Raw genomic sequence first — 57,671 nt, 5'->3', positions numbered from 1 at the left:
GTTCACGTTGTTGAAGAACAAAAAGATCCTGATGGAACTTTCCCAACAATTGAATATCCAAACCCAGAAGATACTGCAGCATTCGAATACGGTGAAAGATTAGCCAAAGAAGTTAATGCTGATGTAATTATCGCAACTGACCCTGACTGTGACCGTCTTGCTGTAGAAGTAATTCACAATGGTGAAGTAGTTTCTCTTAACGGTAACCAAGCTGGTGCAGTATTAGTTCAATATGTTATTGAAAATCTTGCTAAACAAAATAAACTACCAGAAAACCCAGTATTAGTTAAATCTATCGTAACATCTAAGATGGTTGAGCCACTTTGTAAAGAATACGGAGTAGAAGTAATTGACGTTCTTACTGGATTCAAAAACATCTGTGCTTTACCAAATGAATGGGATATTACAGGTGAGAAAAACTATGTAATGGGATATGAAGAAAGTATCGGATATAACGTTGGTACTTTCCTACGTGATAAAGATGGTGTAACAATCGCTATGTTATTAGTAGAAGCTGCAGCATTCTACAAAACTCAAGGTAAAACATTAGTAGATGTACTTGATGGTTTCTATGAAAAATATGGTTACTACTTAGATAAAACTATCTCTATCGTACTAGAAGGAGCAGCAGGTGCTCAAAGAATTAAACGTATGATGGAGAAATATCGTGAAATCTTTGCTCGTGAAATCGCAGGAAGTGAAGTAGTAGCGATTACTGACTACTTAGTTCAAAAAGAGAAAACAGTAGCTACAGGTGAAGAAAAAGCTATTGAAATCGAAAAAACTGATGCTGTAAAATTCAGCTATTCAGATGAATCTTGGTACACTTTACGTCCAAGTGGAACAGAACCAAAAGTAAAACTTTATATCTATGTTAAAGATGCGGATAGAAAAGTTGCAGAAGAAAAATTAGTTAAGTTTGAAGAAAAAGTATTAGAATTACTTTATTCAATAGATTAATAAATTCGAAAAAAGGAAGTGAGATTTCTCACTTCCTTTTTGTTATTTATTATAATATTTTAGATATTCTTTACAAAATTCACGAGCTGAAAGTTTTCCACTTTGTCTATCTGCGTATGAAGAGCTCACAAATTTTGAAATTTCATCTGTGTATTCAACTTTTGGTAAAGGTTTTTCAAGAACTGTATCTCTGTTTATTGCGAATGTTGAGAAACAAATACCAACTAAACGAGTGTGTCTAGTTTCATGGTTAAATGCACTTAACTCAGCAAAAATTTCAACACTTCTAGTACCAACTCTTGAGATATAGCTATCGATTATTAGTGCTTCGTGTCTATGAACTACATCTAAAAACTGATAAGTATCAATACTTGCTGTAAAAAATGGTAAATGAGTATATCTGCGAATTACTAAACCTTGTACATCATCAAGCCAATATAGGGTTTGTCCACCGAATAATGTGTCATGTCTGTTCATATGGTTTGGATAAATAGTGTGGAAATTCTCAATTCTAGTATCTTTATAATTCATAACTTCTTGCATGAAAAAGTTCTCCTTAAAATTTATTTTACTAATATCTAATATGAAATTAGAATACATATGTAATTGTATCACAAATAGATAAATATATTAAGCATCATTTATCATTTTAAACAAAGTTATTTGAGAATGTTGTTTTTTAAAATATAATTTTTACAACCTTTACATTTTGATGAAAATTGTATTATAATAAAAGAAAATATAAATGAGGTGAAGAAGAATGAAATATGAAACTATGTTAGAACGTTTTTTAGGATATGTAAAATTTAAGTCTAGATCAGATGCCGCTAGTACGACAATTCCGTCTACTCCAGAGCAAAAAGATTTTTTACGTATGTTAAAAGGACAATTAGAAGAATTGAATCTTAGTGACATAGAATTAAATGAGGAAAACTGGTTTTTAACTGCAACATTACCGGCTAATACAGATAAACCATACGACAAAATAGGGTTTATTTCTCATGTAGATACTGCAGATTTCAATGTTGAGGGTATTAATCCACAAGTCATCGAAAACTATGATGGTGAAGACATCGTTTTAAATAAAGAATTAAATGTTGTGATGAGTAAAGCTGAGTTTCCTAATTTAAGTAATTATAAAGGTCTAACTTTAATTACTACGGATGGGACGACTTTATTAGGAGCTGATGATAAAGCTGGAATTACTGAAATAGTAGAAGCTGTTAAGTATTTAAGTGAACACCCTGAAATTGAACATGGTGATATTCGTGTTGCATTTGGCCCTGACGAAGAAATAGGGCGAGGAGCAGATCACTTCGATGCTAAAGGATTTGCAACAGATTATGCGTTCACTATGGATGGTGGAGTTCTTGGTGAACTTGAATATGAAAGCTTTAATGCTGCACAAATCACATACAAAATTACTGGAATAAGTGTTCATCCTGGTACTGCAAAAGGTAAAATGAAAAATGCTAATACGATTGCTGCAGAGTTAGCTTCTTTATTCCCAGAAAAAGAAGTTCCTGAACATACAGAAGGATATGAAGGATTCTATTTATTGCACAATATGCAAGCTAGAATTGAAGAAGCTGAGATGGTTTATATAATTCGAGACCATGATAGAGAAAAATTTGAAGCACGTAAGAAATTTGCTGAAGAAGTGGCAGCGAAAATTAATGAAAAATATGGTAATGTGGTGGAATATGATCTGTTTGATCAATACTACAATATGGGAGATGTAATTAAAAAAGATAAACGCTGTGTTGATGTAGCGGAGCAAGCTATTAAAAATGTAGGTGTAACTCCTATTATTATTCCTATTCGTGGTGGAACAGACGGTTCTAAAATTTCATATATGGGTATTCCAACACCTAACATTTTCGTTGGTGGAGAAAACTTCCATGGACAATATGAGTTCAGTTGTTTAGAACATATGGAAAAAGCTGCTGACACTATTGTGGAAATTGCAAAATTAGCAAAAAAATAGTGGGAGTGACTCAAAAATCGTGATTTCGTAGAAATCGATTTTTTTAGAGTCACCCCCGCACAGTTTATTAGATATCTAAAAAGCTTTTATAAAGCGATTTTAGATATCAATAAACCACTTGCATTGTACGTTAGAATTTTTAGTGCCAAAGGCACGTTAAAATTCTTACGTATAACGTATGCAAGGACACACCAAGAAGTGAGTCATAAGACGAAACTGATTGGATTGTGTCTACTGCTGAGGCTATGAGTTCTCATATACACTTTGTTTAAGTTTAGGACTTTTGTGTCAGCCCCTATTAGAAAATAACAAAAAAAGTATAATTTTCTATAAAGATATAATTTAATATTTTAAGAGATAAGATTAAAGATAAGATACAACTCTTTTATAATTCAAAGATAGATTTTGAATTATAAAAGAGTTGTATCTTTTTTTATAGAAGAACTTTTAAATTTTAAAAAAATGATAAAAAATTATGCAATAGCCCTAAATATATGGTACAATAGTAATGTATATTAACTAAAAAATTGAAATGAAAGAGAGGATGGTTGTAAGATGACTAAAAAAACATTTTATGTTACAACTCCTATTTATTACCCAAGTGGTAACTTACACATAGGGCATGCGTATACAACAGTAGCGTGTGACGCTTTAACAAGATATAAAAAATTAAGTGGATATGATACATACTTTTTAACAGGTACAGATGAACATGGTCAAAAAATTCAACAAAAAGCTCATGAAAAAGGTATTTCTGAACAAGCTTATGTTGATGAAATGATTAAGGATATTAAAAAATTATGGAAAACTATGGATATTAACTATAGTAAATTCATCAGAACAACAGATGATTATCATGAAAAAGCTGTTGCTGAAATTTTTGATAGATTAGTTGAAAAAGGTGATATTTACCTTGGAGAATACAAAGGTTGGTATTCTATTAGTGATGAAGAATATTTCACAGAAACTCAACTTCAAGAAGTTTTCAGAGATGAAAATGGAAATATGATTGGGGGAATTGCTCCAAGTGGGAATGAAGTTAAATTAGTTAGTGAAGAATGTTACTTCTTCAAAATGAGTAAATATGCTGACAGATTAGTTAAGTACTATGATGAGCATCCAGAATTCATTTTACCTGAAAGCAGAAAAAATGAAATGCTTAATAACTTCATTAAGCCAGGATTAGAGGATTTAGCTGTTACTCGTACAACTTTTGACTGGGGAGTAAAAGTAAAATCTAATCCAAAACACGTTGTATATGTTTGGATTGATGCATTAGTTAACTACATTACAGCGCTAGGGTATGCAACTGGAGAAAGTGAAGAACTATTTAACAAATACTGGCCAGCTGATGTGCAAGTGGTAGGTAAAGAAATTGTACGTTTCCACGTTATTTATTGGCCAATCCTTCTTATGGCATTAGATTTACCACTACCTAAGAAAATCTTCGCTCACGGTTGGTTATTAATGAAAGATGGTAAAATGAGTAAATCTAAAGGTAACGTAGTAGATCCTTATATGTTAATAGAGCGTTACGGATTAGATTCTGCACGTTATTACTTACTACGTGAAGTTCCATTCGGACAAGATGGTATTTTCACACCAGAAAGTTTTATCGATAGAATTAACTCAGATTTATCAAATGACTTAGGAAACCTATTAAATAGAACTATTTCTATGATTAATAAATACTGTGGTGGAGTAATTCCAAAATTTGTTAAACCAACTACTGAATTTGATAAAGAATTAATAGCTTTATCAAAAGAAGTTATTGCTGAATATGAAGAATACATGGAAAATATGCAGTTTTCTAAAGCGTTAGAATCAGTGTGGAAATTTATTTCTAGAACTAACAAATATATCGACCAAACTACACCATGGATTTTAGCAAAAGATGAAGCAAATCAACCTGAACTAGATAAAGTAATGAACTACTTAGCTGAAAGTCTTCGTATAGCTACGATTTTAATAGCACCAGCTTTAACAAAAGCACCAGAAGAAATTGCTAAACAATTAGGAATTAGAGAAGACTTATTAGTGTTTGAATCTGCTAAAACATTTGGTGTATTCGATGGAACTGTAAAAGTTGTAGAAAAACCAACTCCAATTTTCCCAAGATTTGATAAAGAAGTTGAAGTGGAGTACATTAAAGAACAAATGTCACCAAAGGCGCTTGAAAATTTAGAGACAGAATCTAAAGAAGAAAATGAAGATACTTATGTTGAACTTGCAGAAGAAATTACAATTGATAAATTCTTTGAAACTTCTTTAAGAGTAGCAGAAGTATTAGAATGTGAAAAAGTTAAGAAAAGTTCAAAATTATTAAAATTCAAACTTGATTTAGGAAATCACCAAAGACAAATAGTTTCTGGTATCGCTAAATACTATGATCCAGCAGAATTAGTTGGTAAAAAAGTAGCTGTAGTAGCTAACTTAAAACCAGTTAAATTATGTGGTGAATTAAGTGAAGGGATGATTCTATCAGCGGAAAAAGATGGTATTTTACGTGTAGTAGAAATCAATGCTGAAATTCCTAATGGAGCAGAAATTAGATAATATGTAAAGAGAATGTAGTGAAAACTACATTCTCTTTATTTAGGTATTTGAAACAATTTAAATGTACAAAATAATCCACCTGGGGATTTCCTCAGGTGGATTAAATTAATTATCTTGTCGTTCTTTGGTTGCTTTGAGAGTTAGAGGCGTTTTTATTATCATTACTATCTATGTTTTTAGTCTTAGGTGTTTCTCTATTAACCTCAATTACACGAACTGGATTAACAGGTACGAATGATCCATCAGATACATGATAAATTAATCTGTTGTTATTAATTCCAATACCGTTAATATTAAGTTGAGCACCGTTACCAAAAGTAACTCGAACTTTACTTGCTGTTTCGTCAGAATATACATTCTGTGTAGCTAAGAATTTGATTGCTACTGGTCGAGAAATAAAGTTTTCAAGTTGATCATTTTTAGAATCAACTGAAACAAATTTTTCGTTTGCAGTGATAAACTGACCTTGTAAGTTTCCTGATGAAATCTGATACATTAAATATCCAGCAGGAGATACAATTTTATTTACAGTTAGTTTAGTACCAGGTTCAATAACTTCTCCTTGATCTGACCAGCTTGCGGATTTAAACGCATGAATTTTTTTGTTTACAGTAACTTGGCGATCTACATCGAATGAATAAGATGTAAATGTACCAGCAAGTTTTGCTGTTATCTCTTCATCTTGTGCATCAGAGTCTATACGAGCTGCTGCTGCTTTCTCTTGAGCTTCTAGAATTTTAGCTTTTTCTTCAGCTTCTTTTTGTTTCTTCATTTCTTCTGTAGTGTCTACAGCAGTAGTGTTTGTTTCTCCAAAACTTATATAGTGTTCTTTAGCAGAAGAAATAAATTTTAGTGTAACAAGGAAACAAAGAGAAAGAATTATTGCTAGAATAAGTGATGTAGCTATTCTGACTTTTATATTTTTAGCTACTCTTTTTATTCCATCATAATTTTCAACTTTTCTTCTAAAGATTTTTTTCGAGATATATGCTTTAAGATAAAGTAGGGATACTAAGAAGATGTTTTTTATTTTATTATCTATGTATTTAACTTTAAAAGCAGTCTCTTCTTCGTTAACTACTTCTTTTTTTATATTGTGTATTTCTTTTTTTATACCGTCTAATTTATATTCCATCTCAAGATTTTTTTGAATCTTTTCAATAATTTTTTTCTCAGATGCAATATCTTTTTGAGTAATTTGTTTTTGAGTTACAAGACTATTTAATCTTTTTTCTTCAAGGGTAATTTTTTCTTTATCTGCATTCCTGTTTTTAAGAGTAGAGATAGTTAATTTTTTTTCTTCAATTTTATCCTCTAAAGAGATTAGTGTAGTTTGTAATGAAAGGAGAGTATTTTCGTGTTCCCTCATTTCATTTTCTTTTTGTAATAATTCAACTTTCTTTTTATCTTCTGAGATTTTGAATTCTTTTTCTTTTCTTCTAAATTCTCGTTTTCTTTTTTCCGCTTGTTCTTTTTCGATACGTTGACGTTCTAATTCTTTTTCACGAGCGATACGTTCTTTTTCAAGACGTTCTTTTTCACGTTGTTCTGCTTTTTCTTTTTCAATACGTTGACGTTCTAGTTCTTTTTCACGAGCGATACGTTCTTTTTCAAGACGTTCCTTTTCGCGTTGTTCTGCTTTTTCCTTTTCGATACGTTGACGTTCTAATTCTTTTTCACGAGCGATACGTTCTTTTTCAAGACGTTCTTTTTCACGTTTTTCAGCTTTTTCTTTTTCGATACGTTGACGTTCTAGTTCTTTTTCACGGGCAATACGTTCTTTTTCAATACGTTCTTTTTCACGTTTTTCAGCTTTTTCTCTTTCGATACGTTGACGTTCTAGTTCTTTTTCACGGGCAATACGTTCTTTTTCAAGACGTTCTCTCTCAGCGCGTGCAAGCTCATTTTTTTTGCGTTCTTCTTCAATTTTACGTTGCTGTTCTTCAAATTTCTTTTTGGCAGTCTCTAATTCTAGAGCTCGTTGTTTTAATTCTTTTTCTTTTAATTTTACTTCTTTTTCTTTTTCTCGAAGTTCTTTTTCTAAAGCAGATTCATCAAGATGATGATTATTAGTAGAAGTCGTAGATTCATTATTTTTTAAATTAAAAGTTTTTACTTGTTTTTTTAATCGACTAAAAAAAGACGTAGTATTATTCTTTTCTTTAGTTGAATCTGTAGTATTATTTTCTACCACTTTTTCTTTTTGTTCTTTTGACATAAAAAAAATCCTTTCACACACTATTAATTCCTATTATATCATAAAATTATAGTATATTTATATAAAATATGCTTAAAATACCGGTAAATTATTAAAAAAACTTTCAACTCTAATTGAAATATGTTATCATTAGGTGTAGATAGTTTTATCATTAAAAATTATAAAATAAAGAGGTAAAAATTATGAAAAAAACAATTAGCTTTAAAGGAACTCCAGTTACAATTGATGATAAGTTAAATATTGGAGATGTATTTCCAAATTTTAGAGCAGTAACAAAAACATTATCAGAATTTGAATTGGATGATTATAGAGGTAAAAAAATTATTGTTAATACTTTTCCTTCTGTAGATACAGGTGTTTGTGCTTTACAAACAATTAATTTTAATAAAGAAGTTCGTGATTTAGCAGATACTGTAGTAATAACAGTTTCAAAAGATTTACCGTTTGCTTTAGGTAGATTCTGTGCTGATAAAGAAATAAACAATGCAATTACTGTATCTGACTATAAATATCGTGATTTTGAGAACAACAATGGTCTTTTAGTTGAAGAATTAGGATTATTAACACGTTCTGTGTTTGTTCTTGATGAAAACGGAGTTATCCGCTATAAAGAAGTATTAGAAGAAATCGGAGAAGAACCGAATTATACGGCTGCTCTAGATGCTCTTAAAAAACTATAGAGGGGTAATAGATGACAGAATTAAAATATATTAATAAAGAAGAAAATAAAAATTTACAGATTAAAGATTTAATTACATTAGGTTTATATACAATATTATTAATTCTTGTAATGGCTGTAGGAATCGGAATTTCTACACTATTAACATCACTGATTTTTGGTGGAAAAGTTTATTTTGCCACATATACATCTATTACTGCAGCGCTAGTTTGTGGTAGTGTATATAGTTTAATTTTCAATAAAATCAATAAAAATATGGCGATATTTATAATGATTGCTATAATTGGTATTTTCATGACAGTTTCTGGACACTCGGTAGTGGGTGGAATAGTATTAATCTTTGCAGCAGTTTTAGCAGAAATTGCTTTCAGATATGGAAATGAATATTTATCATATTTATTCTTTAATTTAGGAAATATTGGTCTTATTCTACCAATGTTCTTTATGAAAGATTCATATGTAAAACATCTTCAAAATAGAAATTATTCAGAAGAAAAAATTAATTTAGTGATGAGTTCAACTGATATGAAGACTTTTATCTTTATTGTTGTGTTCACTGTAATATTCTCAATAGTTGGTACATACTTAGGAAGAAAACTTTATTTCAAAAACTTTAATAAAGCAGGGCTATAGAATGTATAAATTAGATATTAGAACGAAAATCTTTATTTTAGTGATTGCCAACATATTAATGTTTAAAATGATGACAATACCTGTTCACCTTTTAGTAGCACTATGTTTTTCAATATACTTAGGAATTAGTTCTAATTTTAAGAGAATGAGTAGATTTTTTGGTATATATCTTTTCTTTACTGCATATGAAGTATTTTTTGCTCATACAGTTACATTACAGGTTATTGACAGTTTCTTATTATTAACTGCATTAATGTTTAAGACGTTGTATTTCCCATTATGTGCAGGGATGGCTTTAGTAAGTAGTTCAAAAGTTTCAGAACTGATCTGCTTTTTGAGAAGCATAAAGTTACCAAAGAAAATGATTATAGTGCTAGCAGTATTATATAGATTTTTCCCGGTGTTACTTACAGATTATAAATTAATAAAGAATTCATTACGAATGAAAGGAATTGGAGTAAGTAGAGGTTACTACTTACTTCATCCAATTAAATTCTTTGAATATGTTTTTGTTCCTTATGTAATAATAAGTACCAATATAGCAAATGAGCTATCGGTGTCTTGTTTATGTAGAGGAATAGATAACGAAGAGAAACCAAGTAGTTATATTGAATTAAAGTTCAATAAAATTGATTATTTAACTATGGTTGTCGTAGCAAGTGCTTTTTGTTTTATTATGTATATGAGGTGATAAATTGATAACATTTAAAAATTTTAATTATAAATATATTGAATCGCAAAAATTAAATATTGAAGATTTATCACTTAATATAAAAAAGGGTGAATGTATTCTTTTTACGGGTGCTAGTGGTTGTGGAAAAACTTCCATTTTACGAGTTTTAAATGGATTAGCACCAGAATTTTTTGATGGTGGATATAGTGGTGAATTAAAAGTAGCTCACCTTAATATAGGAGACAAATTAAAAGATTTTTCAAAAGTAGTAGGGAGTGTATTTCAAAATCCTAAAAATCAGTTTTTCAATCTTGATTCTACGAGTGAACTTGCCTTTAGTATGGAAAATTATGGTTATTCTAAATCAGAGATACAGAGTAGAATTGATGAAGTGATATCAGAATTTTCTGCAGAATATCTGTTGGAAAGAAACGTCTTAGAACTAAGTGGCGGAGAAAAACAAAAACTAGCTTTTATGGCAAGTATGATGTTAGATGCTGATGTATATGTTCTAGATGAGATAACTAGTAATCTAGATTTGAAGTCGATACAGCTTATTTCATCAATAATCGAAACATTGAAGAATAAAGGTAAAACTATAGTTGTTGCTGAACATAGAATATATTATCTAAAAGATTTAATCGATAGAATGTATATTATTAAAGATGGTAAATTGCTCCATGAAGTTACTAAAGAACAACTATCAGATTTTGATAGTAGAGCTTGTCATACTAGACAAATTGATTTATCTAAAGTAGAGCTAGGTAATAAAGAAAATAGAAATATTAAAGAAGACTTTTTAAATATCGAAAGACTTGAATATAAAGTTCATGATAGGAAAGTTGAACTCCAAAGCGAAAGTTTCGCAGCTTCAAAAATCTATACTATTATTGGTGATAATGGTTGTGGGAAAACAACTTTCGCTAATGCTCTATGCGGCCTTCATAAATCTAAGCATAAAGTAATATTAAATGGAAAAGATTTAAATAAAAAAGGATTAATTAGAAATGCATTTCAAGTAATGCAAGATGTTAACTATCAATTGTTTACTAATCAGGTAGAAAAAGAAATTAAGTTAGGTAGCGATAATTTATCGTTATTTGATGAAGTTGTAGATAGATTAAACATTAGAAAATTTTTAGATAGACACCCGAATACTCTTTCTGGTGGAGAAAAGCAAAGAGTTGCTATTGCTTCTGCGCTTTTATCAAATAAAAAAGTACTAATCTTTGATGAACCAACTAGCGGTCTAGATTATGTAAATATGATTGAACTAAGTCGCTTGATTGAAGAAATAGCCAAAAATGATGTTGTGATATTCATAATTACACATGATTATGAATTTTTATGTCAGATTTCAGATGAGGTTCTTTATTTTGACAAAGAAGGCATAAGAGAGCGTATTGAAGTTAATGAAGAAAATAAAAATAAAATATTAGAATTAATGAGTTAATGTACATTGTATATTAACTCATTTCTTAACTCAAATGAGTTGTTAAATTGAGGGTATCATGATAAAATATATAGGTTACAAAAAATAATTAGGATAAGGAGGGAACTTATGTCATACGCTTCAGATATGAAGAAAGAATTAACTTTAATAGAAATAACAAAAGATAGAGAATTCTTATCAGAGTTATCAGCCCTAATAAAGATGAATGGTGTATTAAATATATCAAACGGTAGGTTAAGTTTAAGTTTTCAAACAGAGAATGCTTCTATAGCAAGAAGAATGTTTTCTTTAATAAAGTTTTTCTATGATGTTCATGTAAATATTTCTGTTAGAAAGAAATTGAAATTGAAGAAAAATAATGTATATATTTGTCGTTTAGATCAAAATGTCAAAGAAATTTTAACTGATTTATATATATTAAATGATAACTATACAATGAGAATAGATATAGCAAAAGAATTAATTGATACTGATGAGAAGAAAAGAGCTTATCTACGTGGAGCATTTTTAGCAGGAGGATCTATTAATAACCCTCGTACTTCTAGTTATCATATGGAAATATTCTCTTCTTATGAAGAACATAACAAGGAATTAAATGAACTTTTAAATAGTTATAAGTTAAATGCTAGAAGCCTTGAAAGAAAAAAAGGTTTCATAGTTTATATTAAGGAGTCTGAAAAGATAGCAGAGTTTATTAATCTTGTTGGAGCATTTCAAGCGTTATTCCAATTTGAAGATGAAAGAATTGTTAGGGATATTAATAATTCTGTAAACAGAATGCAAAACTGTGACATGGCCAATATGAATAAAACTGTCAATGCTTCTGCAAAACAAGTGGAGGATATTAATATTATTGAAGAGAGAATAGGTCTAGATAATATTGATGAGAAACTTAGAGTAGTTGCCGAAGCAAGACTTAAGTATCCAGAATATCCGCTAAAAGAAATAGCGGAAATGATCGAAGATGGTAAGTTATCTAAATCGGGCTTAAATCACAGATTTAGAAAGATAGCTAAAATAGCAAAAGAATTAAAAGAAGGAACTTATCAAGCAAAATAAAAGAAGTGAGGAAGAACAATGAGTAAGTGGGATGAACAAATATTAGTAGTTAATAGAAAAGAATTATTTAATAATGAAGAAAATCATTTCTATGGATTTATAGAAAAAAATGATGAAAAAACTAAGAAAATTATTGATACATTTGAATCATATGAAGTAAAACGTCGTGGGGATATGGAAGAAGATCCAGATTATAAGCAGTTAATCGGATATGTACTACTAAAAGATGTGAATACAAATGAGGTATTAGTATACAAACGTCTGGTAGGTGGTGGCGAAGCAAGACTTCACGGAAAAGCATCTGTTGGTATTGGTGGACATATGAATGAAGTTGAAGGAAAAACAATTTTTGAAATGTTAAAAATCAATGCAGCACGAGAATTAAATGAGGAAGTCGGAGTTTCTGAAGAAGAAGCTTTAAATAATTTACATTTTATTGGTCTAATAAATGATGATAAAACAGAAGTTGGTCAAGTTCATATTGGAGTGGTATATGAATGTAAAGTTGATAAGAATCTAGTAGAAGTAAAAGAGGATGACACGCTAGTGATTAAGTGGATGTCAGGAGACGAAGCAAAAGCTGAAGAAAATTATGAGACTTGGTCAGAATTTTTAAAACCAATATTTTAATAAATAAAGATGAACTTTTTTAGTTCATCTTTATTTATTAAGACTAAAACTACTTATATGACGTTATAAAATCTTACATAATATTGAAAAAAACATCAGTTAAATGTAATATTAAATTATGTAATTTGAAAATATAATAGTAATTAATAGTTAATACTAAACAGTATTATTCTGTTTAAAAATACAACATAAAGTAAGAAAGGATGATAGTATGTTTAATATTAAAATGGATATGATTCAAACGGTCGGATTGGCTGTTATTATATTAATTCTAGGAAGATTATTGAGGAAAAAGGTTAAGTTCTTTGAAACTTATTGTATTCCGTCTCCTGTTGTTGGAGGTTTCCTATTTGCTATAATTAATTTAATTTTAAGAGAAACTAATTTAGTTATCTTCGAATTCGATAATACTTTACAAAGCTTCTTTATGACACTATTCTTTACAAGTATTGGTTTCAATGCAAGTTGGAGATTATTAAAAGTTGGTGGAAGAAAAGTTGTTATGTTCCTTATTATGGCTGTAACGTTAGTAGTACTACAAAATGTTGTGGCTGTAGGGGTTGGGTATTTAACAGGTGTAGATCCATTGATTGCTCTATTAACTGGTTCAACTGCAATGACAGGAGGACATGGTACTGCGGCAGCAATGGCACCCATAGTAGAAGAATTAGGCCACACTGGAGCAAAGAGTGTTGCTATCGCGGCAGCTACTTTTGGACTTATTGCAGGATCTAGTCTAGGTGGACCATTGGCCAATAGACTTATTAAAGGTAAGAAACTAGAGGTTGTAGCAGAGAAAGTTGATAATGAAAAAGTGAGAAATGATGAATTTCTTTTTAATAATGATGTAAGAAAACTTGATGGAGAGAATTTTGCTAAAGCATTCTTTTTAATCTTATTATCAATGTTTATTGGTAGTTATGTTTCAACATTTTTAAACCAATTTTTAAATTTCCCCAACTACATAGGACCGATGATTGTTGCGGCTATTTTAAGAAATATATCTGATAATACAACTAAATTTGATTTACACTACGAAGAAGTACATATTTTAGAAGATGTTTCGTTGAATTTATTCCTTGGAATGGCAATGATTAGTTTAAGATTATGGGAATTAAGTAGTGTAGCGGGTCAACTAGCAGTATTATTACTTGCACAAGCACTTTTAGCATGGATATTTATTTACTTTGTAACATTTAGAGTTATGGGCAGTAATTATGATGCAGCAGTATTATCTGCAGGCCATGTAGGTTTTGGACTTGGAGCTACACCTAATGGTATTGCAAATATGCAAAGTGTTTGTGATAAATATAAACATTCACATATAGCATTCTTTGTAATGCCTATAGTAGGTGCATTGTTTATTGACTTCTTTAATGTAGCGATAATAAGTGGATTCTTCTCGTTCTTGTCGAGATAGAAGACGATCTGACTTGATTAAATATTTTAATCAAGTCATTTTTTTAAAAAAATTTTGCTTGCTTAGTATTTTAATATATAATATAATAGTAGAAATTGACCCAAAAGTCCTAAATTTTAACAAGGTTCATATGAGAACTAACAGACGCAGTGGTTTATTGATATCTAAAATCGCTTTAGAAAAGCTTTTTAGATATCTAATAAACTGTGCGGGGGTGACTCGACAAAATCGATTTCTTCGAAATCACGATTTTTGAGTCACTCCCATTGATTATTTAAGATAAGGAGAAAGCAGTGGAGAATAAAAAATATTCTATAAGAAAAGTGTCAGCTGGAATAATCAGTATTGTTATAGGAATTAGCACAATGAATATAGGTGTGGCTAATGCACAAGAGTCTGATAATAAGGTTGTTATAAATGAAAATGGAGTAATTCCAGAGGTTGAGCCAATTCCACCAGAGAATGTAATTGAAGATTCAAAAAGAAAGCCACCATCAAAATCAGAGGAAAAACCAGCTCCAAAACCTGTAGAAAAGACGTCGGAAAAACCAACAGAGAAGCCAATAGAAAAGCCGTCGGAAAAACCAACAGAGAAGCCAACAGAAAAACCGTCGGAAAAACCACCTGTTAAACTAACAGAGAAGCCGTCGGAAAAACCAACAGAGAAGCCATCAATAAAACCATCTTCTAGAATGGAAACTAGAAATGATGTATTAGTAGCGAATTTATCTGGTCGTAAAATTAAGGTTTCTTTTAAAAAAGATAGTATCTCTGCAGAAAAATTGTTTGTGGAACCATTAAATGATAATGATTTAAACAAGACTATCAAGAATAAACTAGGTAGCGACTATAAAATTATTGAAACATTTGAGATTCATTTTGAGAAAGATTATAAAAAAGTAGATAGTAATATAGAGAGAACTGTAACAGTTGCAGTTGTAAAAAAAGAAAATACTGATTTAGAAGTTTATCATATATCTGATGAAAATAATCTTGAAAAAATAGCTAGTAGATATAATGCGGGTGAGTTGCAATTTGATATAAATCATTTTAGTAAATTTACTATAGTAGAACGTATAAAAATAGGAACGAAGGATTTAGAGGAAAGAGCTCAAATAGTAATTCCAGAAAAGATTGAAAATAAAGAAAAAATAGAAAATAAAGAAAAAGAAGATGATGAATTACCTAAAACAAAGAGTATTAAAGATGAGAAACAATTAAAAATACTTCCTAAGACGGGTATATCTGGAAATTCATCTATTTTTACAGGATTTATTTTAATAATTGTAGCTAGTATTATAAGAAAAAAGAAAAATTATATATAGCTAAATAAACATAAAAAAACATATGGATATCATACTGTATTATGCAGTTGGTATCCATTTTTTTGTTTTTTCAGATTAAATTTATAAGCCTATTCTTATTAATAAGATTTTAGTAAATTGATAATAAATATAATTTTCAAAATAGCCATAATCATTAAAGTATATTATATCAAAGTTACATTTTCTAAATAAGAAAAAAATACAAAAACATTAATTTTAAAAGTAGTAAATCGTAAAGATAACTATTTACAAAATGTACTAAACATGTTATAATAAATCGAAATTATTACGAATTATAAAATTAAGGAGAAAATATATGAATAAAAAAAATATGATTATTACTAGTGCCTGTGGCTCATTAGTAATTGGGCTATCAGTATTTTCTGGATATGAGTATAGAAAGCTTCATGAATATGAAACTGCACCACTAGTACAAAATACAGCACAAGCAAAAAAAATTAATTACTCTGACAAAGTTAGCTCAGTAGTTGTAAGTGAAATTACTGAAGATGGTTATGTAACGCTTCATGGTGACCATAGCCACTATGAAAAAGGATTAGTACCTTATAACGCGAAAATTCTTGATTCATTAGTTTATAAAAACAAAGACTATAAACTAAAAAATGAAGATATTCAGTACGAACTTGCAGAAGGTTATGTTATAAAAGTCAACGGTAAATATTACTACTATCCGAAAGAAGGTATTACTCAAAATAATGTTGTTGACGAAAGTACTGGAAAAGAAATTTCAGCACACGCACATCACCATCATCACCATGGAGAAACTAGTGAATCTAAAGGAAATGGAGATAACTACACATTTAATCCAAAAGATATCGTAAGTGAGACTCAAGATGGTTACGTAGTTCGCCATGGAGATCACTTCCACTATATTAAGAAAAGTGAGTTATCAAGTTCACAATTATCACAAGCAAAAGAAGCTGGAGTTAATCCTTCTTTATCATCATCAGCGGCAGGAGTAACAACTCCAACGAGTGATGGTTATATCTTTAAAGGTGAGAGTGATATTATAGGAAGAAACAGTTTTGGTTTTATAGTTCAACACGGAAGTCACCAACATATTATCCCATATTCACAGTTAAGAGGGACACAATGGGAATATTTATTAAATGATCAAGGAACTACAAATAATAACACTAATACAACAGTAGTAAACACTCCAAAAACTAATATAGTAAATGACAATCATCATGAACAATCAGAATATGGAGATAATTATAAATTTGACCCAAAAGATATCGTTAGTGAAGATGAAAATGGATATACTGTTCGCCATGGAGATCATTTCCACTACATTCCAAAGAATAAAGTAGAGAAACCTGCTGAAACAGTTAAACCAACTCCGGCTATTCCAACTCCAACCCTACCAGAAGTGAATAAAGTAGAGAAACCTGCTGAAACAGTTAAACCAACTCCAGCTATCCCAACTCCAACCTTACCTGAAGTGAATAAAGTAGAGAAACCTACTGATGCTGTCAAACCAGCTCCAGTTATTCCTACTCCTTCTTTACCTGAAGTGAATAAAGTAGAAAAACCTACTGAAGCTGCCAAACCAGCTCCAGCTATTCCTACTCCTCCTTTACCTGAGGTTAAAAATGAAGAAAAACCAAAAGTAGAGGAGCCAGTTGTAAGACCTAGCATTTTATCATTTGCTGGTGTTCAATTCGAAACTAGTGATGGATTCAAACTGTCTGAAGATAGTTTGAAAACACCAACTTCAACAGGAATTCTTGTAGCTCATAGTGGACATCAACACTTTATATTTTACAGACAATTGGTTAATTCTAAGTGGGAAAAACTTATTCCATATCAATATCTTAACCAAGCTAAAGAAGAGTACAACAAGTTAGAAAAAGAAGTTAATGAGAAGATTGATTATCTTTCTAAGAAACATAATTTAGGTAAAGAAAAATTCAGTTATGTAAGTACTTCTAATGGAGATGCAATATCTTATGATGGAAAAATAGAATTGTTAAAAGATATTAATGTTAATGAAAAAATAGAAAATAATAATAATTCAGAAAGTAATACTACTTCTAATGTTGAGGGAAATAATCAAGAAAACATTAGTGAAGAAAAAGAAATTGAAGAAAAAATCGATTATGTTGCTAAACAATTAAATATAGATAAAAGTTCTATAAAAGTAATTGAAACAGCAGAAGGTAAGGCACTGGTATATCCACATGGGGATCATAGCCATACTATATTGGTTAAAGACGTAGATAAAACAAAACCTTTGGCAGATCCACATAGTAATTCGGGAGCAGAGACACTGAAAAAATTAGGATTTGATGATGACATTATCCATGATATTCAACACGCATCAGCAGACACTGATTTTCCTGTACACGAGACAAATGTAGAAAAAATGAAAGAGTGGTTGAAAACTGTTAAGTATCTAAACATAGGTCAAAATAAAGATCCACTTAAAAGAAATGGATTGGATCTTATGCCAAATATTGAAGTTCTAGGTATTGGATATACTTCTATCGATGACATTACACCTGTTTATAAATTCAAAAAATTGAAACAATTATACGTATCAAGAACAGGTATTAAAGATTATTCATTTATAAAGAATATACCAACATTAGAAGGGATAGATTTCTCTGAAAATGATATACAAGATATTTCATTCTTAAAGGATTATCCAAATTTAAAATTGGTATCTGCTGCAGGAAATAATATTGAAAATATTGATGTACTAAAAAATCTTACTAACTTAGAGTCGTTAAACTTAGATAATAATAAGATTAAAGATATTTCAGCTCTAAAAGATTTAAATCACTTAAGAGCAGTTAGCCTTGAAAATAATAATATTACAAAATTAGATGCATTGAGTAACAAAAATGAATTAGAACGTTTATTCTTATCTAACAACAGTGGATTAGAATTGTCGACTTTAAAAAATGATAATTTAGAACAGCTGACGGTGAATAATACTAATATAAGGGACTTGAGTGTTGTTTCAAATTTACCGAAGTTGAAAAAAATAGTGGCAAATGATAATAAAATAACAACATTATCTCATTTGAAAAATGCTAAAGTTTTAGAAAGTGTAGAAGTTAATAATAATAAAATTGATAGTTTAGATTTTGAAAACAGTACAATTACAAGTCTAGAAATTAAAAACAATAAACTAGAGGATATTAACAATGTTTATAAACTAACTGGGCTTGAGAATCTAGATGCCAGTGGAAATAAAATTAGTGAGTTTCCATCTAATAAACAAAATAAATTGATTAACTTAACGGTTAATAACAATGTTATTAGAACAATGGAAAATGTAAATAATCTTACAGCGCTAAAATACTTAACAATGTCAAATAACTATGTATCTACATTAGCATTAAAAGAAAAAAATAAAACTTTAGAATACCTAGATATAAGTCATAATACTATTTCAAAAGAAGAGTTAGAAATTCCAAGTGATGGAAATATTCCAAAAGGAATAATGAGTAATTTTGAAAAAGTCGAAGGTGGAGATATAAAAGAAAATTATACTTTATCTGCAGACTATATTACAGATCAGGCAGAAAAACTACAGGAAGAGATATTAAAACTTAAAGATGAGAAAAAATTAGCCCCAGAAGTTGCTGATGAATTAAAACAAAAAGCGCGTATTATTTATCTTGATATGTCTTACAGTGTAGATCAAAGTAGAAATAAACAAATTGATTTAGAAAAACAATTGAATGAAATAAGAAAACAAGTTAAAGAAAATCTAGTTGAACCAACTAATGAGATAGCTAATAAAGAAAATTCAGTTACTGAGTCACCTAATACAGAAGCTGAGCATGCTTCAGAAGTAGCAAATCATAATGAAGTAGAAGAACATGATTTTGTATTCGATGTGAATAATATTGTTAGTGAAGAAGGAGATGGCTATATTGTAAAACATGGTGATCATAATCACTTCGTTAAAAAATCTGATTTATCAGCTGAACAACTAGAAGAAGCAAAAGAATTTTTGGCTAAGAAAGGTGAAGCAACAACAACTGAAGACAAAGCAACATTAGACAGCAAGAAAAATTATATTTCACTATTCTATGGAATAAATGTGAGTGATATTTCAGTTGAGAGTAACACGTTAGTATTTAACTATAACGGAGTAGTTAAACGTATTGCGCTTAGTAATATAACTGTTCCAACGATGAGCTCAGATTTAGAAGGAGATTTTGAAAAAGAAATAACAGCATTGGCAAGCAGTATGAATACAACAGTTGAGCATATTCAGGTGCAAGATGGACAAATGATAGTAAATCATGGTGATCATAACCATTATTATCCAATTAAGAGTCCTGGATGGAGATTATATAATCAAAACAAAATACCTTATATAGAGATTCCTAAAGTAAATGGGAATATTGATGAAGCTGTAGTCAATAGTAGGTTAACAGAATTAGAAAATAAAGCCCAGACTGTACTTGTTAATAATCCAGCTAAATTAAGAAAAGTACTAAATTGGTTGAATAACTTTAGGGATGTTAGTTTAGCCTGGCATGTTACAGCAACAGATGGTTATTTACAAGCACTAGATAAGTTTGAAAAAACTCAAATAGATATATAGTCTATATTATATCGTAAAAAGTAGTGAATTGAGAGGAGGGAACCTTAATTCACTACTTTTTATACTTTGATAGAATAAAAAATGCCAAGAGAGGATTGTTAGACTCTCTTGGCATTTATCATGAAAAGAAAAACTATATTTTAAAAGGATAGAAAACTAGTCTCTTTCAATTTTAGTGATTCCGCGCATGTATGGACGAAGAACTTCTGGTACTGTGATAGAACCATCTTCATTTTGATAGTTTTCAATTATAGCAGCTAGACAGCGTCCTACCGCTAATCCAGAACCGTTTAATGTGTGAAGGAATTCAACTTTTCCAGTATCTTCACGTTTGAAACGCATGTTTGCACGACGCGCTTGGAAATCTGTACAGTTTGAACAAGAACTGATTTCTTTATAAGCGTTATAACTTGGTAACCAAACTTCGATATCATAAGTTTTAGCACTAGAGAATCCTGTATCTCCAGAACATAGAGTAATTACACGATATGGTAAGTTTAATTTTTTAAGGATATTTTCAGCATGTCCAGTCATAATTTCTAATTGTTCATATGAATTTTCAGGTTTAGCGAAACGTACCATTTCTACTTTATTGAATTGGTGAAGACGGATTAATCCACGAGTATCACGACCAGCACTTCCTGCTTCAGATCTGAAACAGATACTGAATGCTGTAACACCTTTTGGTAACATATCTTCAGTTAAGATTTCTCCATTGTAGTAGTTTGTTAATGGAACTTCTGCTGTAGGAATAAGAGTTAATCCTTCAGATTCGACTGTATATACATCTTCAACGAATTTAGGGAATTGACCTGTACCAAATAGAGCAGTTCTATTAACTAATTGAGGTACCATGAATTCTTCGTATCCATGTTCAACAACGTGAGTATCAATCATAAAGTTGATTAATGCACGTTCAAGAAGAGCTCCAGCTTTTTTGTAGTACACGAATCTACTTCCAGAGATTTTAGCTGCACGTTCAAAATCAGCAATATCTAATTCTTCAACTAAATCCCAGTGGGCTTTTGGTTCGAAGTCAAATTCTCTTACTTGTCCGATACGACGAACTTCGATGTTTTCGTCTTCATCTTCACCGATAGGAGTCTCATCAGAGATAAGGTTAGGTATTCTAATAATTTTTTCGTTAATTTCTTCAGCGATTTGTTTAACTTCAATATCACGAGTTGTAATTTCATCAGAAACGTGTTTCATATCTGCAATTACATCTGAAGCATCTTCACGTTTTCTTTTTAAGATAGCAATCTCTTCACTTTTTTTGTTACGAAGTGCTTTTAGATCTTCTACTTGAACAAGTAGTTCACGACGTTTTTTATCTAAGTCGATAAGTAGGTCAACTACATCTGTTTCTAAGTTTCTTGCTGCTAATTTTTCTTTTACCATTTCAGGATTTGCTCTGAATAATTTAATATCTAACATAATTGTATGCTCCTTCTAAATAATTTATTTTGATTGAATTTTATAAGTAAAATAAAAAATCCCTTACGTCAAAGACGCAAGGGACGATTAATTTCTATACCGTGGTTCCACCCAAATTCAATCTAAAAGATTCTTGAAATTTAATTTGATATTATTTATAGTAGAATTTTAAAATAAACAATAAGTACTTTCAGCATCTGTACTCTCTCTGGGAATGTTCTTAGATTAAAACATGTCTATAATCAAATTTTATATATTTATTTAACCTAATTTTACTCTATTTTTAGCTTTTTTGTCAAGTCTTTTTAGATTATTTTTCTTTTGTTTAGTTGTTGGCTGTTTCTTCCTTCGCTGTAGTGCTGTTAGAAGTATCTTCTTTTGTTGTTGTGTTGTTAGAAGTTTCTTCTTTTCCTGTGTTGTTTTTTGGCTCTACTGTAGTTGTATTACTATTGCTATTAGAAACTTCGTTTTCTGAGTTAAGAGTCGTACTATTTTCGTTTTCTGTTGAAGATTCTTTTGGCTTAGCACTTGCTAATAATGCAGCTAGTAATCTATCGATATCATTAATTAATATCGTTTCAGCTTTTCCACCAAGTGTGAAGTTCACCGCTTTTCCATATGGTGTTTCAATAATATTTAATGAATCTGGAGATAGTTTAAAGATTCCTGCTAGTAAGTTTACTTTTGCAGTTTCTTCTGGAGTAAGTTCTACTTTTTTATTATCTGTCGTATTATTATCTTCTTTAGGTGTACTCACTTCATTGTTTGGTTGATTTCCAGAGTTACTGTCATTATTTGTTTTATTGTCTTTTTCTTCTTCTGGTTTTACTTCAGTTGTTGGAGTAGTAGATTCAGTTTTTTCGGTTGTTTTATTTGCATATTTTTCAAAATCTGCTTTGTCATATTTGGCATTAGAGAATTCGATTGGGAATGAAGGATCGTTAGCTTCTTTAGCGAATTGATCAGCTGAAGAGCGAAGTGTTGCACCATCACTGTCAGTCTCATTTAATTTATTATATTTTTCACCGAATTCAACTTTTGAACTTTCATTGTGTTCTAGTGCGTAGTGAAGAGCATTTTTGGCATTAATAAGTCTTGTAACAAGTGTTCTCATCGGTGTTCTAGTGATGAATGCTTGAGATTCATAAGAATCTTTTATAAGTGAAGCAAGTTCTTCACGTAGTTGGTTATCGATCTTATCACTATCTATATTTTCTAAGAAATATTTGATGTAACTTACAGTTGTAATACTTTCACGATCTTCGAATTTTTGAAGTTCATCTAACATATGACTAACTTTGTTTAGTGTATTTGCATCTTTATTTGAGCTAGCTTCATTTAACTCATTAGTTAAGTCAGTTTTTGAAAGTCCATATTTTTCAATATCAGCATCTTTGATTCTATTTAGTAGAGTATTATATTTTTTAACTAATTCATCATTTTTAGTAGTATCCGCGTTAGCTTCTTCTTGGATGTATTTTTTGTCAAAATTATTTAACATTTCAAGATATCCGTTAGTAGAGTTAGTTGGTAATTCTTCTATTGTTGCACGTAATTGATCAAGTGCACGATTTACACGGTTTGCTTGTTTTTTATCGCTGCTATGTTTAGCAAGGTTATTAGCTTTAAGTTCCTCGATACGTTTGAATACAGCTTCTTTATCGAAGTCTCCCGCAACATAGTTTCCTGTGATATTAGGAATTCTATTTTTGTAATAGATGTCTGCTCCTTTAGATAAAATTTTAACAAAGTGATCATGATCTCCATGAGGAATTACAAATTTATCCCCGTCACGTTTGATTTTATCTGCAGGAATACCTGTACGTTTTGATAAAGCAAGTAATTCATTTTCAAAATCCACTTCATCATCACCTGTAACCTCCGGAATATGGAATTTCTCGCGAGGAATTAAATATGGGTGAATATGTGTTGGATCGTAAGCGTGAGCTGGTTCATTAAATACGAAGAAATCTTTTGTTACTTTAACAGCTTCTTTTGGTACTCCGTAAACTTCAGCAATATAATTTATTTGTTTTTGGATTTCTTCAGTTATTGTAACATCAGTTTCATCAATATGAATTGCATTTAATAATACAGTGTGACTATGATCACCATGAGGGTAAGTTAATGCTTGACCATTTTCAGTTTCCACTAATTTAATAAGCTTAGGATCAATTCCTAGTATTTTAGCCAAGTGATTAATTTTCTTAGTCACTTCTTCAGAATAATTTTCTTTATTTTCTTTTTCTGTATTATTTTCTACTTTGTTGTTTTCTGCTGGCTTTTCAGTAGGTGCTTCGGTTACATCGTTAACATTAATATCATCTAATAATGTTGTTTTACCATCATATGAAAGGGCATCCCCTTTTGCCGTAGAAACATATTTAATTGTATTTTTATCTATGTTATTTTTACTTGATAAGTAATTAACTTTTTCAGTTACTTTATCTTCTAATTCCTTATATTCTTTTTTAGCTTGTTCTAAATATTTTTCAGGAATTAATTTTTCAAATTTAGAATTTACTAACTGTTTATAGTATACAAAGTGTTGGTGTCCATTATGATCAACCACTAGTCCTAATGAAGTAGGGGTACCAACAGTATTTTCATTTAAAACAAAACCATCGCTAGTCTTAAATTGAACTCCAGCAAATGATAAAACGCTAGGTCTTACAACTGGCTCTTCTACTTTTGGTTTTTCTTCATTTTTAACCTCAGGTAAAGAAGGAGTAGGGATAACTGGAGCTGGTTTGACAGCATCAGTAGGTTTCTCTACTTTATTCACTTCAGGTAAAGTTGGTGTAGGAATAACTGGTGTAGGTTTGACTATTTCAACAACTTTTTCTACCCTAGGTAAAGAAGGAGTAGGAATAGCTGGTACAGGTTTGTCAGTTTCAGCAGGTGTCTCTACTTTATTTTTTGGAATGTAGTGGAAGTGATCTCCGTGACGTACTGTATATCCATTTTCATCTTCACTTACGATATCTTTTGGATTAAATTTATAATCATCTCCATGATCTGATGAATGTTCATGATGATTGTCATTTACTGTATTAGTTCTTGGAGTGTTTACTACTGTTGTATTAGTGTTATTAGTTGTAGTTCCTTGATCATTTAATAAATATTCCCATTGTGTTCCTCTCAACTGTGAATATGGGATAATATGTTGGTGACTTCCGTGTTGAACTATGAAGCCAAAACTGTTTCTTCCTATAATATCACTCTCACCTTTAAAGATATAACCATCACTCGTTGGAGTTGTTACTCCTGCTGCTGATGATGCTAAAGAAGGATTAACTCCAGATTCTTTTGCTTGTGATAATTGAGAAGCTGATAACTCACTTTTCTTAATATAGTGGAAGTGATCTCCATGGCGAACTACGTAACCATCTTGAGTCTCACTTACGATATCTTTTGGATTAAATGTGTAGTTATCTCCACTTCCTTTAGATTCGCTAGATTCTCCATGGTGATGATGGTGATGTGCGTGTGCTGAAATTTCTTTTCCAGTACTTTCGTCAACAACATTATTTTGAGTAATACCTTCTTTAGGATAGTAGTAATATTTACCGTTGATTTTTATAACATAACCTTCTGCAAGTTCATACTGAATATCTTCATTTTTTAGTTTATAGTCTTTGTTTTTATAAACTAATGAATCAAGAATTTTAGCGTTATAAGGTACTAGTCCTTTTTCATAATGACTGTGATCACCATGAAGCGTTACATAACCATCTTCAGTAATTTCACTTACAACTACTGAACTAACTTTGTCCGAGTAATTAATTTTTTTTGCTTGTGCTGTATTTTGTACTAGTGGTGCAGTTTCATATGCTTGGTGTTTTCCGTATTCGTATCCTGCAAATGCAGATAATCCAATTACTAATGAACCGCAGGCACCGGTAATAATCATTTTTTTCTTGTTCATTCTATTTTCTCCTTAATCATTCAATTCAAAACAATTCCGATTTATTATATCATGATTGTTTAGAGTTGTAAATAGTTATGTTTACGATTTGAAGAAAAAAATATTGCTGATATATTTGTATAGACTTGGTTATTTTAAAAATGTAATAATTTTATGATATTTAGAAAGCGAAATTATATTTTTTAACTAAAAGCTGTGTTATAATGAATGATAGTATAGTCAGAAAGGAGGGACAGTTATGACACAATTTGATTTTAAAAAGTTGGTTGATGCAGAGTATTTATTAAATAATAGAACAAATAACAATGTAGTTGTGATAGATGCACGTGGAGGAATGCTTGAAGAAGGTTCTTTAATGTATGACAAAGCAATCGTTGTTGATTGGACTGATATAAGTTTACTTGGAGAATTTGGTGGAGAGGAACTAGGGAAATTATTATCTAAAGAGAATTATCAACAAATTTTTTCTAAACTAGGAATTACCGATGAATCTGAAGTACTAGTATATGGTTTTACTATGCCTGAACAAGGATTTGGAGATGAAGCAAGAGTTCTGTATACATTTAGCTATGCAGGATTTGATAATGTTAAATTTATAGATGGTGGATATAAACAAGTCGAAAAATTAGGATTTAATAAAAATTATGAACCATCAACTGACAGAATTGATGTTAGCGATGTAGTTCGTAGCGAAGCGACTCAAAATGATAAAGCTATTTATACAGACGAATTATTATCAAGAATAGGTAATACAGATGTTCAAATTATTGATACTAGATTAGAAGTTGAATATAATGGTCGTGTAATATATGGAGAGAATAAAGCAGGTCATGTTCCTGGTGCAATTTCACTTCCATTTAATACGTTAGTTGATAGTAATGGATTCTTAAAATCTAGAGAAGAATTAGAAAAATATGTAGCTGACAAAGGTTTGGATAAAAATAAACTACAGATTACTTATTGTACTACTGGAGTTCGTGCTTCGTACGTTGCGGTAATATTAGAAGAGTTAGGTTTTAAAGTACGAAACTATGAACCTTCATTCGCAAGATACGCTAATGTTGGTGAAGTAGTATTAGATTAAAATAATAAGGAGAAATATTATAGAAAATGAATGATATGACAGGATATCTATTTTGGGGATTTTTAATTGTTTATGGAGTGGTAATGTTTTTATTATCACCTAAGAAAGTAACAGAAGCAGGATTCTTTAGAGGTGACGGTAACAGAGGTGAAAAGCCTACTGAAATGATGCTTATGTTAAGTATTTTTATAAGTTGGATTTTTGCTAAATCTGTAACTAATGCTGCAAACTTAGGTGCTCAATATGGATTTGTAGGTGGATTAGCTTATGCAACATATTGGCTTTGTATTCCTACTTGTGGTTTAGCAATTTATAGATTAAGAACAAAGTACCAAGCAAAAGGATTAGTAAGTTTCTTAACTTCTAATTATGGGAAAGCAGCTTCTGTTGCATTTTCAGCAGCTATACTTATTCGTTTATTTAATGAAGTATGGAGTAATACTTCTGTAGTAGGTGGGTATTATGGAAAAGCAGGTAGTAAAGAGTTTATTATTTCTGCAATTCTATTTACTGCTATTACTTTAGGGTATACTGTACTTGGTGGATTAAGAAGTTCTATCGTAACTGATGTTATCCAAGCTGTTATTTTTATCTTCTTTGTTGGTTGGGTAGTAACATTAATTTTACCACAGCACAACATTAGTGATTTTGTAACATCAGGAAATTGGGCGATGAACGCAGGTGTAGATATGTTACTTGTAACAATTCTACAATTATTCAGTTATCCATTCCACGATCCAGTATTAACAGATAGAGGGTTTATCGCTAGTGAGAAGACTATGCTTCGTGCATTTTTCGTATCTGGTATTTTAGGATTCTTCTCTATTTTAATCTTTAGTTTCATTGGAATTCATGCGAAATTAATCGGAATGGAAGTAAGTAGTAACGTTCCGGCAGCTTTAGGTAAGACTTTAGGAGTCGTAGGGTATTTTGCAATGATAGTAGTAATGGTATCGGCAGCAGGTTCTACTCTTGACTCTACATTTGCAAGTTTAGGGAAGTTAACTGCTAAGGACTTACCAGAAATGTCTAATAGAGGATTAAAAAATCCGAAGAAAGTGGCTATTTTATTTATGATTGCATTTGCTATTATAGGTAATCTTCCAATGATTATGGGAACAGATATTCTTAAAGCTACAACGATTAGTGGAACAATGGTAATTGGATTAGCACCGATTTTCTTACTACACGGTTTTGTTAAACCAACAAAATTAGGATTCCACTTAAGTTTTTGGATTGGAATTATTCTAGGAATACTATTAACTATTAATTTAATTCCTACTAGTTGGGCTATTGGTACAGGTAAGAATGCATTACTATTAGGAGTTAATTTATACGGATTAATTTTATGTACTATTGGTTATGTAGTGCCAGGAATGTTCGCAAAAAATAAATAAATATAATATAATAAAAGTAAAGACTGTAGGTCTTTACTTTTATTTTAATTTTGGAGAGAGTTATATGGAAAAAGGTAGAAATTGTTCATTAGAGTATATTCTTAGGAAGGATTGGACAAAAAAAATTAAAAAATTGGAAGAAGAAGTAGTCTATATAGTTGGAGGATTATATGGAAATAGATATGCTTTAGAGATTATCAATAAAATGGCACAGGATGAAAATGCGAAAGTAGTTTTTAATGGTGATATGCATTGGTTTGATATCGAAAAAGAAGATTTTTTAAAGGTTGAGGAGTTATCTAAAGACAGTATAAAACTTTTAGGAAATGTTGAATTTGAATTATTAAATGATACTTCATCTTTAGGATGCGGTTGTAATTATCCTGAAGACGTTAGTGATGGAGTAGTAGAACGATCAAATATTATTCATAACATGATGAAAGAAAATATTAAAGGTGATGATATTCTTAATGATATAAAAGAACGTTCAAAAACCTTAGTTTTAGATTTTTTAGGTAAAAAAATTGCTATTACCCATGGTGATGAAAAAAGCATGTCAGGCTGGGAATGTTCAAATGATAATTTAAAATTAGAATCTAGAAAGAAAGAGTTAGATAGTTGGTTTAAAGAAAATAACATAGATATACTAGCAACAACACATACGTGCTTACCAGCAGTCTATGATAATGGAAAAAATATTGTTATTAATAATGGAGCAGCTGGAATGGCGAATATCCAAGGGCAAACATATGGCTTAATTACTAGAATAGCTAAAAGTAGCCATGAAAAAGCGATATATTCAGAATTTAGAGATGGACTGTATGTTGAATTGGTTAAAGTTGATTTTGATATTGAAAAATTTAAGTTATGGTTTGAAAAAATATGGCCAGATAGCACACCAGCGAGTATTTCTTATAAAAATCGTATTATGAACGGAACGTCATTAGAGATAGAAGATATTATTGTATAGGAGGGCTCATGATTAGAAAAGCAACAAAGGATGATTTTAAAGTATTAGATGGATTATTTGAATTTATAAAATCATTAGAGATAGATATCTTAAAAGATTATTCAGAAGAGAAGGTTTTAAAGATTTTAAAATATGTATTTTTATCTGAATATGACAGATTTAGTTATAAAAATTGTACAGTATTTGAGAGTAATGGAGAGATTAAAGGATTCTCTTTTACATATCATTACGATGAAGTCAAAAAAATGAAAGAATTTTGGTATGACGAAGTTGTAAGTAATTTTAATCTGAAGAAAGATTCGATGATTTTTGATTATGATGAAGTATTGGTTGGAGAATTCTATTTAGATACATTATTTGTTTTTTCTCATGCTAGAGGAGAAGGTATTGGTAATAAGCTATTAACAGAATTTGTTAAAAGTGGCTATCCTAAGTTAAGTTTAAATGTTGCCCAGTCAAATGATAGAGCGAGAAAACTATATGAAAGTTATGGATTCAGAAAAAATTGTGAAATCTTTATAGGGCATGAAAATTATGACCATTTGATAAGGAAAAATTAAATTATTCATCAGTTATTTTCAGAAAATTTAAGGTAGTTATTTAAATATATATTACCAAATTACTAAAATATATGCTATAATAAAATTTATGTATTAGACATAAGGAGAAAAAATATGGTTGAATTACTAAGAAAAGATCAAAAAGTTGAAAATACTTGGGACTTAGAATCGATTTTTGAAACGAATGAAGATTTTTGGAACCAATTTAAAGAAGTTGAAAAACTTGTCCCAGAAATAAAACAATATAGAGGAAAAGTTAAAGAAGGAGCAAAAGGATTATTAGAAGTTTTTAAAGCAGAAGAAGATATGTCTTTAAAAATGGAACAATTAACTATTTATGCTTTTCTAAGAAAAGATCAGGATAGTACAAATGCAGAATATGGTGAAATATATGCTAAAACTATGAATTTAAATTCTAAGTTTGATTCTGAGTGGTCATTTTTAAAACCGGAACTTCTTTCTATTGAAGAGGATGTACTTTCAGGATATGTAGAGGAATTAGAAGAATTAAAAGTTTATAAGTTTAAATTAGAGAAATTAAATAAAAAACGTCCTCATACATTAGATGCAGAACAAGAAAGAATTATCGCGATGGCTGGAGAAGCTCTAAATGCAAGTGATGAAACTTTCTCAGCGTTAAATAATGCTGATGTTGAATTTGAACAAGTAGAAGATAAAGATGGAAATAAACATACTTTAACTCATGGAACTTATGGAACTTATATGGAAAGTACGGATAGAGTCCTTAGAAAAAATACATTCCATGCTTTATATAATTATTTTAAAAAACATAATAATACATTAGCTTCTACATTGGGTGGAAACTTAAAAAGAAAAAAATATTATGCAGATGTTTATAAATATTCATCAACAAGAAATAATGCATTATCTAATAACTTAATTCCTGAAGAAGTTTATGATAATTTAGTATCGGTAGTAAATCAAAAAATCCCTGCTTTACAAAGATACTACAACTTACATAAACGAGCAAAAGGTTTTGAAGACTTTAGATTATACGATAGATCAGTATCGATGGTAAAAGGAGAGCCATTAAAATTCACATTTGAAGAGGCTCGTGATATTGTACTTGAAGCGGTTAAACCTATGGGTGAAGAATACGTTAACGATATGAGAAAAGCATTCACAGAACGTTGGATTGATGTTTATCCAAATAAAGGTAAACGTTCTGGTGCATATTCATGGGGTGGTTATACTACAAAACCATTTGTACTATTAAACTTTGATGGAACATTAAATGACGTATATACTTTAATTCATGAACTTGGACACTCTATGCACTCATTCTATACTAGGAAAAACCAACCATATGTTTATGGAGATTATTCAATCTTTGTCGCTGAGGTTGCATCAACTTGTAATGAGGCATTATTAACTGAGTACCTTTATAATAAATTTGAAAAAGAAGGTAACAAAAATGGAATGCTACGTGTACTTAATCAGGCATTAAGCGGCTTTACAGCTACAGTATATAGACAAACTCAATTTGCTGAATTTGAGCACACTATAAACCAACACCTTCAAAATGGAGGGGCTCTTACAGCTGAATATTTAAATACTGAATACTTCAACTTAATTAAGAAATACTACGGTGATGTATTTACTTATGATGAAGATATCAAATATGAATGGTCTAGAGTGCCGCACTTCTATTATAATTACTATGTATACCAATATGCGACTGGTTACTCAGCAGCCCAAGCTTTATCTAAACTAATCTTAAAAGACAGTAAAAATGCAAAAGTTTATATTGATGAGTTCCTTTCAAAAGGATGCTCTAATTATCCAATTGAGGTGCTGAAAAATGCGGGTGTAGATATGTCTAAACCTGAGCCAATTGAATTAGCTCTTCAAGACTTTGAAGAAAAAATAGAAAAATTTGAAAAATTATATTTTTAATAATTAAAGAATCACTTGTATAGTTAAATAGGCTATACAGGTGATTTTTTATAATTATCTATAAATTTAAAGAATATTAAAATTATAAAAATAAACATCTTATTTTCTTTATAAAAAGTGATTTTAAAGGTTTCTGTTTACGTAAAAAAACAAATTTTTATTGATATAATTATAGAGTAGCAGTATAATATATTTGAAAAAATTATTTGTAAAGGAGATTTTTAATATGAAATCTAAAAAATTATTACTAACAGCTTTAGTAGCACTTGCTGTTCCATTTGGAACACTTTCAGGAGGATTTGTAAAAGCTGATGAACCATCAAAAGCATCAGAAGATGCAGCTAGTGATGCGTGGGAAAAAGCAGCAAATGAAAATATTAAACCAGTAACTCAGCCAGGAGTGACTCCACAAGCTCATCCAACTTGGAATACTGAGACACGAGAAGAAGCTAAAAAGAATGAGGATGAATATGCAAGAAAAGTGCAAGCTGAATATGATAAATTAACTGCAATTCATTCAAATGGAGATGCCCTGGTTAATCACAAACCAGAGTATAAACTTCCAGCTGCTGGACAAACACCTAAAAAACAAGCAAATCCTATGAATAAAAATGTTAAAAAAGCATTGCCAAAAACTTCAGCTGTAAAATAATATAATTAAATTACCGACTCTAAAAAGAAAGAATCGATTTCTAACTTTTTGAGTCGGTATATTATATATATTCTATTTTTTTAATGTTGCTAAAACCAACTCTATTCTATTATTAATCCTAATAGGGAATGAACTGTTACCAAGGCCTTGAGAAACAATTATAGTTGAATCTTCTAGAACATAGTTACCATTAGTATATTTAGGAAAGAAGCCTTGACTTGGAGAGAAAATACCACCTACAAATGGCACTCTCCATTGACCACCATGAGCATGCCCTGAAAAAATAAGCTCGTATTTTAAATCTGCGTAAATTGGAAATTTCTCAGGTCTATGTGATAAAAGTATATTAAAGTGATTTGGAGAATAAAGTTCTTCTAGAGTTTTTATGAAGTTTGCTCTATGATTTAAGTTATCTTCATTTTTAAAGAAATTGTAATCCTCAACTCCAACCAAATTAATGCTTTCATTATTTTTTGTAATAAGTAGATTACTATTGTTCATATATGTAATATTAAGTTTTTTCATTATATTTATAAGTTGCTCGTATTCTTCAGGAAGTCTTAATTCGTGGTTTCCTGAGACAAAATAGCACGGAGCTATTATTGCTAATTGACTTAAAATATTATAAGCAATATCCATATCATTATTATAGCTATCTAAAACATCTCCAGTTATAACTATTATATCTGGATTGAAATCTTTAATTTTTTTTATAAATGATAGATCGCTATGTCCGACTCTATCACAGTGAATATCGCTGACTTGAGCAATTTTATAATTGTCAAAAGCTTGAGGTAGTTTATCAAACTTAAGAGTAGTTTTTCTTACTTTTAATTTTTTATTTTGTCTTATTATTGAACTAGCCACAAAAATCGGAGCTAGTGCTAAAAGTTTTCGATTCATTACATTTCACCTTTAAAATATTTTAGTAATAAACATAATAGTATTTTAAAATATTATACCATAAAGCTTAAAGTATGTTAAAATATATAGTGATAATTAATGTAAAATTAGAGGATAATTATATGATAAAAATTGAGAAGATTGATAAAATAGCCGGTTCTAGAAAGCATTCTTATTCAGCTCCGCAATGGCAAGCAATAGCTATCACCGGTGCTGATATTCTTGTTGCGGCAGCAGCAGGAAGTGGTAAAACTGAGGTGCTTTCTGAGAGAATTGCAAGAAAGGTAGCTTCTAATAGATGGGATGTAGATCGTCTATTAGTACTGACATTCACAACTGCTGCAGCGAAAAACATGATTGTAAGAATTGAGAATAAAATCAGTGAACGATTACTATCTACTAATAAGGAAGAAGATTTAGTATACTTAAGAAAACAAAGAATGTTAATGAATGATGCTTATATAAGTACTATCGATAGTTTTTGTTTAAATGTATTAAAGAAATTTTATTATCTAGTTGAAGAGAAGATCGATAATGAAACTAAATATTTATCACCTAATTTTAGTATACTTGCGAATAGCAGGGGATTATTGAATGAAACGGTAGGAAATGTTCTTGAACAATTAGTACAGGAAGATTCTAAAATAACTGATTTATTATTTACAGTATTTGGCTCTAAGCAGAATATTAGTTCTTATATTATTGATTTATACTATAAACTTTTAAATATCCCAAACTTCCAAAATTATCTAGAGGAAGGTTTCACAAAACTAAATGATTTAGTAACTAACAATTTTGAAGTTGAGGAAAATTGTATAATAGATAAGTTTAATAAAGTTAGTGAGTTAACTCAAACTAAAGATATTGCTACTGCGATAGATTTTTGTAATTATGTACAACAGTATTTAATAAATAGTAAGAAGGATAGTTTATTAGATATACTGTCTTTAGTAAATTTAGATGAAACGAAAAAAGAAAAGCTTGCAAAGTATGTAGATGAAGATGAGGTTTCTATAAAGAGTACTCAAGAACAACTTGAAGAGCTTAAGGAACTTATAAGTAAGCTTAATACACAGTTAGAGATAGAAGATAATATTTATGATGCGGGACTATTAAGTGGAGTTCATGAAGTTCTTGTTGACTATTTAAATTATTTTAAAGTTTTAGAAAAAATGAATTTATTAGCTAAGTCGATAACAAGTGTATTGACGAAACTGCACAATAATTTCATAAAAAGAAAACGCGAGAATAACTTTTTAGACTTTTCTGATTTAAACCACCTGGCTATAAAGGCATTAACTAGAGAAGAAAATGGAGAAATTGTACCTAGTGAAGCGGCTCAGTATTATAAAAATTATTTCTTAGAAATATATGTTGATGAGTATCAAGATAATAATAACCTTCAAGAATATATCTTAAATCTAATTAGAGGAGAAGGTGTGTATTTCTTCAGGGTAGGGGATGTAAAACAAGCAATCTATGGGTTTAGAGGATCAAATCCTGATTTATTCGAACAGAAATATAATAGTTATAATAAATTAGAAATCGATGACTATTCTGTAAATCAAGAATATTCTTTCGAAGATGATTCTGAAGGTATCTGTGTAGTTCTAAAAGAAAACTTTAGAAGTGATATTAATATATTAAAATCTAGTAATTATATTTTTAATAGACTTATGGGGAACAAAAATGCCGGGGTAAGTTATGGAGAAGATAGTGCACTATATTATCCAAAGGCAAAAGAAAGTGAGAATTCTAAAATTACACCAACTAGGTTAATTAATGGTAAGACTAACTATTTTACAGGTGAAGATTTAGAAGATAAAAAATCTTTTAGAGAACAATCTATAGAGAATATTGCTTATGAAATATTATTAGGTATCAAAAATGGCAAAAAGTATAGTGATTATGCTATTTTAGTTAGAAATAGTACAAAAATGTCTAGTTTTAAAGAAGTTTTTGCTAAATACAATATACCGTTATTCTTTAAGGAAAAGGTAGGGTTCACTGAATCTAATTCATTTAACATTTTGTATAATATTCTTAGATTTTTAGATAATACGAATAGAGATGCTAGTTTACTTGCAATTTTACATACTGAGATATTTGATTATAGTAATGATGAATTATTAAAATTATCCATAACAAAAGGGAGAAACCTTTTTGAAAAATTAAAAAATAGTGAAAAGAAAAAAGATTATAACACTGTAAATATATTAAATAAATGGTTGAATTTTAGTTTGAATAACTCATTACCGAGTCTATTAGAATGTATAGCTACTGATATAGATTTTAAAAATTATTTAGTAACAATTGATGTAAATGATGAAGAATTAGATTATTATGAGAACTTTATAGATATTGTTAATGATTATCAAAATATAGATAATAAATTGAGTGGCTTGGTAAATCAATTAAAAACTATTAAAAATGATGAGGTATTTGAAACGAAAAAACGTACCCCGAATGATAGTGTAACATTATCTACTATTCACATTTCAAAAGGTTTAGAATATAAGATAGTATTCGTAGCTGATTTAGATACTTCATTTAGTAAAAGAGGTTACACAGGTGAATTATTATTCACAGAAATCTTTGGATTAAGTATAAATGCAGAAGAGTTAGGTCAAAAGTTTGGTTTGATTTCTAGTAATATAGAAAAATTAAATCAGTTGTATAAATATAATAGTGTCTTAATAAAATTACGAGAAAGAGAAGAAGAAGTACGTAATTTATATGTAGCATTAACACGTGCTGAGAATGCGCTACACCTTGTAAGCCCAAATGGAATACAATTAAATAACGAGAATGCTAAAGATAAACCGTTATATCAAGCACTTTTTGAGGATGATAATTTTGAGAAAATCTTAAATAATCTGCTAAGCGATTATGGTAAAGAGTTTATTTTTGAAAATGAAAGAGATGCATTATTTGAAATGTATAAGAGTAATTCTACCCCAGATGAGGAAGAAGCGAGTACGGAATTTGATTTGCAAGATTTCTATAAACAATTCGAGAGTAAGAATAAGAAAGAAACTATTCAAAATAATAATGATGTAAGGGAAGAGAATAAGAACAAAGTATTTCCTGCGAAAACTTCATATAGTGCTTTGAAAAAAATTAATTCTAAAGATATTGAATTAAATAGAAAAAAAGAAAAACGAGGGTACTTAGAATTAACTACATTAAAAAAATCAACATCTACTAGCAAGGCAATTTTAAGAGGGAATATCATTCATAAACTTTTTGAGAAGATAGTTAATGATACAAGAGCAGGAGTAGAAATTTCTGATGTAGCGTATTACATCAATAGTTTAAAGAAAACAGATAATTTACTACAAAACATTAAAGAACGAAGAATATTATCACAAGAAGAATTTGATAATATTAATAATAATGATGATCTAGAGAAAATTTCTAACTTTATTAATAGCGAGTTAATAAAAATAGTATCCGAGAGCGAATTTTGTCAAACAGAGATAGCGTTCACTACTGCTAAAAAAGCAAAAGAATTGTATGATGGAAGTGAAAGTGATATTGATGTAATTTTACAAGGGGTTGTTGATTTATTCATTAAAATTTCTGATGATACAGCGATTATCGTAGATTATAAAACGGATCATGTGACTAGTAAAAACGGAGAAGAAATCCTACGAGATAGACACAAAGAACAACTTAGAATTTATAAAGAAGCGGTAGAAGATTACTATAAATTAGATAATATAAAAACATATGTTTATTCGTATGTATTATCTAGTTTGATTGAGATTGAATAGAGTAGATTTGTATAGAATCATTAAAGAGTTAGCACGTTGTTAGTAATGTCTAATTGTGGTATAATAAGAACTGATTTATTATAATTCGGAGGTGAAATCGTGAAATATATAGTTTGTAATAGTGAAACAGCAGTTTTAAATAGAATGTATGATGAATTTGAAAAAAACTTAGAAGATGGTGCAGTAATCTGTTTACCGGAAAATATTATAAATACTCAATTTACGAATAGAATGATAGATGATAATCAGACAGGAAAATATCGTTATAAACATGTAATAATGTTAGGACAACGTGAATTTGCTGATATTGATATTGAAGAAAAATTTGGACTATATAGATATGCTAGACATGAGCTATTTAAGAAATTAGATGTCGAGACTAAGAATATCTATTATCCTCAAACATTGAATAGCAATGATTGTGAAGAGGACTTAAATACATATAAAGAAGTATTATCTGACAATCCTATAGATGTTGCAGTAGTTTTCTTAGGATCTGATGGAGGAATACTCGATTATCGTTTTGCAGATGAAGTAAACAAAAATCTTCACATTGTGGAATTCTCTGATGAGGAGAAATCACAACTTCAGAATGCTGGAATGGAAATTGATGGCAATAAATTAATTAGTATAGGTTATGAAAATCTAATGGCAGCTAGAAATTTATTTGTGGTTGTATTAGGAAGTGATAAGAGAAAATATATTGAGGAATTATTCGAAAATGAAGATTCTGACCAAAAAACTATCTTATCGATATTAAATGACCATAAGAATCTATTTATTTTTACTGACAAAGAGGCGAGTTATAAGTCTGAAGAAGAGGTAAATAGACTTATTAAACAAAGACAAAAAAGACTAGAAATTAAAGAACGTGAAGAAAAACTACAAAATGAGGAGAAAAAAAAGGATAGGTAATATGTATGAATGATTATCAGAAAATTATAGATTATGATTTTAGTGATACAGTTCTAGATGATAAGCTTGTTGTGAAATTCAAATTGAAAAAAACTTTTACTGAAGATCAGTTTATCAGTCTTTTTACTCCTAAAAAAGGTGAGAGATTTATTATAAGAACACCTGATACTAAAACATCTATAATTGGAATAGGTTATGAAGCAACATGGTTATTAGACTCTAATGATTTCTTAACAAGTTTTGATAATAGTAGTGTTTTATCTGGGTTCGAAGAGTTAAAAGCACAGGTGAGTGCTATAGAGATAGATGAACATGATTGTGAGTACTTCGGTATTTACGGTGGAATTTCTGACGGTAATAATAAAAACAGCCAAGAGTGGGTAGACTTTAGTGATACGTCATTCGTTGTACCAGGAATACTGGCAGTATTTAAAGGTGATGATGTTTATATTACATTGTTCTTTAATATGAAAGAAGAAAAAGAATTTTCTGAATTATGGGCAGAGAGAATTTCGTTCTTAAAAAAACTTGATGATAAAAATGAAATATCTAGTGAACCGCAGATTAATGTCGTTAGAGAAATTTATCCAGAGCTTTGGCAAGAAAATATTAGGAAAGCCCTTCTTCAAATAGAAAAAGAAGAATTAAAACGAATAGTTTTATCAAGAAAAAATTTAATATTATTAGAAAATAATACTTCATTAGGAGCAATAACTAAGTATCTTCTAAGTAAAAATAGATATTTTATTGCATTCGAATCGAAGAAAAGTTTATTTATAACAACTAATCCACTTATTTCCCTGGATTATACTGAAAATGATTTAAAAGCACATCTTTATTTGAAGAAAGAAAACTTATTTAATAATGATTATTCAATTATGTTTGATGAAAAAGAAATAATTCAAGAATACAAAGAGGATTTTGAATCACATTATGAGACTGAGTTTAATGTATATGACGATAAAACTCTAATGGGGAAAAAATTAGATGTATTTTCTGTTTTAAATTCTAAAGTAGAAGATTCTCAAAAAGCGATAAAAGCTCTTAGTCTTTTATATCCTATGCCTATAATAAAAGGATATCCAGAAAGCGTAGCGAAGAAATTTTTTAATGAAAATTATAATGTGGGTTATGGTTTTTGGTATTCACCTTTCGGGTATATTACTAATGATTTAGATGCTAAGTTTTATACATGTGGAAATATGATGGTAGCTCAAAATAATATGATTACATTATTTACAAGTATATTATTATCAAAAGATGAGAAATACGATGAGGTAATAGAAAAATCTAATAAGATAGTTAGTTCTAGCCTAAAACTATTCGATCATTAGGAGAGTAATTATGGGACAAAGTACGATGAAAAAAGGTATACTCTTTACCTTACTTGGGGCTACATGTTGGGGATTATCAGGAGTATTAGGGGAATATTTACTAAATATATCGAAAATAGATCCTGTTTGGATAATAGCTAATAGATTATTTTTTTCTGGAATCGTAATGGTAGCTATGTTATTCCTTAAAGATAAAAACAACTTAGTAAGAGTATTTTCAGATAAGAAAGATATTTTAAAACTACTAAATTTCTCATTTTTTGGTCTGTTAATCTGCCAGGGGACATTCTTCTTAACAATTAAGTATACAAATGCAGGGATGGCAACGGTTATACAGTATATTGGTCCAGTAATAATAATGTTATACTATTGTGTTATAGGTAGAAGATGGCCTCTTCCGAGAGAAGTTATTGCAATAGTAGTTTCACTATTTGGAACGGTGTTAATAGCAACCCATTTTGATTTTAGTAAACTAAATATTTCTACATTAGGATTATTCTGGGGATTACTTTCTGCATTTGGTCTTGCTAGTTATAATATTTTTTCAATCAGTCTAACTACAAAATACGGTGTAATGCCTATAATGGCTTGGGGGCTATTATTTTCTGGTATTGTAGCATACTTCTTAACAGGTAGTTATTATATTCCGGATAATTTTAAATTGATTGATTTAATATGTATGTCAGGAGTAATTATAGTTGGTACAATTTTATCATTTTCTACATATCTAGAAGGTGTTAGGTTGATTGGTGCAGTCACAGGAAGTATTATCGGATGCTTTGAACCGATTGCAGCTATAATGTTCTCATTCCTGTTATTGGGCACGACATTTGGAACGATAGATTTAATTGGGGCAGGTTTTATTCTATCAGCAGTAATTGTACTAAGTAAGAGATAAGTAAAAAAATAAGAGTTTAAGATATTTGATGAACCGAACGGGGGTAACTTTTAAAATCGATTTTGAAAATAATGGTTTTAAGTTACTCTCGTTTAAAGTTGTTAGGAATTTTTAAAAATTTTAAATAAAATATTTTTCTTGAAATATTTTTCGTTAGATTTCTGTACTATATACAGAGAAAGGAAGAAAATGAGTAACGTTAAATTTGATGAAATGTATAAAAGTATGAATACTAAAGAACTTACAGCTTTAGCAAAAGAACTTGGTGTTCCAAGATATTATACATTAAATAAAAAAGAATTAGTTTTAGCAATTTTAGAAAAACAATCAGTTAGTGAGGAACATTACTATGCCTCTGGAATTCTAGATGATATACATCCTGAGAATGGTTTTGGATTTTTAAGAACGGTTGATTATAAAAAGGGAGAGACGGATATTTATATTTCCGCTTCTCAAATTCGTCGTTTTGAACTTAAAAAGGGTGACGAAGTCTACGGAAAAGTTCGTAAACCTCGTGAAGGTGAAAGATATGCCGGGATTTTACAAGTTGACACGGTTAACGATGTAGATGCAGAAGTTGCAAAAGGTAGAGCACATTTCCAAGCGTTAACACCGATTTATCCGAATCAAAAAATTGTTCTAGAGACTACTAAGGAAAAACTTTCTACAAGATTTGTTGATTTGGTAGCACCGATTGGATTCGGTCAACGTGGATTAATTGTTGCACCACCAAAAGTTGGGAAAACAACATTACTAAAAGATATTGCAAATTCAATTAGAAAAAATTATCCTGATAAGAAGTTAATTATTCTTTTAATTGACGAAAGACCTGAAGAGGTTACTGATATGGAAAGATCGGTAAAAGGAGCAGATGTTGTAAGTTCAACATTTGATGAGACTTCTGAAAATCATATCAAAGTAGCTGAATTGGTAATTGAGCATGCTAAACGTCGAGTAGAACTTGGTCAAGATGTAATTATACTTATGGATAGTATTACAAGATTAGCACGAGCTTATAACATAGTTGAGCCAAGTAGTGGTAAAGTCCTAAGTGGAGGGGTAGATCCATCGAGCCTTCACAAGCCAAAAGCATTCTTTGGAGCTGCAAGGAATGTTGAAGGTGGAGGAAGTTTAACTATAATCGCTACTGCCTTGATTAATACTGGTTCGAGAATGGATGATCTAATATTCGAAGAGTTTAAAGGTACTGGTAATATGGAGATAGTATTATCACCAGAACTAGCTTCAAGAAGAGTTTATCCGGCTATTGATTTCTTGAAGAGTTCTACAAGAAAAGAAGATTTATTACTAACGGAAGATGAAGTAAAAATCTTATGGCAAACACGTAGAAAGCTTGAAGATGTTAGTGAACCAACAATCGGGGTTTTAAATCATCTTAGAAAACACGAAAGTAATGCGGACTACATTGCTGAAATGAAAAAATTCATAAGAGATTAATGTTTAAAACTATATGATTATTAGACAGGCTATAGTGTCTATGGTATAATCATTAGGACATATTAATTTTAGGAGGCTTACATTGGAAACAATTAAATTTTTAATTGATTTTGTATTGCATATTGACAAACATCTTGGTGAATTAATGACACAACATGGACCATGGTGGATGTATGGGATAATATTTTTAATTATCTTTATTGAAACTGGTGTTGTGTTTATGCCGTTTTTACCAGGTGATTCATTATTGTTCGCTAGTGGTGCATTGTGGGCTGCAACAGGGAATAACATCTTTTTATTATTATTCTTATGTGTAAGTGCCGCAGTAATTGGTGATAATTGTAACTATTTTATTGGAAGAAACTTCTCTGATTATTTAAAGAGTAAGGCGTGGTTTAAAAAATTTGTGTCTGATGAGAACATAAAGGACGCTGAGAACTTTGTAGCAAAACATGGAGGAAAATCTATTTTCTTAGCAAGATTCTTCCCAATCATTCGTACGATCGTTCCATTTATCGTAGGAGCTGGTAAGATGAAATATTCTAAGTTTAGAATTATTGATTTCTTTGGAGGACTTTGTTGGTGTACATTATTTGTATCAGTAGGGTACTTCTTTGGAAATATTCCATTTGTTAAGAACAACTTCTCTGTAGTTGTAATTGCTATTATTCTAATCAGCTTAATTCCAATAGTTATTGGAGCAATTAAATCTAGAAAAAAAGCATAAAATAATAGGGTGTATAATAATTAGTGTGGATGAGAAAAATCCATACTAATTATTTTTTTATTAATTAGGAAAGTAGTTACAAAAGAAATATTTGTACATTTTGTTATACAAAAAAGTAATCCTATCAATAAAAGATGAGCTTTCCTGTATGAAGACAACTAAATATAAAAAATAAAACAATCTATCAAATTTGACAGGGAGATAAATTCAAAGTTAAATTAATTATATAAGGGACTTGAATTAAAAAATGTATTTATAATGAATATAGATGAGAATTATCTTTATTTGTATAAAGCAAACTATGAAAAGTTAGATAAAAATGTATTGTTAGAAACAAATGTAGTAGAAGAAGAAAGACGATTTCTTTATGTAGCAATGACAAGAGTAGAAGAAAGATTGTATATATAGGGCATAAAGATAGTAAGTTTATAAAAGAATTAAAAGAAATAGAAAGTATTTTGACAGAGTGTAAAGAGTGATGTTTTAACAAATATTTTAAAAAATTAAATAAAAGACTTGTATTTTTTATTTTTTACTATATAATGAAACTAACAATTCATTTCTAATATCGAAAAACAGTTAAATTTTCTGAAAAATAACAGAAAGAAGGTTCTATTATTATGAAAAAGAGATTATTTTTTGTTTTATTATCAGGTAGTATGTTTTTAAATTTTAATATAGCTGACGCAAAAGGAAGGACAGAAGTTACTACTTTTCATCAGTATACTACTATTACGAATGATGGCTGGGGTAGTGCTGGTGGTGGTTTACCATTGGAACCAACTATTAATTGGTAATTATTAGGAATTTTATATGTTTGATTATTCTCCTAAAGAAGAAGAAATTTTAACTGATTTATATAATTTGATATTAGATAAAGAGGTTGGAATAAAAGAGAGAGAATTGTATAAGAAAGCTATTTTGTTAATTGAAAAAGAAAATGAATATTATAAAGCAGTTTTATTTCAATTAGCACCTGCTTTAGCTTATTTAGCACGACAAAAAAGTATTTCTAGTAATGGTGGTATTTTTATGACTAAAATTAGTAGATTTACTAATAATTCTATAGGATTTTATTTATTTGATTCTATTTTAAAAAAATAATTTGTAAAATCAAAGAAAACAGTGTAAAATATGTATATAAAGCAATTAGTTAGTATGTTGCATAGAGTAAAGACCTAAGGACTCCATTCCTTAGGTTTTTTGGTTGTATACTAAATCCGGGGCATGGAAAAATTCCATGCCCCGCACTTGACAAAGATTTTTATTATGGAAATAAGAATAGTGGCCAATTCAATAAGTGTTATTATATAAGAAAAGGGAGTGACTCAAAAAACGTGATTTCGAAGAAATCGACTTTGTTGAGTCATTCCCGTTGTGCTATAAACTCTCATACTGACTTTATATATTTTGGATTTTTAGGTCAGTCACATAGACTTATATTTTCTTGTTTAAGTATATTAATCAGCGAACCCGTTTGGATGTTTACTTTGCCATCTCCATGAATCTTCACACATACGTTTTATATCGTATTGAGCTTCCCATCCAAGTTCTTCTTTTGCTTTTGTAGCATCGGCATAACATGCTGCAATATCTCCTGCACGACGTGGAGTTATAACATAAGGTAAATCACGCCCAACAGCAGCTGATGCGCTCTTAATAATATCTAGTACAGAATATCCAATTCCTGTTCCTAAGTTATAAATAGTTAATCCACTACCTTTTTCTAATTTTTTAAGAGCAGATACGTGACCGCGAGCTAAATCTACTACGTGGATGTAGTCACGTACTCCAGTACCGTCATGCGTATCAAAATCATTACCAAAAACTTGAACTTTTTCTAGTTTTCCTACAGCTACTTGCATAATGTAAGGAATTAGATTGTTTGGTACTCCTTTTGGATCTTCACCGATATCTCCACACTCATGTGCTCCGATTGGATTGAAGTAACGAAGTAATACTATATTCCATTCGTTGTCTGCTTTATAAACATCTTTTAAAATATCTTCAGTTATTAATTTAGTGCGTCCGTATGGGTTAGTTACAGATAATGGGAAATCTTCTTTAATTGGTAATGTATGGGGGTCTCCATAAACTGTAGCCGATGAACTGAAAATTATATTTTTACAGTTGTGTTTTTCCATAACACGGAACAAAGTAATAGTTCCAGCTATATTGTTATCATAATATGCTAATGGGATTTCACAAGATTCACCAACTGCTTTTAATCCAGCGTAGTGAATAACTCCATAAATATTTCCTTCTTTTTCAAAAACTTCATTTAATTTATCTTCATCACGAACATCAACTTCATAAAATGTTACCTTTTTACCAGTAACTCGTTCAACTACTTCTAAACTCTTTTTATTTGCGTTATATAAGTTATCAACGACAACTACTTCATTTCCATTATTTAATAATTCTATACAAGTGTGAGACCCAATAAATCCAGCTCCACCTGTAACAAGTATTTTTTTAGTCATAGTGTAATCCTTTCCATTGCGAAATATATATATATATCATATAAAGTAGATATAAGTCAATAGAAAAAAATGAAAAAAACATGAAAGAAAATGAAAATAATTCCCATTATTTTCAAGTGGATATCGAATAGTTATTATGAGAGAGGTAATGAGTTTGAGGAAGAGTAAGAATTGGTGAAAAATCAAATACATGATATTATTATAATAATCCGGAACATGAATACAAAGCTAAAGGATAAGAATCTTCTTGTTATGTGAAAGTTTTAAGGAAGAGTTTTTATGCAGAAAAGTTGCTAGTGTAAGTTTATAAAGATATAATTAAAAGATACAAAGTAGTTTGGAGGAAAACATGAAATTAGGAATTATCGGTTCTGGAATGATAGTGAAAGATTTCTTATCTTTTGCACATGAACTTCCAGAAATTAAATTAGAAGCTATAACGGCTAGAAATATAGAAAATTTAAAAGAATTACAGTCTAAATATAATATTAATAATATATATACTGATATTGATCTTTGTCTAGAAAATAAAGCGATTGATACGATTTATGTTGCAGTTCCAAATAATTTACATTATACAGTTGCTAAGAAGGCTCTAGAAGCTGGTAAAAATGTTATTTGTGAAAAACCTTTTACGTTAAAGTATGATGAAGCTATAGAATTGTTTGAAATTGCTGAAGCTAGAGGATTAATTTTAATAGAAGCAATAACAAATCAATATCAAAAGAATTATCTTGATATAAAGGAAAATCTTGATAATATAGGAGAAATAAGACTTGTTGAGTGTAATTTTTCTCAACTTTCTTCAAGATATGAAGCATTTAAAAATGGAATAATAGCTCCAGTATTTGATAAGAGTAAAGGTGGAGGAGTACTTGGTGATTTAAATATTTATAATATTCATTTTGTTGTTGGACTGTTTGGTAAACCTAATAAAGTACATTATTTACCTAATATTGTTAATGATGTTGATACTTCGGGTATTCTTCTATTAGAATATGATAATTTTAAAGTAGTATGCATTGCAGCGAAAGATACTTTTAATAATAGTTATGTAAATATTCAAGGTGATCAAGGTATAATTAAAGTTATTGGACCTACAAATGAAGTTCCTAATTACAGTATTCAAACAAAAGATAACTTAATAAATGAAAACAAAAATATTCATTCACACAGAATGTTTGCTGAATTTAAAAAATTCGTTGAAGTCATTAATAATAAAGATTTTAATTTCATGAATGATCAAAAAGAACATACTTTGAATGTTATGTATATTTATGAAGAAGCAAAAAAATTTATAGAAAATTAAAAAGGAGAAAATCACATGAAAAAATTTTTTAGTAAACCATTTGGAACAGAAGAACAACCTATAGAGGAAGGAAGATATAGACTGTTTTGGACTTCGGTATGCCCATATGCACAAAGAGCGGTTATAGCAAGAGAGATACTAGGTTTAGATGATGCGATTAGTTTAGGAACATTGGATTATCGTCGTGGAGAAGAAGGGTGGCAATTTAGCTTAGATAAAGATGGGATAGATCCAGTTTTAAAACAATCAAAAATTAAAGATGTATACTTAAATAGTGATTCAGATTACGAAGGACCATATTCTGTGCCGGTACTTGTAGACGTTACTACAGGAAAAGTAGTTAGAAAAGAATCAGCTGAGTTACTTCATGAATTTGCGACAGTATTTAGAAAACTACATAAAAAAGATGGAATAGATTTATACCCTGAGCATCTTGCTGATCAAATCGATGAGTGGAATGAAAAATTAGCTGTAGCTTTAAATGATGGTGTATATGGAATGGGATTTGCTGAAAGTCAAGAAAAATATGATGAGGCATTCGATAGATTCTTCGATATGATGGATATAGTGGAAGAACGTTTATCAAACCAAAGATACTTCCATGGAAATACAATAACAGAAACAGATATTCGTTTCTATACTACTATGATTCGTTTTGATGCTGTATATTACGGATTATATTCTGCGAATAAAAAGAGAATCGAGGAATATCCTAATATTTTCAACTACTTAAAAGACTTATATCAAACACCAGGATTCGGATCTACAACAGATTTCGAAGCAATTAAAGTTGGATATTACGTATCGGCTGGAAAAACTATTGTGCCAAAAGGACCAGAGGTAGATAAGTGGAATCAAAGTCACGATAGAGCTAGATTCGAATAATAAATATGAAGATTATAGATGTAGAAAAATATAACTTTTCTAAGGAACAGCTAAAAGGTTTTGGATTTAAGGAAGAAGCGGAAAAGCTAATATATCGAAAAGAAATTTTAGACAGTAGCTTCTTAATAGAAATCTCATTTGTAGATAGTCAACTTTTAGTAGAAGTTTATGATTTAGAATTCGATGAGGTTTACTCATTGTATAGCGTAGATAGTGCTGTAGGAGAAACTGTTCAAAATATTAGAGAACATGTAGAGAATCTACTAAGGTCTATATTAGGGTTAGCTGATGAATCTGGGAAAATAGGTTCAGAAGTTATCGATTATTGTAATAAATATGGTGGAAATCATGTTAATCCTTTTAAAAAACATCCAGACATATTGGCATTTGTAAATGAAAAGAATAAATGGTATGCTTTGTTAATGGACGTAGAGTATAATAAATTAAATAAAAATACTGATATTACAACTAAAGTGAAAATTCTAAATGTAAAAAATCCTACGGATAACATCTTAGATATTATAGATAATAAAAATATTTTCCCAGCGTATCATATGAATAAAAAGCATTGGATTAGTATAGTTTTAGATAAAAATATCAAATTGGAAACTATTAAAGAACTAATCTACATAAGCTATTCTTTAGTTAAATAAAATAAAAGGAACAACTAAAAATCACTTTGTAAAAATTTTGATTTAAAGTTGTTCCTGTTTCTATTTATTTTAGAAATAAAAAGCAGATTCTCATAAAGATAAGATGCTGGGTTTAGCAACAGTGTTAACAATTCTTGAAATCCTTGAGAAAGTCTGCAAATAAACCACTAGGGAATGGAGTTTATATGTTCTCCTAATGTATATTCACATTATATCATGAGAAAAGAAAAAATACAAATTATGATTTAGTTGTTCCTGCTTTTATTTATTGTATGCAATTATCAAGAATATTATTTGGAAAATAATAGAAATAATAAAGAAAAATCCAATATAAATCCCTAATGCGCCAGCTATGACATATAATATTATATTAATAATAATCAAATAATTTTTTGTGAATTTTATTAATGAGATAACAATATTAAAAATAACTGCTATTAAGAACATAGAGTAGTGTGGTATTAGGAATGCAAGTAGCAAACCTAAACCAGCGCCTGCGCTAGGGCTGTCAGAATGATTAATTTTTGATATTATATAAGCAAAGTAAATTACTGTTAGAGCTATATATAATATTGATGAAAGAAATGATAATCTTATAGCAAGTTTTCTTGTCATCTAAAGCCATCCTTCCTCAGTAGATTTTTTTACAGCTTCGGTTCTATTTTTACAATTTAACTTTGTTAAAATATTAGAAATATAATTCCTAATAGTTCCTTCGGATAAAAATAGTTCATTAGCAATTTCTTTATTTGATAATCCTTCTTTAATTTTTAAAAGAATAATTTTTTCTTGATTTGTTAATGGGTTATGACTGTTGAAAATATTTTCCATTAGTTCAGGTGAGTATTCTTTGTGTCCTGCTAAGACGTTGCTAATAGTTTTCATAAGTTCATCGATTGAACGATCTTTTAAGACGTAGGCATCTACGTTATTTTTTATAGCGCGTTCGAAATACCCCATTCGTTTAAATGTTGTCACTATAACAACTTTACAATCTATGTTATTACTACGAATATATTCTAATACGTCTAATCCTGTTGCTTCAGGCATTTCTACATCGAGTATAGCTACATCGATATTATTAGTAGAAATTAAATCTATAGCTTCTTTTCCATTTTTAGCTTGAAGTACATTTTCAACACTATCTTGCATTGATAATAATGTTGCCATTGCATCTCGTAACATACTTTGATCTTCAGCGATAAGTAATTTCATATTGTCCTCCTATTTCAATTTACTAATTGTTACTTTGATAGTTGTAGGTGATTTTTTTGATGTTATATCTATTACCCCATTAACTAGTTTAATTCTTTCTCTTATAGATGAAAGTTCCGTTCCGTTAATATTTTCAAAGCCATTACCGTTATCAGAGATAATAACAGTGTAGTTGTTATTAGATTCATTTATTTCAATATTGCATTTATTAGCATTACTATGTTTAATGACATTATTCGTTAATTCTTTTAAAATCATCGTAATAGTCCACTCAACTAGTTGAGATGGGGATGTAGTCATATTAGTCTTAATATCTAATGAAATATCAGCCATTGTCATAATATCCGAAATAACTTTTAATTCTTCATTGATACTTCTATGTTTTAATTTATTAATTATAGATCGTGTTTCTGTCATTGAAGCACTACTAATTTCACTGATTTCTTTAAGTTCTTTTCTAGTTGCTTCAATATTATTTTTTTCTAAATATTTTTCAGCGAGTTCTGCTTTTAATTTTAGCATTACAAAAGTATGACCGATACTATCATGTAAGTCTCGTCCGATTCTATTTCTTTCATTCTCAGCAAGAAGTAGATTAATATGTTCATTGTGTTTTAAACGTTCATTTTTTAATTTATGTCTTTCGTAACTATATTTTTGTGAAAAATAGGTTATGATACACATAGAAGAAAAAATAAATAGGACAATTTTATCACCAATGTTTAAAGTCGGATTAGCAATTATATACAATGTTAGACAATTTATAGTTATGAAAAAACTAATTGTTCTGTATGTATAATACTTATCTTGAAAATGCCAAACTAGTAAATTGCTTAAATAGAAACTAAATAGAATATTCATTGGGTAGAAAACAATAGTCGTATAGCTGATATAAGCAATTAAATAAAACCACTCTAAAAAAATAAGAATTTTATTTTTTGTATATAACATTCCTATATATGAAGTAATTGCTAAAATAGTTAAGAATAATACATATTTAGGATAACTTCCATCAAGTATATATGCAATAGGGAATATAAAGAATACTAGAGATAAATAAAACCCATATTTTCTTTTTAATAAATTTAATAATTTTTTATGCATGTTAGTCTCCTTATTCTTTAATGATACCATAATAGTATCAAAAGTACTATATTTAAAAAATAGTTCACATGAAAATTCATAAACCACTGAGGAAAGTGACTCGACAAAATCTTGTTTCTACGAAATCACGATTTTATCGAATCACTCTATCCTATGTTATTATTTTGATTCTCTTCTGTTTTTTATTACCAGTGTAGCAATTATACATACAACTGAGTAAGCTAGAAGAATTGCTAATGATTTATAAGAGAAAATATCCTCTTTAATATATTTATTAACAAATTCTAATAAATGATATGTGGGTGTTAGTTTAGAAATATTTTGTAGCCATTCTGGGAAAAGATAAGTAGGCCACCAAAGTCCACCTAACATAGCAAGTCCTAGATACAATATGTTAGCAAGCAATGAGAGTTTTTCTTCTGATTTAATAAGACTTAAAAGCAATCCCATACCTAAAAATGTAATACTACCGATAAGCATTAGAACAGCTGACATAATCCATTCACGAGCTGTCATATTAACACCTCTAACAATATGCCCGATGACGAACACAGCAACTATTGAAATAATAAATGTAATTATTAGGCGAATAAAACGAGCAAAGTAGTATTCAGATATTTTTACTGGAGAATTATTCAATATATGTAGATAGTTATTTTTCTCATCTTCTTTTATAGAAATAGGAAGAGAAAATAGGGCAAAACTGATACTACTGAATGCAGTCATAGAGATAAGCATATCTTTTACAACACGTATCTTTGTTTCAGGATCATCAAATTGCTGCATTCCAGAAAATACTATAAAGAAGATAACTGGAAAACCTAATCCCATAATAAAATTAGTTAGATTTCTTTTTATGAATATAAATTCTATTTTTAATAAGTTGGCAAGATTTTTCATTATTTAGCTCCTCCATTATCTTTTGTAGTTATAAAAATACTATCTAATAAAGTTCTGTTTTGAATTTCAATTTCTTTAAATGTGCATCCAGCTTGTTGTAATATGTTCCATATTTCATCCGGTTTCTTTGTTAAGAAATTAATGTTATCTGTTTTTATTTCTAAATTATTTATAATATCATTATCTTTTAATAGATATAGATATTTAATAGGTAGTGTGAAGTATTTTTCAATTTCTTCAGCACGCATAGCATGTGGAGTAGTATCACGAACTAGTTTTCCTTTATTTAAAACTAAAATTCTATCTGCAGTATGTTCTACTTCTTCAATATAATGTGAAGAATAAATAATAGTTAGTCCTTTGTTCTTTAAGGTATTTACAATCTCCCAAAATCTAATACGTGTTGATGTGTCCATTCCAGCCGTTGGTTCATCTAAGAAAATTAATTTTGGTCTTCCTATTAATGTGATAATAAAAGATAATAATCTTTTTTGACCACCAGATAATTTAGAAGCAAAATTATCTTTTTGAGAATCCTCAAATCTTAGCAGTTCATCGATTTCTTCGTTTGTTAATGGGTTATTATATAATTTTTGAATAAAACTAAGTAATTCTTTTACTTTTAGTTTTTCAGGAACAACATTTTCCTGAGGAAGTATATTAAGATATTCTTTTAGTTTTTGGTTTCCCGGATTTAAAGAATTAATCTTTATTGAGCCTGAATTGATGAATTTATTTCCAAGTAGGCAATTCATTAGAGTAGTTTTACCGGCTCCATTTGGTCCAATTAAAGCAATACATTCACCAGAATTTACTTTAAAAGAAATATCATCTAAGATATTTTTTCCTTTAATTGTTTTTGTTATATTTTTTACTTCTATAATGTTATTTAATGACATTTTGTTCACCTCATCTTTGATAATTTAATTATATCGAAGTAGAAAGTTATATTTTAGTAGGTAATGTCATGAAGTAATATGACAAATGTCACAAAAAAATAGACTTAAGGGGAGAACCCAAAAGTCCTAAATTTTAACAAAGTGTATATGAAAACTCATAGACGCAGTGGTTTATTGATATCTAAATACGCTTTATAAAAGCTTTTTAGATATCTAATAAACTTTGCGGGGGTGACTCGACAAAATCGATTTCTTCGAAATCATGATTTTTGAGTCACTCCCTTTAAGTCGGAGTATATAGTTATTTCATGTCGTTTATTTCAATAATAGTTGAATCAGTGTTGTCAAGAATAGCTTTAACTACTGCATCTGCTACTTTTTCAACTGGAAGGGGATAAACATTTTTAAAAAATGTTATGCCAAATTTTGAAAAGAATTTAATCGGTAATATATTGAAATAAGAGGTGAGTCTGTCTTTACCGTACATAAGACCTGGGCGGACTATTAGATAATCTAGTTTTGAATTTACTACTAATTTTTCTCCGTTGCGTTTACTTTCTATATATTGTTTAAAACCACCATTTGCAGAAAAATATACAAGTTTATTGATATTTTGCTTTTGGCATAGTTTAATTGTCTGTGTTACACTTTCTGTATTTAGTTTAGAATATAGATTTTTATTTTTAATTGTTCCTATTAAATGAATGGCGATATCGTATTTTTCGTTAATTAATATATTTTCAATATCAAAAATATCTCCCTGTATCCATGTTGCTTCATCTTTATAAATAGAGTGATTTTGGGTTCTAGATATGTAGCTAACTTTTACATTGTATTTCATAAATTCTTTAATTAATGCTTGTCCTACAAAGCCATTACCACCGATTAATAATATGTTCATATGTACCTCTTATTGAATTATTATTTGTCTAAATATTAACATAACTTGATTCTCAAGTAAATTTATTTAAACTAATGGATAAAAGATGATATAATAGTATCAATTTAAAAAGGAGTGTGATTGAATGAAAGTAGGTTTAGTATTAGAAGGTGGAGCAATGAGAGGACTATTTACAGCCGGTGTCCTTGATGTGTTCTTGGAAAATAATATAGAAGTTACAGATATCGTTGGAGTTTCAGCAGGAACACTGTTTGGAGTGAATTATGTTTCTAAGCAACCCAAAAGAGCACTTCGTTACAATGTTAATTATATAAATGATAAGAGATATATGAGTTTGAAAAGTTGGATAAAAACTGGAAATTTGATTAATAAGGATTTTACATATTATAAAGTTCCTTTTCAACTTGATGTATTTGATAACAAAACATTTAAAGAATCAAATACAAACTTTTATGCGACGGTAACTAATATTGAAAATGGGGAAGCGGAGTTTATAAAAATCCATGATCCGTATTTGCAAATGGAGACATTGAGAGCTACTTCTGCGCTACCATTTATTTCAGAAATAATAGAAGTAGATGGGAAAAAGTATCTTGATGGGGGAATAGCAAACAGCATACCTATAGATTTTTTTGAAAAGAAAAATTATGATAAAATTATTGTTATATTAACGAGACCAATAACATATAGAAAGAAAAAATCGACAAGTATACAATATAAAATGTTCTATAAAAAATATCCACATCTAGTTGAAAAATTAGAAAATAGATATAAGGATTATAATGAAACAGTAGAAAAAATACTTGAGTTAGAAAAGCAAGGGAAAGTATTTGTTATAAGACCTAGTGAAGATATTAACGTAAAGCGACTGGAAAAAGATATCGAAAAACTAAACCACGTATATAATTTAGGGGTAAAAGATGGAAGTCATATAATAGAAGATTTAAAAGAATATATAAATTATAAAGGAGATAAATAAAATGAGTGAAGAAATTAAAATTAATCCAGAAGAATTCGAAAGAAAATCAAAAGATGAATTAAAAAAAGAACTATCTGATTTAGAATATGCTGTTACTATGGAAAGTGCAACTGAGAGTCCATATACTGGACAATATTGGGATAGTTTTGAAGAAGGAATATATGTAGATATAACAACAGGTGAACCATTATTTTCTTCTAAAGATAAATTTAGTTCTCAGTGCGGATGGCCAAGTTTTTCTAAACCAATAGAAAAAGAGGTTACTAGATATTACAAAGATAATTCACATTATGTGGAAAGAATAGAAGTAAGAAGTAGAGTCGGAGATGCACACTTGGGGCATGTATTCCCTGATGGGCCTACTGAGTTAGGTGGACTTAGATATTGTATTAATAGTGCGTCAATAAGATTTATTAAGAAAGATGATTTAGAAAAAGAGGGATATGCAGACTTGTTAAGTATATTCAAATAGTATTTTTTAAATAGATAATTGATAGAAGATATCGATTACCTATTTTTTTATCGCAAAATAATACTATATTTTGATATATTTATAATGATAACAGATACATATTTTTTACTCAGTTAAATAACAGTTATATAATGGATAATAAATATCTTTAAAATAAAACTTCTTAAAATATCACGTTTTCATAGCTGTTGCTGTAAACTTTTCATTTTTAATATTTTAATTTTCATAAAATTTTTAAGTGAATTATCAGAAATAAAAATACCTGTACTAGAACTGTGGTTCACAAAATGTACACAAATCGAGTGTAAATATTATTGTTTTAATTATGAGTTGTAGGTAAACTATGAGTGTAACAAATAATTAATAAATTTATATAATATAAAATTTAAGGAGTGACTTATTATGACAACAGTTGCAGAAAAAAAAGCATTCGTTGGTGGAAAATGGCAAACAGAGGTTGATTTAGTAGACTTTATTAAATCGAACTATACTGAATATAGAGGGGATGCATCTTTCCTAGAAGGACCAACTGAAGCAACTTCTAAATTAGTTGAAAAATTCAACGAGTTAATGCGTCAAGAACGTTTAGCTGGTGGAACATTAGATATGGACACTAGCATTCCTTCAACTATCCTTTCTCACGGACCTGGATATATTGAAAAAGATCTTGAACAAGTTGTTGGATTACAAACTGACAAACCACTTAAACGTGCGTTAATGACATTCGGTGGAATTAACATGGCTGTTAACAGCTGTAAAGCATACGGTTATGAAGTAGATGAAGAAGTTATTAAAATCTTCACAGACTACCGTAAAACTCACAACCAAGGCGTATTCGATGCATATACTCCAGAAATGCGTTTAGTAAGAAAATCTGGTGTTATTACAGGACTTCCAGATGCTTATGGACGTGGACGTATTATTGGGGACTACCGTCGTGTTGCATTATACGGGGTAGATCAACTTATCGCTTGGAAAAAAGCTGACTTAGCTAAAATCGGTGCTGATGGTGTGATGACTGAGCACATTATCCGTGACCGTGAAGAAGTGAACGAACAAATTCGTGCTTTAGGTGAATTAAAAGAAATGGCTAAGATCTATGGATTCGATATTTCTGAGCCAGCTACTAACGCTAAAGAAGCTGTTCAATGGTTATACTTCGGTTACTTAGCAGCTATTAAACAACAAAACGGTGCTGCAATGTCAATCGGTAACATTGCAACATTCTTAGATATTTACATCGAAAGAGATTTACAAGATGGAACAATTAACGAGTCTCAAGCTCAAGAATTAATTGATCACTTAGTATTAAAATTACGTTGCGTTAAATTCGCTCGTACTCCAGACTATAACCAATTATTCTCAGGAGACCCAATCTGGGCAACATTAATTGTTGGGGAAATGTTAGATGCTGAAAGATCATTAGTAACAAAAACAGACTTCCGTTTCATCCACACATTAGATAACATGGGTAATTCTCCAGAGCCAAACTTAACAGTTCTTTGGTCTACTAGATTACCTAAAGGATTCAAAGAATACTGTTCTGAATCTTCAATCAACCACAGTGCTATCCAATATGAAAGTGATGAATTACTTGCAGACTTCTTAGGAACTTGTGATAAATCTATCGCATGTTGTGTATCTGGTATGACTACTGGTAAAGACATGCAATTCTTCGGAGCTCGTGCTAACTTAGCAAAAGCTTTATTATACACAATCAATGGTGGACGTGATGAATTATCTGGAGATCAAGTTGGACCAAAAACAGAACCTCTACGTGGTGTATTAAACTATGATGAAGTTTGGGCTAAATTTGATGTATTCATGGAATGGTTATGTAAACTGTACATCAATACATTAAACGTAATCCACTACATGCACGATAAATACTCTTACGAAAGCTTAGAAATGGCATTACACGATACTAAAGTTAGAAGATTCATGGCAACAGGTATTGCTGGATTCTCAGTAGCAGTAGATAGTTTATCAGCTATTAAATATGCTAAAGTTACTCCAATCGAAGATGAAACTGGATTAGCAGTTGATTACAAAGTTGAAGGTGAATTCCCAACATTTGGTAACAACGACGAGCGTGCAGATGAGATCGCCGTTGAATTACTAAAAACATTCATGACTAAACTTAAAAAACACCCAACTTACCGTGCAGATGAAACTACAACTTCTATCTTAACTATTACTTCAAACGTAGTATACGGTAAGAAAACTGGTAACACTCCAGACGGACGTCGTAAAGGAGAACCATTCTCTCCAGGAGCTAACCCAATGAACGGACGTGACCAAAGCGGAGCTCTAGCTTGCTTAAGCTCTGTTGCTAAATTACCATATGAATACAGCCGTGATGGAATCAGTTTAACTGCTGCATTTACACCAAACTCACTAGGTAAAACTAAACAAGATCAAATTAAAAACTTAACAGCAATGATGGACGGATACTTCAAAAAAGGTGGTTACCACTTAAATACTAACGTATTTAATAAAGAAACATTACTTAAAGTTATTGAATCTCCAGAAGATTATCCAAACTTCACAATTCGTGTATCAGGATACGCAGTACGTTTAATCAGCTTAACTCCAGAGCAACAACGTGATGTATTAAGCCGTACAATGCACCAATTTATGTAATTAAGTAAATAATTAAAAGAAGGTGGAGGGAATTTACCTCCACCTTTTAGATTTTAAAAAATAACACCCCAAAAAATATATTTATTTATAATGTGATAAAATTAAAAAAATTAGCAAAAGGAGGAAATTTCATATGGAAATGGAAAAGGTAGAAGGAATAGCTATAGAAGAGAAAAAAGAATTGACAGCTAATGTACATTCAGTTGAATCATTTGGTAATGTCGATGGACCAGGGATTAGATATGTGGTATTCTTTCAAGGTTGCATGCTAAGATGCAAATATTGCCATAATCCAGATACATGGAAAATGCATAATCCTGATGCTAAAGTTATGACAGTTGATCAATTAACAAAAGAAATAGTAAAATATCGTGAATTTTTTGAAGCGAGTGATGGTGGAGGAGTTACGGTAAGTGGTGGAGAATCGCTATTACAGATAGACTTCATTTTAGAACTTTTCAGAAAATTAAAATCTTTAGGTATTAATACGTGTGTTGATACTTGTGGTGGTTTTTATGTTAATGCACCAAGTATGAATAAAAAAGTACTAGAATTAATCTCTTTAACTGATTTATTCTTAGTCGATATAAAACATATTGATGATGAGCAGCACTTGCGTTTAACAAAACGAACAAACAAAAATATTATTCAATTTACTAATTTTTTAAGTGATAATGGTGCGAAAATGTGGATAAGACACGTACTTGTACCGAAATGGACTGACGATGATTATTATCTAAAAAAACTTCGCGAATATATCGATACATTAAATGGTATAGAGCGTGTTGAGGTCCTTCCTTATCACGATATGGCAAAATTCAAGTATAAAGAATTAGGAATTGATTATGAATTAAATGATATTAATCCACCAACAAAAGATCGTATAAAGAATGCTATTGACATCTTAGGTGCAAGAGATGATATAAGTTAAATAATTAAAAATGGGTAATTAGAAGTCGTATTATTTAGAAATGACTTTTGAATTATTCATTTTTTTATAAAAAAGGGCTCTTTGTCAAATTCGGGGCATGGAGAAAAACAGGAAATGAAATCTAGGCAGCATTTTGCTGCTTAGATTTCATTTCCTG

45 protein-coding genes and 1 pseudogene (1 of these 46 running past the window's edge) are annotated in these 57,671 nt (G+C 29.8%); 34 read left to right on the top strand and 12 right to left on the bottom strand.

Annotated elements, in window-relative coordinates; all coding sequences use genetic code 11:
* A protein-coding gene (locus O3801_RS02350) for a phospho-sugar mutase (protein ID WP_294683495.1) crosses the window boundary here: on the top strand, positions 1 to 960 show its 3' portion. The gene continues 762 nt to the left of window position 1, outside the view; the window shows 960 of its 1,722 coding nt (coding positions 763-1,722); the start codon falls outside the window, past its left edge; it ends in the stop codon at positions 958 to 960.
* Between the two features lie 42 nt (positions 961 to 1,002).
* On the opposite strand, the gene O3801_RS02345 is transcribed toward O3801_RS02350, so the two are convergent.
* A complete protein-coding gene (locus tag O3801_RS02345) occupies positions 1,003 to 1,503 on the bottom strand; it encodes an acyl-CoA thioesterase (RefSeq protein WP_371453952.1) in 501 nt (166 codons plus the stop codon).
* Positions 1,504 to 1,720: 217 nt separating this feature from the next.
* On the opposite strand from O3801_RS02345, the gene pepT reads away from it, so the two are divergent.
* On the top strand, positions 1,721 to 2,947 hold the full coding sequence (gene pepT / locus O3801_RS02340; protein ID WP_371453951.1) for a peptidase T: 1,227 nt from the start codon (positions 1,721 to 1,723) through the stop codon (positions 2,945 to 2,947).
* Positions 2,948 to 3,502: 555 nt separating this feature from the next.
* Positions 3,503 to 5,503 (top strand): methionine--tRNA ligase, encoded by a 2,001-nt coding sequence (gene metG / locus O3801_RS02335; RefSeq protein ID WP_371453950.1) that lies wholly within the window; start codon positions 3,503 to 3,505, stop codon positions 5,501 to 5,503.
* A gap of 109 nt (positions 5,504 to 5,612) precedes the next feature.
* On the opposite strand, the gene O3801_RS02330 is transcribed toward metG, so the two are convergent.
* Entirely contained in the window at positions 5,613 to 7,721 is a 2,109-nt protein-coding gene (locus tag O3801_RS02330; protein WP_371453949.1) for a DUF5776 domain-containing protein, read from the bottom strand.
* Positions 7,722 to 7,903: 182 nt separating this feature from the next.
* On the opposite strand from O3801_RS02330, the gene tpx reads away from it, so the two are divergent.
* The 9 genes from tpx to O3801_RS02285 all read left to right on the top strand — a co-directional run bounded on the left by tpx (position 7,904) and on the right by O3801_RS02285 (position 20,184).
* Positions 7,904 to 8,401: a thiol peroxidase gene (gene tpx, locus O3801_RS02325; protein ID WP_371453948.1), complete on the top strand. Its 498-nt coding sequence runs from the start codon at positions 7,904 to 7,906 to the stop codon at positions 8,399 to 8,401.
* 11 nt (positions 8,402 to 8,412) lie between these two features.
* Positions 8,413 to 9,033: an MptD family putative ECF transporter S component gene (locus O3801_RS02320; protein WP_294683368.1), complete on the top strand. Its 621-nt coding sequence runs from the start codon at positions 8,413 to 8,415 to the stop codon at positions 9,031 to 9,033.
* A gap of 145 nt (positions 9,034 to 9,178) precedes the next feature.
* Positions 9,179 to 9,724 (top strand): energy-coupling factor transporter transmembrane component T, encoded by a 546-nt coding sequence (locus tag O3801_RS02315; protein ID WP_371453947.1) that lies wholly within the window; start codon positions 9,179 to 9,181, stop codon positions 9,722 to 9,724.
* Between the two features lie 4 nt (positions 9,725 to 9,728).
* Complete coding sequence (locus tag O3801_RS02310) at positions 9,729 to 11,159, top strand: ABC transporter ATP-binding protein (RefSeq protein ID WP_294683370.1); 1,431 nt, start codon at positions 9,729 to 9,731, stop codon at positions 11,157 to 11,159.
* 108 nt (positions 11,160 to 11,267) lie between these two features.
* Complete coding sequence (gene whiA / locus O3801_RS02305; RefSeq protein WP_060914380.1) at positions 11,268 to 12,218, top strand: DNA-binding protein WhiA; 951 nt, start codon at positions 11,268 to 11,270, stop codon at positions 12,216 to 12,218.
* Between the two features lie 18 nt (positions 12,219 to 12,236).
* Positions 12,237 to 12,848, top strand: a complete 612-nt coding sequence (locus O3801_RS02300; protein ID WP_294683371.1) for an NUDIX domain-containing protein — start codon at positions 12,237 to 12,239, stop codon at positions 12,846 to 12,848.
* 211 nt (positions 12,849 to 13,059) lie between these two features.
* Complete coding sequence (gene gltS, locus O3801_RS02295) at positions 13,060 to 14,268, top strand: sodium/glutamate symporter (protein WP_371453946.1); 1,209 nt, start codon at positions 13,060 to 13,062, stop codon at positions 14,266 to 14,268.
* Between the two features lie 293 nt (positions 14,269 to 14,561).
* Entirely contained in the window at positions 14,562 to 15,593 is a 1,032-nt protein-coding gene (locus tag O3801_RS02290; RefSeq protein ID WP_371453945.1) for a YSIRK-type signal peptide-containing protein, read from the top strand.
* Between the two features lie 316 nt (positions 15,594 to 15,909).
* The gene (locus tag O3801_RS02285; protein WP_371453944.1) at positions 15,910 to 20,184 is read left to right on the top strand and encodes a pneumococcal-type histidine triad protein; all 4,275 of its coding nucleotides are present in this window, start codon (positions 15,910 to 15,912) and stop codon (positions 20,182 to 20,184) included.
* 156 nt (positions 20,185 to 20,340) lie between these two features.
* On the opposite strand, the gene serS is transcribed toward O3801_RS02285, so the two are convergent.
* Both serS and O3801_RS02275 read right to left on the bottom strand, forming a co-directional pair.
* Complete coding sequence (gene serS, locus O3801_RS02280) at positions 20,341 to 21,621, bottom strand: serine--tRNA ligase (RefSeq protein WP_004264136.1); 1,281 nt, start codon at positions 21,619 to 21,621, stop codon at positions 20,341 to 20,343.
* A 325-nt stretch (positions 21,622 to 21,946) separates the two neighbouring features.
* Entirely contained in the window at positions 21,947 to 25,549 is a 3,603-nt protein-coding gene (locus O3801_RS02275) for a pneumococcal-type histidine triad protein (RefSeq protein WP_371453943.1), read from the bottom strand.
* A gap of 238 nt (positions 25,550 to 25,787) precedes the next feature.
* On the opposite strand from O3801_RS02275, the gene O3801_RS02270 reads away from it, so the two are divergent.
* The 6 genes from O3801_RS02270 (at position 25,788) to O3801_RS02245 (ending at position 32,129) form a co-directional block, all read left to right on the top strand.
* Positions 25,788 to 26,633 (top strand): sulfurtransferase, encoded by an 846-nt coding sequence (locus O3801_RS02270; RefSeq protein WP_294683454.1) that lies wholly within the window; start codon positions 25,788 to 25,790, stop codon positions 26,631 to 26,633.
* Positions 26,634 to 26,659: 26 nt separating this feature from the next.
* Entirely contained in the window at positions 26,660 to 28,030 is a 1,371-nt protein-coding gene (locus O3801_RS02265) for a sodium:solute symporter (RefSeq protein WP_371453942.1), read from the top strand.
* A 64-nt stretch (positions 28,031 to 28,094) separates the two neighbouring features.
* Entirely contained in the window at positions 28,095 to 29,000 is a 906-nt protein-coding gene (locus O3801_RS02260) for a metallophosphoesterase family protein (RefSeq protein WP_371453941.1), read from the top strand.
* Positions 29,001 to 29,008: 8 nt separating this feature from the next.
* Entirely contained in the window at positions 29,009 to 29,560 is a 552-nt protein-coding gene (locus O3801_RS02255) for a GNAT family N-acetyltransferase (RefSeq protein ID WP_371453940.1), read from the top strand.
* Positions 29,561 to 29,674: 114 nt separating this feature from the next.
* Entirely contained in the window at positions 29,675 to 31,477 is a 1,803-nt protein-coding gene (gene pepF / locus O3801_RS02250; RefSeq protein ID WP_371453939.1) for an oligoendopeptidase F, read from the top strand.
* A gap of 226 nt (positions 31,478 to 31,703) precedes the next feature.
* The gene (locus O3801_RS02245) at positions 31,704 to 32,129 is read left to right on the top strand and encodes a hypothetical protein (protein WP_371453938.1); all 426 of its coding nucleotides are present in this window, start codon (positions 31,704 to 31,706) and stop codon (positions 32,127 to 32,129) included.
* 72 nt (positions 32,130 to 32,201) lie between these two features.
* On the opposite strand, the gene O3801_RS02240 is transcribed toward O3801_RS02245, so the two are convergent.
* On the bottom strand, positions 32,202 to 33,032 hold the full coding sequence (locus O3801_RS02240) for a metallophosphoesterase (RefSeq protein WP_371453937.1): 831 nt from the start codon (positions 33,030 to 33,032) through the stop codon (positions 32,202 to 32,204).
* A gap of 122 nt (positions 33,033 to 33,154) precedes the next feature.
* Here O3801_RS02240 and O3801_RS02235 point away from each other — a divergent pair, with 122 nt between their 5' ends.
* The 9 genes and pseudogenes from O3801_RS02235 (at position 33,155) to O3801_RS02195 (ending at position 43,244) form a co-directional block, all read left to right on the top strand.
* A complete protein-coding gene (locus tag O3801_RS02235) occupies positions 33,155 to 36,808 on the top strand; it encodes a UvrD-helicase domain-containing protein (protein ID WP_371453936.1) in 3,654 nt (1,217 codons plus the stop codon).
* Between the two features lie 99 nt (positions 36,809 to 36,907).
* The gene (locus tag O3801_RS02230) at positions 36,908 to 37,723 is read left to right on the top strand and encodes a 6-phosphogluconolactonase (RefSeq protein WP_371453935.1); all 816 of its coding nucleotides are present in this window, start codon (positions 36,908 to 36,910) and stop codon (positions 37,721 to 37,723) included.
* 5 nt (positions 37,724 to 37,728) lie between these two features.
* Positions 37,729 to 39,057 carry a hypothetical protein gene (locus O3801_RS02225; RefSeq protein WP_371453934.1) on the top strand — a complete coding sequence of 443 codons (1,329 nt, stop codon included), beginning with the start codon at positions 37,729 to 37,731 and terminating at the stop codon, positions 39,055 to 39,057.
* Positions 39,058 to 39,067: 10 nt separating this feature from the next.
* The gene (locus O3801_RS02220) at positions 39,068 to 39,955 is read left to right on the top strand and encodes a DMT family transporter (RefSeq protein ID WP_371453933.1); all 888 of its coding nucleotides are present in this window, start codon (positions 39,068 to 39,070) and stop codon (positions 39,953 to 39,955) included.
* Positions 39,956 to 40,144: 189 nt separating this feature from the next.
* Entirely contained in the window at positions 40,145 to 41,413 is a 1,269-nt protein-coding gene (gene rho / locus O3801_RS02215) for a transcription termination factor Rho (RefSeq protein WP_371453932.1), read from the top strand.
* Between the two features lie 82 nt (positions 41,414 to 41,495).
* A complete protein-coding gene (locus O3801_RS02210) occupies positions 41,496 to 42,140 on the top strand; it encodes a VTT domain-containing protein (RefSeq protein WP_371453931.1) in 645 nt (214 codons plus the stop codon).
* A 240-nt stretch (positions 42,141 to 42,380) separates the two neighbouring features.
* Positions 42,381 to 42,548 (top strand): annotated as a pseudogene (locus O3801_RS02205) (3'-5' exonuclease); the annotation flags it as partial.
* Between the two features lie 212 nt (positions 42,549 to 42,760).
* Positions 42,761 to 42,937 (top strand): hypothetical protein, encoded by a 177-nt coding sequence (locus O3801_RS02200; RefSeq protein WP_371453930.1) that lies wholly within the window; start codon positions 42,761 to 42,763, stop codon positions 42,935 to 42,937.
* Between the two features lie 16 nt (positions 42,938 to 42,953).
* Positions 42,954 to 43,244, top strand: a complete 291-nt coding sequence (locus O3801_RS02195; RefSeq protein WP_371453929.1) for a bacteriocin immunity family protein — start codon at positions 42,954 to 42,956, stop codon at positions 43,242 to 43,244.
* Between the two features lie 356 nt (positions 43,245 to 43,600).
* On the opposite strand, the gene galE is transcribed toward O3801_RS02195, so the two are convergent.
* Positions 43,601 to 44,623, bottom strand: coding sequence for a UDP-glucose 4-epimerase GalE (galE, locus tag O3801_RS02190; RefSeq protein WP_315498689.1), 1,023 nt, complete (start codon positions 44,621 to 44,623; stop codon positions 43,601 to 43,603).
* Between the two features lie 349 nt (positions 44,624 to 44,972).
* Here galE and O3801_RS02185 point away from each other — a divergent pair, with 349 nt between their 5' ends.
* Genes O3801_RS02185 through O3801_RS02175 form a run of 3 tightly spaced genes read left to right on the top strand, consistent with a single transcriptional unit; the run spans position 44,973 to position 47,470 of the window.
* Complete coding sequence (locus tag O3801_RS02185) at positions 44,973 to 45,932, top strand: Gfo/Idh/MocA family protein (protein WP_371453928.1); 960 nt, start codon at positions 44,973 to 44,975, stop codon at positions 45,930 to 45,932.
* Between the two features lie 15 nt (positions 45,933 to 45,947).
* The gene (locus O3801_RS02180; RefSeq protein WP_371453927.1) at positions 45,948 to 46,817 is read left to right on the top strand and encodes a glutathione S-transferase C-terminal domain-containing protein; all 870 of its coding nucleotides are present in this window, start codon (positions 45,948 to 45,950) and stop codon (positions 46,815 to 46,817) included.
* A 5-nt stretch (positions 46,818 to 46,822) separates the two neighbouring features.
* On the top strand, positions 46,823 to 47,470 hold the full coding sequence (locus O3801_RS02175) for an MmcQ/YjbR family DNA-binding protein (RefSeq protein WP_371453926.1): 648 nt from the start codon (positions 46,823 to 46,825) through the stop codon (positions 47,468 to 47,470).
* Between the two features lie 261 nt (positions 47,471 to 47,731).
* On the opposite strand, the gene O3801_RS02170 is transcribed toward O3801_RS02175, so the two are convergent.
* The 6 genes from O3801_RS02170 to O3801_RS02145 all read right to left on the bottom strand — a co-directional run bounded on the left by O3801_RS02170 (position 47,732) and on the right by O3801_RS02145 (position 52,489).
* Positions 47,732 to 48,085: a hypothetical protein gene (locus tag O3801_RS02170; RefSeq protein WP_371453925.1), complete on the bottom strand. Its 354-nt coding sequence runs from the start codon at positions 48,083 to 48,085 to the stop codon at positions 47,732 to 47,734.
* Complete coding sequence (locus O3801_RS02165; protein WP_371453924.1) at positions 48,086 to 48,685, bottom strand: response regulator; 600 nt, start codon at positions 48,683 to 48,685, stop codon at positions 48,086 to 48,088.
* Positions 48,686 to 48,694: 9 nt separating this feature from the next.
* Complete coding sequence (locus tag O3801_RS02160; protein WP_371453923.1) at positions 48,695 to 49,789, bottom strand: sensor histidine kinase; 1,095 nt, start codon at positions 49,787 to 49,789, stop codon at positions 48,695 to 48,697.
* A gap of 159 nt (positions 49,790 to 49,948) precedes the next feature.
* Positions 49,949 to 50,689 (bottom strand): ABC transporter permease, encoded by a 741-nt coding sequence (locus O3801_RS02155; protein ID WP_371453922.1) that lies wholly within the window; start codon positions 50,687 to 50,689, stop codon positions 49,949 to 49,951.
* Positions 50,689 to 51,588 carry an ABC transporter ATP-binding protein gene (locus tag O3801_RS02150; protein WP_371453921.1) on the bottom strand — a complete coding sequence of 300 codons (900 nt, stop codon included), beginning with the start codon at positions 51,586 to 51,588 and terminating at the stop codon, positions 50,689 to 50,691. The genes O3801_RS02155 and O3801_RS02150 overlap by 1 nt, the downstream gene beginning before the upstream one ends.
* Before the next feature lie 301 nt (positions 51,589 to 51,889).
* The gene (locus tag O3801_RS02145) at positions 51,890 to 52,489 is read right to left on the bottom strand and encodes an NAD-dependent epimerase/dehydratase family protein (RefSeq protein WP_371453920.1); all 600 of its coding nucleotides are present in this window, start codon (positions 52,487 to 52,489) and stop codon (positions 51,890 to 51,892) included.
* A gap of 124 nt (positions 52,490 to 52,613) precedes the next feature.
* Here O3801_RS02145 and O3801_RS02140 point away from each other — a divergent pair, with 124 nt between their 5' ends.
* From O3801_RS02140 to pflA, 4 genes are all read left to right on the top strand, one after another.
* Complete coding sequence (locus O3801_RS02140) at positions 52,614 to 53,468, top strand: patatin-like phospholipase family protein (RefSeq protein WP_371453919.1); 855 nt, start codon at positions 52,614 to 52,616, stop codon at positions 53,466 to 53,468.
* A 1-nt stretch (position 53,469) separates the two neighbouring features.
* Positions 53,470 to 53,940 (top strand): peptide-methionine (R)-S-oxide reductase MsrB, encoded by a 471-nt coding sequence (gene msrB, locus O3801_RS02135; protein WP_371453918.1) that lies wholly within the window; start codon positions 53,470 to 53,472, stop codon positions 53,938 to 53,940.
* A 402-nt stretch (positions 53,941 to 54,342) separates the two neighbouring features.
* Positions 54,343 to 56,583 carry a formate C-acetyltransferase gene (pflB, locus tag O3801_RS02130; RefSeq protein ID WP_371453917.1) on the top strand — a complete coding sequence of 747 codons (2,241 nt, stop codon included), beginning with the start codon at positions 54,343 to 54,345 and terminating at the stop codon, positions 56,581 to 56,583.
* Between the two features lie 133 nt (positions 56,584 to 56,716).
* Positions 56,717 to 57,514, top strand: a complete 798-nt coding sequence (gene pflA, locus O3801_RS02125) for a pyruvate formate-lyase-activating protein (protein WP_294683578.1) — start codon at positions 56,717 to 56,719, stop codon at positions 57,512 to 57,514.
* The last annotated feature ends 157 nt before the right edge of the window (positions 57,515 to 57,671 follow it).

Origin of the sequence: Gemella sp. 27098_8_149 (assembly GCF_041433745.1) — a bacterium.
Taxonomy (GTDB): domain Bacteria; phylum Bacillota; class Bacilli; order Staphylococcales; family Gemellaceae; genus Gemella.
Note: the sequence above shows the minus strand (reverse complement) of the source record. Positions and strands in the feature narration are given on the sequence as shown.

What these genes read in the sequence shown, in the direction of transcription:
- O3801_RS02275 (WP_371453943.1), bottom strand. Translation starts at nt 25,549, where the DNA reads ATGAACAAGAAAAAAATGATTATTACCGGTGCCTGCGGTTCATTAGTA.
- O3801_RS02255 (WP_371453940.1), top strand. Translation starts at nt 29,009, where the DNA reads ATGATTAGAAAAGCAACAAAGGATGATTTTAAAGTATTAGATGGATTA.
- O3801_RS02300 (WP_294683371.1), top strand. Translation starts at nt 12,237, where the DNA reads ATGAGTAAGTGGGATGAACAAATATTAGTAGTTAATAGAAAAGAATTA.
- O3801_RS02155 (WP_371453922.1), bottom strand. Translation starts at nt 50,689, where the DNA reads ATGAAAAATCTTGCCAACTTATTAAAAATAGAATTTATATTCATAAAA.
- O3801_RS02330 (WP_371453949.1), bottom strand. Translation starts at nt 7,721, where the DNA reads ATGTCAAAAGAACAAAAAGAAAAAGTGGTAGAAAATAATACTACAGAT.
- O3801_RS02320 (WP_294683368.1), top strand. Translation starts at nt 8,413, where the DNA reads ATGACAGAATTAAAATATATTAATAAAGAAGAAAATAAAAATTTACAG.
- rho (WP_371453932.1), top strand. Translation starts at nt 40,145, where the DNA reads ATGAGTAACGTTAAATTTGATGAAATGTATAAAAGTATGAATACTAAA.
- O3801_RS02240 (WP_371453937.1), bottom strand. Translation starts at nt 33,032, where the DNA reads ATGAATCGAAAACTTTTAGCACTAGCTCCGATTTTTGTGGCTAGTTCA.
- serS (WP_004264136.1), bottom strand. Translation starts at nt 21,621, where the DNA reads ATGTTAGATATTAAATTATTCAGAGCAAATCCTGAAATGGTAAAAGAA.
- gltS (WP_371453946.1), top strand. Translation starts at nt 13,060, where the DNA reads ATGTTTAATATTAAAATGGATATGATTCAAACGGTCGGATTGGCTGTT.
- O3801_RS02200 (WP_371453930.1), top strand. Translation starts at nt 42,761, where the DNA reads ATGAAAAAGAGATTATTTTTTGTTTTATTATCAGGTAGTATGTTTTTA.
- msrB (WP_371453918.1), top strand. Translation starts at nt 53,470, where the DNA reads ATGAGTGAAGAAATTAAAATTAATCCAGAAGAATTCGAAAGAAAATCA.
- O3801_RS02265 (WP_371453942.1), top strand. Translation starts at nt 26,660, where the DNA reads ATGAATGATATGACAGGATATCTATTTTGGGGATTTTTAATTGTTTAT.
- O3801_RS02180 (WP_371453927.1), top strand. Translation starts at nt 45,948, where the DNA reads ATGAAAAAATTTTTTAGTAAACCATTTGGAACAGAAGAACAACCTATA.
- O3801_RS02165 (WP_371453924.1), bottom strand. Translation starts at nt 48,685, where the DNA reads ATGAAATTACTTATCGCTGAAGATCAAAGTATGTTACGAGATGCAATG.
- galE (WP_315498689.1), bottom strand. Translation starts at nt 44,623, where the DNA reads ATGACTAAAAAAATACTTGTTACAGGTGGAGCTGGATTTATTGGGTCT.
- O3801_RS02145 (WP_371453920.1), bottom strand. Translation starts at nt 52,489, where the DNA reads ATGAACATATTATTAATCGGTGGTAATGGCTTTGTAGGACAAGCATTA.
- O3801_RS02285 (WP_371453944.1), top strand. Translation starts at nt 15,910, where the DNA reads ATGAATAAAAAAAATATGATTATTACTAGTGCCTGTGGCTCATTAGTA.
- O3801_RS02235 (WP_371453936.1), top strand. Translation starts at nt 33,155, where the DNA reads ATGATAAAAATTGAGAAGATTGATAAAATAGCCGGTTCTAGAAAGCAT.
- O3801_RS02195 (WP_371453929.1), top strand. Translation starts at nt 42,954, where the DNA reads ATGTTTGATTATTCTCCTAAAGAAGAAGAAATTTTAACTGATTTATAT.
- whiA (WP_060914380.1), top strand. Translation starts at nt 11,268, where the DNA reads ATGTCATACGCTTCAGATATGAAGAAAGAATTAACTTTAATAGAAATA.
- O3801_RS02185 (WP_371453928.1), top strand. Translation starts at nt 44,973, where the DNA reads ATGAAATTAGGAATTATCGGTTCTGGAATGATAGTGAAAGATTTCTTA.
- pepF (WP_371453939.1), top strand. Translation starts at nt 29,675, where the DNA reads ATGGTTGAATTACTAAGAAAAGATCAAAAAGTTGAAAATACTTGGGAC.
- metG (WP_371453950.1), top strand. Translation starts at nt 3,503, where the DNA reads ATGACTAAAAAAACATTTTATGTTACAACTCCTATTTATTACCCAAGT.
- O3801_RS02345 (WP_371453952.1), bottom strand. Translation starts at nt 1,503, where the DNA reads ATGCAAGAAGTTATGAATTATAAAGATACTAGAATTGAGAATTTCCAC.
- O3801_RS02220 (WP_371453933.1), top strand. Translation starts at nt 39,068, where the DNA reads ATGGGACAAAGTACGATGAAAAAAGGTATACTCTTTACCTTACTTGGG.
- O3801_RS02160 (WP_371453923.1), bottom strand. Translation starts at nt 49,789, where the DNA reads ATGCATAAAAAATTATTAAATTTATTAAAAAGAAAATATGGGTTTTAT.
- O3801_RS02150 (WP_371453921.1), bottom strand. Translation starts at nt 51,588, where the DNA reads ATGTCATTAAATAACATTATAGAAGTAAAAAATATAACAAAAACAATT.
- pepT (WP_371453951.1), top strand. Translation starts at nt 1,721, where the DNA reads ATGAAATATGAAACTATGTTAGAACGTTTTTTAGGATATGTAAAATTT.
- O3801_RS02260 (WP_371453941.1), top strand. Translation starts at nt 28,095, where the DNA reads ATGGAAAAAGGTAGAAATTGTTCATTAGAGTATATTCTTAGGAAGGAT.
- O3801_RS02170 (WP_371453925.1), bottom strand. Translation starts at nt 48,085, where the DNA reads ATGACAAGAAAACTTGCTATAAGATTATCATTTCTTTCATCAATATTA.
- tpx (WP_371453948.1), top strand. Translation starts at nt 7,904, where the DNA reads ATGAAAAAAACAATTAGCTTTAAAGGAACTCCAGTTACAATTGATGAT.
- pflA (WP_294683578.1), top strand. Translation starts at nt 56,717, where the DNA reads ATGGAAATGGAAAAGGTAGAAGGAATAGCTATAGAAGAGAAAAAAGAA.
- O3801_RS02315 (WP_371453947.1), top strand. Translation starts at nt 9,179, where the DNA reads ATGAGTAGATTTTTTGGTATATATCTTTTCTTTACTGCATATGAAGTA.
- O3801_RS02140 (WP_371453919.1), top strand. Translation starts at nt 52,614, where the DNA reads ATGAAAGTAGGTTTAGTATTAGAAGGTGGAGCAATGAGAGGACTATTT.
- O3801_RS02245 (WP_371453938.1), top strand. Translation starts at nt 31,704, where the DNA reads ATGAAATCTAAAAAATTATTACTAACAGCTTTAGTAGCACTTGCTGTT.
- O3801_RS02225 (WP_371453934.1), top strand. Translation starts at nt 37,729, where the DNA reads ATGAATGATTATCAGAAAATTATAGATTATGATTTTAGTGATACAGTT.
- O3801_RS02270 (WP_294683454.1), top strand. Translation starts at nt 25,788, where the DNA reads ATGACACAATTTGATTTTAAAAAGTTGGTTGATGCAGAGTATTTATTA.
- pflB (WP_371453917.1), top strand. Translation starts at nt 54,343, where the DNA reads ATGACAACAGTTGCAGAAAAAAAAGCATTCGTTGGTGGAAAATGGCAA.
- O3801_RS02175 (WP_371453926.1), top strand. Translation starts at nt 46,823, where the DNA reads ATGAAGATTATAGATGTAGAAAAATATAACTTTTCTAAGGAACAGCTA.